This window comes from Empedobacter sp. UBA5036, from assembly GCF_002415215.1.
Taxonomy (GTDB): domain Bacteria; phylum Bacteroidota; class Bacteroidia; order Flavobacteriales; family Weeksellaceae; genus Empedobacter; species Empedobacter falsenii_B.
Genome location: NZ_DICC01000025.1, coordinates 1 through 57,671, shown reverse-complemented (window position 1 = coordinate 57,671; position 57,671 = coordinate 1). Strand labels below are relative to the sequence as shown.

Genomic DNA, 57,671 nt, shown 5'->3' with positions numbered 1-57,671 from the left:
TGACCCAATCTAACGTTTCCCATTCGGTTTCAATTTTTCCACCGCTTACGAAAACTTTTTGTGTTCCATTTACATCGCGAGTATCTACTGCAACGACTACACATTGCGATCCAAATCGAGCTGCTAAATCTGCAATTAATTGAGGATTTTTGACAGCCGAAGAATTAACGGAAACTTTATCTGCACCAGCTTTGATGACCGCCGAAGCATCTTCCACAGAATTAATTCCGCCACCAACTGTAAACGGAATATTAATAGCTGAAGCAATTTTTTCAACCATTTCAGCTAAGGTTTTACGTTTTTCTAAAGTCGCTGTGATATCCAAAAAGACTAATTCATCAGCACCTTCTTCTACATATTTTTTTGCTAATTCCACTGGATCTCCCGCATCGCGTAAGCCCACGAAATTAACACCTTTTACCGTTCGTCCATCTTTGATGTCGAGACATGGTATGATTCTTTTCTTCAGCATATTAGTACAATTGTTTTAAGTCTTTCAACTGAATTCTCCCTTCGTAAATCGCTTTTCCAAGAATTGCTCCTTCACAACCTAATTCTTTTATTTTGATTAGATCATCGATTGAAGAAACGCCGCCAGAAGCAATTAATTTGACCTCCGAAGTCGCTAAAATTTCTGCATATAATTCGTTTGAAGTTCCTTCTAACATTCCGTCTTTCGCGATGTCTGTACAAATCACATAATCAATTCCTTTGGTTTTATATTCTTTGATAAAATCTATCACATCTACTTCTGAAGTTTCTAACCAACCATGTGTTGCTATTTTTCGATCTTTAGCATCCGCGCCTAAAATGATTTTATCGCTTCCATACTGTGAAATCCATTCTTGAAATAATGTTGGATTTTGAACCGCAATACTTCCTCCAGTAATTTGGTTTGCGCCACATTCAAAAGCAATTCTAATATCTTGATCTGCCTTAATTCCACCTCCAAAATCAACTTTTAAATTGGTTTTAGAAGCAATTAATTCTAACGTTTTATAATTAATGATTTCTTTTGATTTAGCTCCATCTAAATCTACCAAGTGCAAATATTCGATACCGTAATCCTCGAATTCTTTTGCAACTTCCAACGGATTTTCGTTGTATATTTTTTTTGTATCATAATCGCCTTGTGACAATCGAACGCATTTTCCGTCGATAATATCTATAGCTGGGATGATTCTCATAACTGTTATGTTAGATTTACTATTTTGGAATTACGATTAAGAAACAATCGTAATTCGTAAATTAACCTTCGTAAATTATTTTAATTCTTTCATGACCTCTTGGATTGCACGTTCCAATTGTGGGTCTTTATTTTCTAATCGATCTAAGAATGTATTTTTAATATAAATGTCAGGTTTAACACCAGTTTTTTCTAAATTTTGTCCATCCAAAGTATAAGTTCCCCAACTTGGTAAACGATAAAACGAACCATCAACTAATCCTTTTCCAGAAGTAAAAATAATCCAACGATACGTTTCTTGACCGATGATTTTCCCTAATTTTAAGGCTTTGAATCCTGCGGCTGTCATTTCTGCATCGCTCAATGAGTATTCGTTAATTAATAAAACAATCGGTTTTCCTGACGGTGCAAAGTTCGGTTGAACAGTTAATTGTCCTTCACGATATTTCCATTTCAAATAAGGTCTTTGCGATAAAAAGTTCAAGACTTTATCATGCACATTTCCACCTGTATTGAAACGTAAATCTAAAATGACACCATCTTTTCTATTTTCTTGCTCGACCATGTCCAATAAAAACACATCCAATTCAGAAGTAGACATATTTTTCATGTACGAATAAGCGATTCTATCGTTGCTTAATTTTTTGACACGCTGACGATTTTCATAAATCCATTCATCATATAAAAGCGATTTCAATTCGTTATTTGAAATTGGATGAATCTTCGTCGAAATTGTTTTTCCTTTTCGGTCAAATTCAAGAGTTAATTCTTCTAATTTTTTAGGCGTTGTAAAATAAGTTTCACGATTTTGGTTTTGATCGATTTTTTGTCCATTTACACTCACTAAAATATCACCTTCTTGAACATCAACATTTTTAAGGAAAGCAGGAGATTTTCGTAAGATTTTTTCAACTGTAAAAGGTTGATCTTTTTTGAAAATAATTCCCGTTTCGTTTGTGAAATAATTCAATCTTCGACTTTCTTCTTTTCCGAAAGATGAAAAACCTAAATGCGAAGAATTTAATTCACCTAGCATATCATTTAGCAAAATTCTTAAATCATTTCGATTGTTTACATAAGGTAAAAACGTTGCGTATTGTTCTTTTTTCGCTTTCCAATCAATTCCATGAAAATTCTCATCATAGAAATTTTCTTCTACTCCAGCCCAAGCTTCTTCGTACATTTGACTGAATTCTGAAGCCAAGTTTTTATTGAAATTATATTTAATACTAACTTTTTCAGGATTTGTAGAACTAATGCCAAATTTGTAAACAGAATTATCGATTAAAGCATAAAGATTTTTTTCATTTTTCAAGATAAAATCAGCGCCTTTGTTGAATATTTTATCTGTTTTATCTTCTTCAAAATCAGCGGTCGTTTTTCTGTATAACTGAAATTTACCATTTTCTTGGTTAGTATTATAGAATAAAAATTGCTTTTTATCATCCGCAAAAACAAAAGGATTTGTCTGATATCCAAAACGGTCTGTTACCAATTCAATTCTTTCTAAGAATCCTTCTGGATTAATAGTTAATGCTTTAAAATCGTTCTTTTCTTCTTTTTTCTCTTTCTTCTCAACCTTTTTTTCTTCGACAAATAAATTATCAAATTTTTCTGATTTATAAGCTTGATCAAACCAATCTAAAGAAGCACGATAAATACTCGATTCTTGCATTCCCAAAGGATAGGAAGGGTTTTTTCTGTCGCTTGAAAAATAAATGTATTTTCCGTCTGGTGACCAAGTAGGGTCAGCTTCTGAAACACCAGTATTTGTTAAATTAACCGTTGTATTTTTCTTGATGTTGTGAATAAAAATATCTAACTCGAAATTACGTTTTGCAGAGAATAACACATATTCATCATTTGGAGAAAAAGATGGTTTCGAATTTTGGAAAGCCCAAATTTCATCTTTAACAATTGTTGATGATTTAAGTGATTTCAAATCTAATAATCTTACTTCATCGCGTCCGCTTAAATAAACAGCTTGAGATAAATCATTGTTGAATGTAATGTCTCGATTATTTCTTAAATCAGAAGTTAATTGTTCAACTTTTCCTTTTCCGTCAGCCGAAATTTTAAACCAATTTTGGTAACCTTTATATGTTTGGTTGAAGATTAAATTTTTGTTGTCTTTTAACCATTTTACTTCTAAAACACGCTCTTTTCCATCAGAAATTTGATTGACAAATTTTCCTTCATTATCCGAAACAAAAATAATTCCTCTGCTTACAAAAGCTATTTTCTTTCCGTCAGGAGAAATATCAAAATAGTCAATATTATTTTCAACTTCAAAATTTTGCTCTTTTTCTAAAGATTTATTCGAATTGACATTAATTGTAAGTGGTTTCGATGTTTTAGTTTTGACATCATAAACAAATAATTGATAATCTTTTTCGAAAACAACTTTTGAACCATCAGCCGAAACAAAAGGTTTCTTGATCGAAGTTTCAAATTTTGTTAACGCTTCTTTTTTACCATTTGCTAATTGATATAAGTTGTATTCGCCATTATTTTCGTCCGAAATAAAATAAATAATTCCGTTTTTATCAACTGTTGGATTAAAATCTTTTCCGTTGTAATCGGTATATTGTTTATAACTTTTTGTGGTTGGATTATATCCTAATAAATCTGGATTATTTTCTCCTTTGTATCTTTTTCGTGTAACTTGACTTGCACTTTCAGATGAATTTGTGAAAATATATTCGCCTTGAGGAGTTTCTACTAAACCATTTGTTGTGTTGAAATAATTTGTAAAAAGCGCTTCTGGTGTTTTTCCATCTAAATTAATTTTAAAACTTCCAAATCCATTATTTTGGTTTGATGTAAAATAGATCGATTTACTATCCCAGCTCCAACTTTCGACTTCGTCTTTGGCTTGATGAAACGTTAATTGCTTGATTTGTCCACCATTTATAGGCATCACATAAATATCGTAATTCCCATATTGATTAGAACTAAACGCCAACCATTTTCCGTCTGGTGAAACACGAGGATTAATTTCTTCGCCTTCCAAAGCTGTTATTCTTGCCGCATTTCCACCGTTAATATCAGTTGACCAAATATCGCCATCGTAACTAAAATAAACTGTTTTAGCATCTGGACTTAAAGAAGGAGTAGAGGTGAAATACACTTTTTCCTGAGCAGAAACCTGCGAAATGGCGAAAGCACTAAGTAAAGTAAAAACTATTTTTTTCATGTGTGAGAATTTATAATACTATAAACTTAGAAAGTTTTTTAGGATTTGTTCTCCTATTCCTGCAGATTTCTCTGGGTGAAATTGAGTTGCATAAAAATTATCTTTATGTAAAGCTGCTGAATATTCTAAAATATAATCTGTTTTCGCGATCGTATATTCTGAATTTTCGCAATAAAAACTGTGTACATAATAAATGTCGGAGTTTTCGTGAACTCCATTAAACAAAGGCGTTTTTAAATCATAAATCGTATTCCAGCCCATATGAGGAACGATTTCTGTTGAAGGAAATAATTTAACTTGAATAGGGAAAATTCCTAAACAATCGGTATTTCCTTCTTCCGAATAAGCACACATTAATTGCTGACCCAAACAAATTCCTAATGTTGGTTGTTTTAAGTTTTTGATGACTTTGTCTAATCCTTTTTCTTTTAAATAAGTCATTGCGGAACTTGCTTCGCCAACTCCAGGGAAAATTACCTTATCTGCATTTTTCAAGGTTTCAAAATCGTCTGTAATTATTGCTTCATAACTCAAACGAGTTACCGCATTGTACACCGATTTAACATTTCCTGCATTGTATTTTACTATTGCTATCATTTTTTTAGTTCTAAGTTCTAAGTCGTAAGGCATAAGGATAAGAAAATCCTTAGAACTTATACCTTAAGACTTAAGTCTACAAAAGTCCTTTTGTTGATGGTAAAATCATTTTTTCTGGATCGCGTTTTACAGCCACTTTAATGGCTTTTGCGAAGGCTTTGAAAATCGCTTCAATTTTGTGGTGCTCGTTTGTGCCTTCCGCTTTGATATTTAAGTTTGCTTTTGCTCCGTCTGTAAATGATTTGAAGAAATGATAAAACATTTCTGTTGGCATTTGACCAATCATTTCACGTTTAAAATCCGCTTCCCAAACTAACCAATTTCTTCCGCCAAAATCAATCGCTGCTTGTGCTAAACAATCGTCCATTGGTAAAGTAAATCCGTAACGTTCGATGCCTAATTTATTTCCTAAAGCTTGAGCGAAAACTTCGCCCAAAGCAATTGCTGTATCTTCAATTGTGTGATGTTCGTCAACTTCTAAATCGCCATCGACTTTAATCACTAAATCCATTTGTCCATGACGCGCAATTTGATCTAACATGTGATCGAAAAAGTGGATTCCTGTCGAGATATCCGATTTTCCAGTTCCGTCAAGATTCAAATCGATTTTGATCTTTGTTTCATTCGTGTTTCGAACAATTGAAGCCGTGCGATTTTGAAGTTTTAAGAACTCGTAAATTTCTTTCCACGACGTTGTTTTCAAAGCAATCGTTTCATTCAATCCTTCGATATCTTTAATTTCGTTCGCGCCTAAAGCTTCATCATTCGCGATAAAAATTCCTTTTCCACCAAGATTTTGAGCTAATTTCACATCCGTTATTCGATCACCAATCACAAACGAATTTACTAAATCGTACTCTGGATTATTGATGTATTTTGTTAATAATGCCGTTCCAGGTTTGCGTGTTGGCGCATTTTCGTGTGCAAAAGTTTTATCAATGTAAATATCTTCGAATTTCACCCCTTCATTTTCGAATGCTTTCACCACAAAATTTTGAATCGGCCAGAATAATTCTTCTGGATTAGCAGGCGTTCCCAAACCATCTTGATTGGTTACCATCGCTAATTCGTAATCCAATTCTTTCGCAATTTTACCTAAATAAGTAAATGCTCCAGGATAGAATTCTAGTTTCGAAAAGCTGTCAACTTGGTAGTCTTCGGGTTCCAAAATCAAGGTTCCGTCGCGGTCTATGAATAGTATTTTTTTCATTTTTTGTTTGTAAGTTATAAGACGTAAGATTTAAGGCTTAAGAATTTGAGTTCTTAATGAATTTCTCATATCCATTTAATAATTTCCCTATTTCTTCGGCGTCTTTTAATAATTCATTATATGTATCTTCTTCAATATATTTTAAGTCTTTACTTAGTATCAAAAAGTATTTGACTTCTTCTAAAGAACCTTCTGCAATATTTATAAAACTTAATTGATGAGGAATTGTTTTCTTTTTCTTTTTCTTTCCTTCAACAATATTCGCTGGAATAGAATAAGCGGCTCTTCTAAGCTGACTTGTTAATCCATAAATTTCTTCACGAGGAAATAGTTGTGTGATTTCATAAATCTTCAAAACTAAAAGATGAGATTTTTGCCAAACAATCAAGTCTTTAAATGTTGCCATAATGTTTAGTTTTAAGGTTAGAATTATACCTTTATTAAATTACAAAATTCTTAGGCAACCTCAAACCTTACATCTTAAGCCTTAAGTCTTATATCTTAATACTTAAGACTATTAAGCGCTTCCACCAACTTCCCATTCTCATCTTCCGTTCCAACAGTTATACGTAAGCAATTCTCACATAAATCATCGTTGTTTCGATTACGAATAACAATTCCTTTTTCGATCAATTGATTGTAACGTTCGTTTGCATTATCAACTTTAATCAAAATGAAATTCGCATCGCTTGGATATATTTTTTCTACAAATGAAATTTCAGCAAGAGCTTGTTCTAAAAAATCTTTTTGTTCGATTATCGTATTTGTTTCATCAACTACTTTATCGTAATTACCTAAAATTTCAATCGCTTTTAATTGTGTTAATTGATTAATATTATAAGGTGGTTTGATCTTGTTTAAAACATCAATAATTTCCTGAGAAGCATATAAAATTCCTAAACGTATTCCGGCTAAACCAACCGCCTTCGATAAAGTTTGGGTAACGATTACGTTCGGATAATTTTTGATTTCATTAATCCAAGAAGGTTCCATCGCGAAATCAATATATGCTTCGTCAATAATCACTAAACCATTGAAACGATTAACAATTCCTAAAATCGAATCTCTTTTGATGATTTCTCCCGTTGGATTATTAGGCGAACATAAGAAAATCATTTTCGTATTGTCATCAACTTTTGAAAATATATCTTCGATATTTGGTTGAAAATTTTCTTCGTTTAATAAAGATTTTCGGTATTCAATTGCATTCAGATTAGCTAAAACTCCGTACATTCCATAAGAAGGAGAAATCGCAATTACATTATCTTGATTTGGTTCGCAAAATGCTCGAAAAATTAAATCCAACACTTCATCGCTTCCGTTTCCTAATAAAATCTGATTGGCAGGAAAGTTTTTGATTTTACTTAAAATCGATTTTACATTGCGTTGCAAAGGATCGGGATAACGATTTAGCCCATTGTTGAATGGATTTTCGTTCGCATCTAAGAAAACGAAATCGTCATTTATTTCTTGAAATTCGTCACGAGCCGATGAATAAGCTTTCATCGCTTTTACGTTAGGACGAATGATGTTATTTATGTTGAATGAATTCATGTACGATTTTAGATTTACAATTTTAGATCATTTAGTCTTAAGGTAACCGCGTTTTTGTGGGCAAATAATTCTTCGGCTTCGGCCATTAATTCGATTGCTGGACCAATATTTTGAATTCCTTGTGCTGTTAATTTTTGAAAAGTAATTTTCTTGATAAAACTATCAAAAGACACTCCTGAATAATTCTTTGCATATCTGTTTGTTGGTAATGTGTGATTGGTTCCAGACGCATAATCTCCAGCGGATTCGCACGAATAATTTCCTAAGAAAACTGAGCCTGCATTAATAATTTTTCCGATATAATTTTCAGCTGTTTCGCAAGCAAAAATTAGATGTTCTGGCGCATAAATATTCGAAAAATTGACACATTCTTCGATAGAGTTTAAAACAATTCCTCGTGAATTTTCTAGAGCTTTAGCTGCTAATTCTTTTCTTGGTAGAACTTCTAATTGAGCATTAATTTCAATAATTGTTTCGTTTAACTTTTGCTCGTTTGTTGTTAATAAAATCACTTGTGAATCTATTCCGTGTTCTGCTTGTGACAATAAATCGGCTGCGACATATTTAGGAACTGAAGTTTCATCAGCAATTACTAAAACTTCGCTTGGACCTGCAGGCATATCGATCGCTACACCAAAGTTTTGAGCCACTTGTTTGGCAGCGGTTACATATTGATTTCCAGGTCCAAAAATTTTATCAACTTTCTGTATTGTTTGTGTTCCAAAAGTCAACGCTCCAATCGCCTGGATTCCGCCCACTTTGTGTATTTTTTCAATTCCGATTAAGTTGGCTGTGTATAAAATCGCAGGATGAATTTTTCCTTCTTTGTTAGGAGGTGTGCATAAAATAATATTTTGACAACCCGCTAATTTAGCAGGAATCCCTAACATTAATGTCGTAGAAAATAACGGAGCCGTTCCGCCTGGTATATAAATCCCAACATTTTCGATTGCGCGAGATTCTCTCCAACAATTGACACCATTTGTAGTTTCGATGATTTGGACTTCTTCACGTTGAACGGAGTGGAATTTTTCAATATTCGAAGCAGCTAATTGAATTGCTTGTTTTAATTCCTCAGAAATTAAAGTTTTCGCTTCTTCTATTTCAACAGCAGTAACTTCCAGAGAAGATAATTTTACTTTATCAAATTGTTCGGTAAAATCGATTAACGCTTGATTTTTCTCGGTTTGAATCTTTCCAAAAACATCTAAAACGATTTTCTGTAAATCTTGCACTTCTTTCGTAGGTCGAGCTGTTAATGTTGACCAATCAGAAATATTTGGGTTGATGTATGTTTGCATCTATTCTTAATTTTAAGTTCTAAGACTTAAGTTCTAAGGTTTCTATCATCCTTATGACTTATACCTTAAGACTTATGTCTTATAAAATCATTTTTTCAATTTCTAATACTAAAATTCCTTCTGCACCCAAAGCTTTCAATTGCTCGATGATGTCCCAAAAAGTATCCTCTTTAATGACAGTGTGGATTGATGACCAACCTTTTTCGGCCAATGGCAAGACTGTTGGAGATTTCATTCCAGGTAACAAAGCAATGATTTCTTCTAACTTTTCGTTTGGTGCGTTTAATAAAATATATTTGTTTTCAGAAGATTGTTTTACTGCTTCGATTCTAAATAAAAGACGATCTACAATAGCTTGTTTTTCAGCATCAAGATTTTGATTAGAAATTAAAACAGCTTGCGATTCAACCACCGTTTCCACTTGTTTTAAACCGTTTGTTAATAGAGTAGAACCTGTAGAAACGATATCAAAAATAGCATTTGCCAAACCGATACTTGGAGCAATTTCTACGCTTCCTCCGATTTCTTCAATCTTAACATTAATTCCTTTTTCTTGGAAGAATTTTCCTAAAATACGTGGATAAGAAGTGGCAATTTTTTTGTCTTGAAAATAACTTAAATCTGTATAAGCTTCATCTTTCGGAATAGCTAAACAAAGTTTACAACCTGCGAATCCTAATTGACGAATTTGAGTGACATTTTTATCTTTTTCCCAAACTTCATTTTCTCCTAAAATACCGATGTCAGCAACGCCTTGTTCTACATATTGTGAAATATCGTCGTCTCGTAAGAATAAAACTTCGATAGGGAAATTTGGAGATTCGGTTCTTAATTTTCGATTACTTGTAGAAATTTTAATTCCGCAATCTTTCAATAATTCGAGTGATTTTTCACTTAATCGACCACTTTTCTGAATGGCTATTTTTAATTTACTCATTTTTAATGTTTTATATTTTTTAAGTTTGAGTAAATCGATGATTAAATCTTGAAGTAACAAAAAATCCCGTTCGATTTACTCAAACGGGATTTAGATATTGTGATAAAATCATTACATACCACTATCTGCTCGCTTGAGTGCAAGTATGATGGTGATGATGATGTAATTGATTTTTGTACATTTTTACTTTTTTGTCGGAACAAATGTAGAAAGGAAATTTTAATTGACAATAGATTTTTTGAAAATTAGTAAATAAACTTGTTATTAATTATGAAAACCTTATTTTTTTCTATTTTTATCCAAAAGAACTCAAATATTTATTGAGTTTTATTGATTTGATTAATTCTCAATATTTTATAGAAAGTTCGGTTACATCCAAAACTTTCTTTTATTTTTGCAGTAATATAATATATGTTAGAAAAACAAGAAGCACAATACGAAAAAGTAGTTTTAGTTGGATTGATTACACGTGAACAATCTGAAGAAAAACTGACGGAATATATGGACGAATTGGAGTTCTTAGCTTATACAGCTGGAGCGACAGTTGGAGAACGTTTTACACAAAGAATGGACAAACCTGATTCTAAATTCTTTGTAGGAAGCGGGAAATTAGATGAAATCACGGCTTTTGTCGAAGAATATGATATTGATACAGTTATTTTTGATGATGAATTAACGCCTTCTCAGTTGAAAAATATTGAGAAAGTTGTCAACAAAAAAATCATCGACCGTACACAATTGATTTTAGATATTTTTGCTCAACGAGCGCAAACTTCATATGCACGTACGCAGGTAGAATTGGCTCAATACCAATATTTATTACCACGATTAACACGAATGTGGACACACTTAGAGCGTCAACGTGGAGGAATTGGTATGCGTGGTCCTGGTGAAACGGAAATTGAAACGGATAGACGTATTATTCGTGATCGAATTACGTTATTGAAAGAGAAATTGAAAGGAATCGATAAGCAAATGGCGACTCAACGTAAAAATCGAGGAGCATTGGTACGCGTTGCGTTGGTTGGGTACACAAATGTTGGGAAATCAACGTTGATGAATGTCTTATCGAAGTCCAAAGTTTTTGCCGAAAATAAATTATTTGCAACATTAGATACAACGGTTCGAAAAGTGGTAATTGGTAATTTACCTTTCTTATTAACGGATACGGTTGGGTTTATTCGCAAGTTGCCAACACAATTGGTAGAATCGTTCAAATCTACATTAGATGAGGTTCGTGAAGCGGATTTGTTGGTCCATGTTGTGGATATTTCGCATGCGAGTTTTGAGGATCATGTGAATTCTGTGAATCAAATTTTAGCTGAAATAGAGTCGAAAGAAAAACCAACGATTATGGTTTTCAATAAAATTGATAATTTTTCTTATATCAAACAAGATGAAGATGATTTGTCTGAAAAGAAATTTGAAAATTATTCGTTAGAAGATTGGAAACGTACGTGGATGGCGAAAACAGATTATCCGACATTGTTTATTTCGGCAACGGAAAAAGATAATTTAGAAGATTTGCGAAAAACGGTTTATGAAGAAGTGAAAGAAATTCACATGAAACGTTTTCCTTATAATAACTTCCTTTTTCAGTATTATGATGAGGAAGAAGAAAATAATTCGGAAGAATAAAGATAGAAAGAGTTCAGTTTTTGGACTCTTTTTTTTGTTAACTTCAACATCTATTGATAAAATATGATAGAGCAATTAAAATCAACTTTGCAAGATTTAGCGGACGAAGAAAAAGCGAAAATTATGATGCGTTTTTTCAAAACTGGAAAAGGAGAATATAGCGAAGGAGATATTTTTCTTGGGATTTCTGTTCCGAATCAGCGTTTGATTGCGAAAGAATTTTATCAACAAGTTTCTTTAAATGACATCAAAAATTTATTGAATTCCAATATTCACGAATATAGATTAACTGCTTTATTGATGTTGGTTTTGAAGTACGAAAAATCAAAAGATGAACAAATAAGAAAAGATATCATCGATTTTTATCTTGCTCAAACTTCTCAAATCAACAATTGGGATTTGGTTGACACAAGTTGTTATAAAATTTTGGGACATTATTGTTTTCATCAAAAACGAGAAGAATTGCTTTTTGAATTGGCGGATTCTGATGATTTGTGGGAAAAACGAATAGCAATTGTATCAACGATGTATTTTATCAAACAAAAATCATTTTCAATTGTTCCAGAAATTGTGTTGAAAAATCTTAATCATTCGCACGATTTAATGCATAAAGCAAATGGTTGGATGTTGCGTGAAATGGGAAATATGAACGAAGAAAAGTTGATTGAGTTTTTGGACGAATATACATTACAAATGCCAAGAACGACGTTGAGATATGCGCTCGAAAAAATTGATCCAATTCTCAAAGATTATTATATGAAATTGAAATAGTTTGCATAAAAAAAAAGTCGCTCACTGAGCGACTTTTTATTTTATATCAAGAATAAATTCTTACAAAATAACATGACCTAATTTTGTCAATTTTTGATGATCTAAAACTTTGATTTTTCTTCCTTCAACTTCGATTAATTCATCAGTTTTGAATTCAGAAATCAAACGAATTGCAGATTCTGTTGCTGTTCCAATCAAATTTGCCATTTCTTCGCGTGTCAACGAAATGTTGATAAATCCGTCTTTGTCTGTTCCTAATTTTCCTTCTAATAAAATTAAAACTTCAGCCAAACGTTCGCGAACTGTTTTTTGTGCTAAATAAGTGATTGTTCTTGCATATTCTCCCAAATCTTTTGCAATTCTTTGTAAAATATTGAAAGCTAATTTTGGATTAACTTCTAATAATTTTAAGAAGAATTTTTCTGGAATATAATATATTTCAACTGCCGTCATTGCGGTTGCAGATGCACCAAAAACTTCTTGACTTAAAATTGAGCGATAACCGATAATGTCACCTTCGTTGATAAAACGTAGAATTTGCTCTTTTCCATTAAAACCAATTTTGAACAACTTAGCAGTTCCTTTCATGACGCAATATATACCTTTTGGTGTGTGACCTTCTTGGATAATTTCGTCTCCTTTTTTTAGGTTGATGATTTTCTTTTCTTGCTCAAACTCCAATAATTCTTCCTTACTAAAAACCCCGAAAGACTCTGGGCTATCAAACATCGCTTTAATCGATACTACATTCTCATTAAACTCTGACATATCTTGTTGTTATGACTTAATTCATACAAAGTTAACGTTAATTCTGATAAAAGGAAAGTAATTTTGTAAAATAGTATGGAAGAGAATTGTTTTCACTGTGGTCAACGGATTGAAGAAGAGGTTATTCAGTTCGATGAAAAGGATTTTTGTTGTCAGGGTTGTAAAACGGTTTACGAGATTTTAAACGTAAATAATCTAAAAGATTATTACGACCTTAATCGTAATGCAGGTTTGCGTCCTGATGGGAAAAGTAATCATCAATTTGATTTCTTAAACACAAAAGAAATCTTTGATAAAGTTGTCGATTTTTCAGATGACGGCGTTACAGTTGTCTCCTTTTACGTGCCTGTAATGCACTGTACTTCGTGTGTTTGGTTGTTAGAAAGTTTGGATACGATTAATCCAAATATTATATCTTCTAATGTCAATTTTACGCAAAAAACTGTTCAGATTACGTATCGTGATGCGGATTTGAAATTGGGTGATTTAGCAAGATTTATTACAAATTTAGGCTACAAACCTTCGATTAATCTAAAAACATTAGACAAAAAGAAAAAAAGCAAAGTTGATCGTTCTTTGGTGAGCAAATTGGTAATTGCAGGATTCTGTTTTGGGAATATTATGCTTTTATCTTTTCCAGAATATGTCGAAGTTTTTGGTAATGTAAAAGAACAATGGTTAGATCAAAACAAAGGATATTTCCGTTGGACAATGTTCGCGTTATCATTGCCTGTTTTCTTTTATTCATCTACCGATTATTTTGTTTCGGCTTGGCAAGGTCTGAAAAATAAATATATCAATATCGATGTGCCAATTGCGTTAGGAATCATCGTGATTATGTTCAAATCGACTTATGATATCATTTTTGATATTTCGCCAGGTTACTTTGATACATTAGCAATGCTTCTATTTTTGATGTTGACAGGGAAATGGTTTCAGCAACAAACAATGCAAGCATTGGCATTTGATCGAGATTACAAATCGTTTTATCCAATTGCAGTTGCGAAATTAGAAAATGGTTATGAACAACCAATTTTGTTGGCTGATTTGAAAAAAGGTGATCGAATTTTAATTAGAAATGAAGAAATTATTCCAGCCGATGCTATTTTGATGAAAGGTGAAGCGATGATTGATAACTCGTTTGTGACGGGAGAATCTCGTTTGATTCAGAAAAAAGCTGGAGATAAAATATTTGCTGGAGGAAAACAATCTGGTCATGCAATTGAGTTGGAAATTATTTCGGATGTTAATCAAAGTTATTTAACCCAATTATGGAACAATGATGCTTTCCAGAAAGAAGAATCTGAGTTGAATGCTTTGACGAATAAAATCAGTCATTATTTCACATTAATCATCCTTATTATTACAGCAATTTCTGCTGTTTATTGGTATTTCCACGATTCTTCAAAAATATTAGAAGTTGTTACATCAATCTTAATTATTGCTTGCCCTTGTGCGTTAGGTTTATCGTCTCCGTTTATTTTGGGACACATGATGCGTATTTTCGGGAATAAGAAATTCTATGTAAAAAATACATCAACAGTCGAAAGAATGGAAAAAATTACAGATGTAGTTTTTGATAAAACGGGTACAATTACGGAAAGTGATGAAGCGAAAGTGCAATACGAGGGGAAAGAACTTTCTGAGTATCAAAAGCAATTGGTGAAAGCATTGATTAGAAACTCTAATCACCCTTTAAGCCGTACATTATATAAGAAATTGACGGTTGATGATCATTTGCCGATTTCTAATTACGAAGAAATTGTAGGAAAAGGCCAGCAAGCTGATGTAGATGGACATCAAGTAAAAGTTGGTTCGAGAAGTTTTACAAATGTAATTTTTAATGAAAATATATTGAATCAATCTCAAGTTTTTATAGCGATTGATGGAGAAGTTTTTGGTAAATTTGTGTATACCAATCGATATCGGAAAGGTTTAGATCGTTTATTGAAAGAATTGGATGCTTATCAGTTACACGTTTTGTCTGGGGATAATGATTCTGAAAAAGAATATTTAGAAACTATTTTTCCAACCAATGCAAAATTGATTTTTAATCAATCGCCAACTGATAAGTTAGAATATATAAAACAATTGGAACAAGAAGGGAAGAAGGTGATGATGCTTGGAGATGGATTGAATGACGCTGGAGCTTTGAAACAAAGTACAGTAGGGATTTCTATTTCTGAGGATATTAACAGTTTTTCGCCTTCGTGTGATGGAATTTTGGATGCAAAAAGTTTTTCTGCAATTCCAAATTTCTTAAAGTTATCGAAGACCACGATGAAATTTGTAAAAATTGCTTTTTTCATCAGTTTCTTGTATAATATTGTTGGACTTAGTTTTGCTGTTTCTGGTTATTTACAGCCAGTTGTAGCGGCTATATTAATGCCAATAAGTTCTATTTCAGTGTTAATTTTTGCAACGGCAAGTACGCGAATTGTAGATAAATTAACAAAATGGAATTTAGATTGATTTTAAATTAGACTTATACATACTGCTCTGACCAAAATCATTGTGATAAGAACTTAGGGCTTTGTAATTTTGTGGAGCTATGGGGATATTATTATTAATGATATTAGTTAGTGTCTCTTTGGGGGCAATTTTCTTACTTTTATTCTTTTTAGGGTATAAGAAAGGACAATTTGATGAGGATGAATCCCCAGCAGTGAGAATGTTAAAAGATGATAAAAAAACACAAGATAAAATCGACTCATAATGCAAATGCAGACTTTTAGTTACGACAATAAGATCGTAAAGTATTTCCTTTATGCCACATTGTTTTGGGCAGTTATGGCATTTTTCTTTGGAGTATTGGTTGCAACTTTGTTGTTTTTTCCAACGTTACCAGAATACATCTTCGGATCGGATGATGGTACAATCGGAGGGAACATCCAAGGGTTAATCAATTCACAAGGGACACTTGGTTTTGGTAGATTAAGAATGATTCACACAACATTTGCGGTGTTCGCGTTTGTTGGAAACTCGTTCTTTACTGGAGCTTATTATTCAATGCAAAGGTTGTTGAAAACCAGAATGTACAGCGATGTTTTAAGCTGGATCGTTTTCTGGGGATGGCAATTATTTATTGTATTATCATTTGTAACATTTATCTTAGGATACAACACTTCTAAAGAGTATGCTGAGCATGAATGGCCAATTGATATTTTAATCGCGTTAGTTTGGGTATTGTTTGGAGCACAAATGTTCTTAACGATTGCTAAGCGTCGTGTACGTCACTTGTACGTTGCAATTTGGTTCTATATTGGAACTTGGGCAGCAATTACAATGTTACACGTGTTTAACAATTTAGAAATCCCAGTAACATTTAGTTTAACAGCTCCAAAATCGTACTCTTTATATTCTGGAGTTCAAGATGCGTTAGTACAATGGTGGTACGGGCACAACGCCGTAGCATTCTTCTTAACGACACCTATCTTAGGATTAATGTATTACTTTGTACCAAAAGCAGCTAATAGACCTGTGTTTTCATACAAATTATCTATTATCCACTTCTGGTCATTAATCTTCATTTATATTTGGGCTGGTCCTCACCACTTGCTTTATACAGCATTACCAGGTTGGGCACAAGCTTTAGGAACAGGTTTCTCTATCATGTTAATCGCTCCATCTTGGGGAGGTATGTTGAATGGTTTATTAACATTACGTGGTGCATGGGATAAAGTAAGAGAAAATCCTATTTTGAAATTCTTCGTAGTTGCCTTAACTTGTTATGGTATGGCTACTTTTGAAGGTCCAATGTTAGCAACAAAAACATTAAATAAAATTGGTCACTTTACAGATTGGGTTCCTGCTCACGTACACGTAGGTACTTTAGGATGGAATGGATTTATCGCTTTTGGTATGATCTATTACTTAGTACCAAAATTATTCAACACAAAATTAGCATCTGTTAAGATGGCTAACGCTCACTTCTGGATTGGTACTTTCGGTATCTTATTCTGGGTAATTCCTATGTATGTTGCAGGATGGACACAAGGTTTAATGTGGAAACAATTCGCAGCAGACGGAACATTAGAATATGGTAACTTCTTACAAACAGTTACTATTCTTAAAAAATGGTTATATCCATTACGTGCATTCGGTGGAACATTATATTTATTAGGATCAATCTTAATGATTATCAATGTTTGGAAAACAGTAAAAGCTGGACACTTTGTAGCAAACGAAGAAGCAGAAGCTCCTGCATTAGCTCCAAAAACAGCAGCACGTACACAAGGAGAAGGCGTACACTCTTGGATTGAAAGAACACCAATCGTGTTAACAATCGGAGCTGTATTAACTTTAGCAGTTGGTGGTTTAGTAGAGATTGTTCCTACAATTGTAGTTAAATCTAACGTACCTACAATTGCAAGTATCAAACCTTATACTCCATTAGAATTAGAAGGACGTGATTTATATATTCGTGAAGGATGTAATGCTTGTCACACGCAAATGGTTCGTCCATTCCGTGACGAAGTAAAACGTTATGGTGAATACTCTAAAGCAGGAGAATTTGTTTACGATCACCCATTTTTATGGGGTTCTAAAAGAACTGGTCCAGACTTACACCGCGAAGGAGGTAAAAACCCAGACGCTTGGCATTACAAACATATGTGGAATCCACGTTCTACATCAGATGGTTCTATCATGCCACGTTACCCATGGTTAATTGAAAACAAATTAGACCGTGAGTTAACGCGTGATAAAATGAAATCAATGGTTGCATTAGGTGTCCCTTATCAACAAGAAGATTTTGACAGTATGCAAGTTTCTATGAACAAACAAGCTTTAGCAATCGAGCAAACTATCTTTAAAGATGCGTCTGATTTGAAAGAGTTATATGCGAAAAAAGAAGCAGAAGCTAAACAACAAGGTAAAGAGTTTGTTCCGTTAAGAGATCGTGAGATTACAGCGTTAATCGCATATTTACAACGTTTAGGAACAGATATCAAAGCTGAACAAGTAGAGACAGCAAGTAACTAATGTTAAAATATTATAAAGAATTCCTTTCTCAGTATGAGTATGCATCTTTATTGCAGACATTAATCCTAATAGGATTTATAGCAGTCTTTGTGACAATTTTTGTTAAGGTTATGAAAAAACCGAAAGAGTATTACAAAGACAGCGAGTCAGCAGCTTTAGATTTAGAACCAGAAGAGAACGAAAAAAATAATACAAAATGAGACAACGTACCCCGGCTTATATATTTATTCCATTAACGCTATTAGCAGTAATCTTAGCGTTTACAATGGTGACGCCAGTAGATGTGGTGCCAGAACCAGGTTTTCAAGGAATGATGCACAATTTATTGGAGCACTTGAAACATGTGTTTGCACAAGGAATTTTCTGGGCAGTATTAGCAGTTGCAATCGTGATGCTTTTAATCATCAATGCTTTAAACAAAGTTGTTGAAGCAGAGAAATTCAAAAGATTATCTGAAGATGAACAAGCTAAATATTTAGAAGAAGCTAAAATAGGTTACTTCAAAAGATTGTTCAGTAGTGCTGGTAAAAAACAATCAGACGAAGAAGAAGAATCTATTATCTTAGATCACGGTTTTGACGGAATCAAAGAGTTAGACAACGCTTTACCACAATGGTGGTTATCATTATTCTACTTTGGTATAGTATTTATGGTAGTTTACGTAATGGCATATAGCTTCACAGACTTTGCTCACATGGACAAAGAATACGAAGAAGAAATGGTTTACAAAGATGCGCAAGATAGTATTTGGGCAGTTGCAAATGATATTGATATCACAGGAGCTGTAAACAAATCTAACGATCCTGCAATCGTAGAACAAGGTAAAAAAATCTTTGAGCAAAACTGTACACAATGTCACATGGAAGGTGGTAAAGGAGGTATTGGACCAAACTTAACGGATGATTACTGGGTGAATCATGTAGAAGATAGTTTGTTCAAAAATATCTATCACATTGTTTATAATGGATCTCCACACAATCCTCAAATGCGTGCATTTGGACAACGTAAAGAGTTATCTGGATTAGCAATTGAGAAAGTAGCTTCTTATGTATATTACATCAACCAAAAAGAACCTACGAAAACAGTTGCAGAAGGTGCAGCTGCTCCTCAAGGTGACTTAATGGAAGCATGGAAACAAAAGTAATTGATTGAATAATTACAACAAATATCATATTGAAAGAGAGCTTATTTATAAGCTCTCTTTTCTTTTTTAGTCGTAAATTTGTATATATTTAAAATTCACTATAATGAGTGTTCAAAATTCTGACCCAAAAGATGAATTTAATTTAGACGATTATTTGGATGAAAACAGCCAAATGAACGAAGATGTACGTACTTCCATTGGAACTATGGAGCGAACAGGAGAGCGTAAATGGGTTTACCCTAAAAAACCAAAAGGTAAGTTTACAAATTATAGGACGTATGTAAGTTATGTATTGTTAGCAATATTAATCTTAACGCCTTTCTTTAAATTACCTAATGGAAATCCATTGTTCAAATTTGATGTATTGCACAGTCAATTCATTTTATTTGGTTTTCCATTTTTTACATCAGACTTCTTCCTTTTAGCTTTAGGAATGATCACGACAATTATTTTCATCGTATTATTCACCATGGCTTATGGTCGTTTATTTTGTGGATGGGTATGTCCACAAACTATTTTCTTGGAAATGGTTTTTCGAAAAATAGAATACGCCATAGAAGGAGATAGAGCAAAACAAATAAGATTAGATAAGCAAGATTGGGACGAAGAAAAAATTCGTAAAAAATTACTGAAATGGACCATCTTCGCAATCATTTCATTTATTATCGCAAATGTATTCCTAGCTTATATTATTGGAGCTGATGCATTGTATGATGTAATAAAAGAAGGTCCTGCAGAAAATGTAGGAACATTAGTTGGATTGGTTTTCTTCTCAGCTACTTTCTATTTCATCTTTGCATGGTTTCGTGAACAAGCATGTACATTGGTTTGTCCTTACGGACGTTTCCAAGGCGTATTAATTGATGCACATACAATCAATGTAACATATGATTTCAAACGTGGTGAAGGAACAGCTGGTCGAGCAAAATTCAAAAAGAACGAAGACCGTAAAGCAGAAGGAAAAGGAGATTGTATAGATTGTGGTCAATGTGTAGTTGTTTGTCCAACTGGAATTGATATTCGTAACGGTATCCAATTAGAATGTGTTAACTGTACAGCTTGTATTGATGCATGTGACGAAGTAATGGAAAAAGTTGGTTTACCAACAGGATTGATTCGTTATGCTTCTGAAGATGATATTAAACGTGGAGAAAAATTCAAATTCACGAAACGTTTAGCAGCTTATACATTTGCCTTATTATTATTAATTGGAGCAATGACAGCATTCTTGTTCTCTCGTTCTGATGTAGAATCTAAATACCTTAAAGTTCCTGGAACAGATTACAAGGTAGAAGGAAAATACTACGTTAATCAATTCGAGTATACATTGTACAACAAAACGAATGCAGATCAAATTGTAACTGTTCAATTGCTATCACACAAAAACTCAAAAGTAGAAATGTATGAAGGCGAAAATAAATTGAACATGGAAAAAGGTCAAATCATTCAAGGAAAATTCTTCTTGAAAATTCCAATGGATGAAGTTAAATCGTACAAAGAAAAAGTAGTGATTGGCTTAGTTAATCAAAAAGGAAAAGTAATCGATAAATACGAAACGAGCTTCTCAGCTCCATTCAAATATTAATCATATGAAGTTAAATTGGGGACATTATGTAGCAATTGCTTTGGGATGTTTTATGATATTCATTCTATCATTGTTATATTTTGCAGGAGATACAGGTGGAATGGTAACCGAGGATTATTACGAAAAAGAAATTCATTTTCAGGATGAAATAAATGCTGAAAAACGTGCAAATACTTTAGCCGAAAAACCAGAAGTTATTGTACAAGCAAATGGATTTTTATTTCAATTTCCAGCAACTACTGCTGCCGATTTTAAAGGAGATATTTTTTTGATGCGAAATGATAACGAAACCAAAGACGTTAAAACAACAATCAAATTATCAGACAGAAAAAATTTCTTAGTACCTTCTGTTAAGTTAATTGACGGAGAATACGAATTAACTTTAAGCTGGAAAGAAAATAATCAAACTTATTTGATTAAAAAGTCCATTCGATGGATTTCACAATAGTTATCATAGCATTATCCATAGGTCTTACATCGTCCCTGCATTGCGTGGGGATGTGCGGGCCTATTGCTTTATCTTTGGGATTAGAATCTCAAAACAAACTAAAATTTACACTTCGTAATTTGACGTATCAATTAGGACGTGTAACCACTTATACAATTTTAGGCGCAATTTTAGGATTGATTGGTGAATCATTTTCATTTGTTGGATTACAAAATTACTTAAGTATTTTGATTGGAGTTTTGATGATTATTATGGTCATGATTCCAAAATTCTACGAAAATGGTGCTACGCAACTTCGCCCTGTTAACGCCTTGATGGTAAAAGTAAAACTCTCTCTTGGTAAATTCTTAATCAAGAAAGATTCTTCCTCACTTTATATAGTTGGTCTATTAAATGGCCTTTTACCTTGCGGAATGGTTTATGCTTCACTTACAGCTGCCATTGGTTTAGGATCAGTTTACAAAAGTGCGATGTTTATGTTCTTCTTCGGATTTGGAACTTTGCCTTTGATGTTTGCAACCGTTTTATTTGGAAATTTTTTATCCGTAAAACAACGTCAAACTATCTTAAAAATCTTACCAATTATTACACTTATTTTGGGTGTATTATTTATCCTTCGCGGATTAGAATTAAACATTCCTTTCATCTCACCAGCCAAAGAAGCACTTCAGCTAAATGGAATGGATGAGCATTGTATGTGATTATCATTTTTTATTCAAATAATTCGCAACAAGAAAAAGAGTTTTTTATTTCACATTTTAAGTTTTTAAATCTAATATTAATACCTTTATTGCATAAAAATTAAAGAATCATTGCGTTAGTATTTTTGAATTTTGTTTTACAAAAATGGACCAATTTACTTTTAAAGAAATCGCTGCTTTTATAGGAGTTTTCCTTGTTCTTGTGCTTGCCTTGTTTTTGGTAACTGTAAAAAGTAAGCACAAACTTTCAAATTGCTTACTTGCTTTTTTTCTTTTTACAACTGCTGCAGATGGATTGAAGTTTTTGATGCGTGATTTTCCTGTGAATTACATCAACCTAGAAGCTTTCCGTTGGAGTTTTAATTATTTGGCTCCAGCAACATTTTATTTCTATGTTTTGTCGGTTAGTTTTAACAAATTCCGTTTAAAACCGAAGTATTTGTGGCACACTATTCCATTCGTTGCGTTCAATTTGTATATGGCATATGGAATTTATTTTCAAGATAGGGCTGGAAAAATTAGTTTCATAAATGAGTTGAATGATTCGCCGATAATGAATTTTTTTTATATTCTGTTCGAAGTTCTTTTTCAAATCTATTTTATTGCTTCATTTTTGGTAATTCGAAAATCGAAAACAGTCTATTTCGAAAATTATGCAAATCCTGATATTTCTAAGTTTAATGCGCTTTACAAAATCACCATTCTATATTACGTTGTACATTTTTTAGTATTGATAAGATGGGTGATTACTTTCACTTACGGTTTCGGCGAATTGAGGGAATGGATTGTGATGCTAGATGGTTTTTCTTTTTTTGTTTGTACTTGTTGGTATCTATTTGTCGCATTAAATAATCCTGATTTTTTCCGAGGAGTTAATGAAAATTTGCAACCGATTAAGGAAGCTATTCCAAAGCAAAAATCTACACTAGAAATCGACGTCGAAAAAAATAATCAAATAGAATCATTAAAAGATTTTATGGTTAAAAATGAACCTTATCTCGATTCATCTTTAACGATTCAGAATTTGGCAGAGCAATTAAATATGCCTGTGAAAGATTTATCGGCTTTGATTAATTTGTACATGGACAAACATTTTTTTGATTTTGTAAATGAATATCGAATTAAAAAAGCCATACAAATTCTAAAAGATTGCACTCAAAAAGAGTTGACCGTTTTGGAAATTTTGTATCAAGTTGGATTTAATTCCAAATCTTCGTTTAATACATCCTTCAAAAAATATACAGGAAAAACACCAACCGATTACAGAAAGGAAGCTTTGTAAAATAAAATTATTTGCTGAAAATGCGTTCGATTTTTTTTAATCGGTCGTGTATCAACGCTTTTTAGATCAGCTTTGCAGAAAGTTTTTAAAATATAATTACAATGAAAAAAATAATTGTCTTAATATCATGAAGTATTTTATTCTCCAATTTTCTTTCAGCTCAAAAGCCGGTTGAACAAAAAACAGAAATCAATCAAATTAATGAACTAATGACTAAATCCTACGAAAAAGATTTGTTCAATGGAAATGTTTTGGTTGCCAAAAAAGGAAAAATTATCTATCAAAAATCCCTTTGGCTTTATTGATGAAATGAAGAAAAAATCTTTAACGAAAAATTCAATTTTCAATTTTGGTTCTATTGCAAAGGAGTTTAATGCAGTTGCGATTTTGATGTTGGTAGAACGTGGTCAATTTAAGCTTGATGACCCGATTTCGAAATATAATTTGGATTTGCCGAAATGGTCGGAAAAAGTAACAACCAGACATTTGATTAATTATGCTAGCGGAATTCCCAGAATAGAAAATGGATTAATTGTCCCGAAAAACGATGAAGAAGCGTGGAAGATTTTGAGAAAAACAGATACATTGTTATTTGAACCTGGAAAGGATTACCGATACGATAACGGCAATGTTTTTTTACAAAGAAGAATTATTGAAAAGATAACAAGAATGACTTTCCAAGATTTTGTTACGAAAAATATTATAAAACCTTTGAAAATGAACAATTCCGTGTTTGATCCGAAATTTGGTTATAAAAATCGAACGTCTTGCTATGATATGGATAATGTTCGGTGTCCAGAAATGGAATTTGTCAGCGGTTGGCTTTGGTTGGATACTAATGACATGTACAAATGGATTGATGCGATGAATCATAATCGTTTAATTTCTAGAAAATCTTTTGAAACATTATTGAATAATCCCTACACAAAAGACCATCAAGGTGGATCATTTGGAGATTATTTTAGAGATGAAGAGTTGCAGCGTCATAACGGTGTTTCCTATAAATTTGAATCTTTGGTGTTAAATGATATGAAGAACGATGTCGTTATCATTTTAGCATCCAACAGTCGGAATAAAGTTTGGGATTTGGGACATGTCATTCGAGATATTATGCTAGGAAAAACATTCGAAATTCCTAAAAAATCGGTTTACCAAGCTTTAAGAAAAGAAGCACAAACCGACGTCAATAAAGCGATTGAAAATTATTATCAACTGAAAAATACTTCCGAAAAAGAATATAGTTTTGAAAATCCAATCGAACTTAATACTTTGGGTTATGAATTTCTACGAGCGGGCAAAATAAATGAGTCGATAAAAATATTTCAATTGGTTGTAAAAGAGTTTCCAAATAACTCAAGTGTTGCTGATAGTTTGGGCGAAGCTTATCTAACTAACAAGCAATACGATTTGGCATTAGAATGGTACAACAAAGCCATCAGCCTTGGCGGAACCAACGGTAATGCCGAAAGAATGATTGAGAAAATTAAAGCGTTAAAAAACTAAAAATTGATTTCTCAAAATATTTAATTCAAATCAATTGAAGCCTTGTTAAGATTTAAATCTTGACAAGGCTTTCATTAAAATCAATACTTTCATCCTTACAAAATAAATCGTATTTTTGACGTTATCACTATATGTAGTGTAACTAAATAAACGTCAAAATGATAACACAATTAAGAGGTAAATTAATCGAGATTTATCCAACAAATGCTGTAATAGATTGCAATGGGGTCGGATATTGGGTCAATATTTCACTAAATACATATTCTACTTTAGAACACGAAGAATTGGTTACAATTTTTACACATTTGATCGTTCGCGAAGATGCGCATATACTTTATGGATTTGCAACAAAACTAGAACGAGAAATTTTTCAGAAATTAATTAGTGTTAACGGTGTTGGTCCAGCTTCTGGAATGATGATTATTTCGACACTTTCTTCCAAAGAAATTGCAACTGCAATCGCTCAAGAAGATGCCAGATTATTGCAAAGTGTAAAAGGAATTGGAGCTAAAACAGCGCAAAGAATTATCATTGACTTGAAAGATAAATTGGATCAAAATTTAATATTAGATGTTAATTCTACTTCGGTTAAAAATAAATCTAAGAATGAAGCGTTATCTGCTTTAGAAGTTTTAGGAATTCCTAAAAAATCTGCGGAGAAAATCATGGACAAAATCCTACAAGATCAGCCAGATGCAGACGTGGAATTCTTAGTAAAAGAAACCTTGAAGAAAATTTAATGAAGATTCATAACGAACCAAAAACTATTCGTAAAGGCTCTACTATAGCGGCTTTGTGTTTCCTTTTTGCAATGGGAACTATGAGCGATGTTATGGCTCAGGAAAGTGATACGCTTAAGTTTCCTATCCGAGATCAAAAAGGTGGATTGTTTTTAGATAATCAAATAAAATACGATGTACAATATGATGCGATAAAGCGTCAGTATATTTTATATCCTCAAATTGGAACAAGTTTAGTTTCCGAGCCAATCTATTTGACACGTCAAGAATACCTGACTTTGGTTCAGAATCAAGACATGAAAAATTATTTCCGAGTAAAATCTCAAACCAACGATCAATTTTATCGTGAAGAACGTTTTGGAGATAAGGAAGGAAAAAAAGAAGGAAGTATTTTACCAAGTTTTAAGGTGAAATCTAAAGCTTTCGAAACTATTTTTGGTGGATCAGAAATTTCATTGATTCCGCAAGGTTATGCAAATTTAGAATTGGGTGTTTTCTTGCAAAAGATAGATAACCCAATGTTGTTGCCACAAAACCGTCAAACGCTTACAATGGATCTTAACCAACGTATGCAATTGAGTATTTTGGGGAAAGTCGGAGAAAATCTTCAGATGAAAGTAAATTACGATACGCAAGCTGGTTTTGGCTTCGAAAATCAAATGAAACTTCAGTGGAGAAAGGCTTTGGGGAATAAATTGGATCCATTTGGAGGTGAAGATGATATCCTACAAAATATAGAGGTTGGTAATATTTCGATGCCACTTAGTACTTCGTTGATTACGGGTGCGCAGTCACTTTTTGGAGTTAGAACAGATCTTAAATTCGGTCGTACAAATGTATCGGCTGTCTTTTCTGAGCAACGTTCGGAGTCTAAAAATATCGTGGTTCAAGGTGGTGGTGTGATGACTGATTTTAAAGTCGCTGCCGAAAAATATGAATACAATAGACACTTTTTCTTAGGTCAATTTTTTAGAAATAGTTACGATAGAGCGTTAGCAAATTATCCTGCAGTTAACAGTAATATCAATATCAGTAATATTGAGGTTTGGAAAGTTGATAAATCTGGAGGGAATCAACAGAATAGACGTTCTATTATCGCTTTGCGAGATATTGCAGAAGGTGATACAGCGCCTCAAAATAGTAGTAATGCCTTATTTAATGAGATTAATTCTCAAGGTTTTACTAAGATTAGTGATGCAAGAAGTTATTTGAACGGATATTCTTTCAATGGAGAACAATTTCAGGATGGAGAAAACTTTATCGTCAACGAAAATGTTCGTAAACTTGATGCTTCCGAATTCACTTTCTATCCAAAATTAGGATACATTTCCTTGAATACGCCTTTGGTTGATGGTGAAGATTTATTAGCGGTTTCGTTTCAATATTCGTTAAGCTCTGATCCTAAAAAATTATACAAAGTTGGACAGATGTCGAGCGAGACAGATAAACCAATTATTGCGAAATTAATCAAACCAAATTCTGCTGTTAATGTGGCTTCGCCAATGTGGGATTTGATGATGAAAAATATTTATTCGTTAAATGCTTATGGTGTTTCGAGTGAAGATTTCTTGATGAATATTAATTTCAAAGATAATGGTAAAGAATCATCGGGAACATTAAATTATTTACCAAATTCTGCTGTTTCAGAACAATCGTTATTACAAGTTCTGAATATGGATAGATTAAATTCGAACGGACAATTACAACAAAATCCTGACGGAAGTAAAGGAGATGGTTTGTTCGATTTTCAATCAGGATTAACTATTGATACAGAAAGAGGAAATATTATTTTCACTTCAGTTGAGCCTTTTGGTAAATATTTGAGCAATAAATTACAAGGTCAAAATCAAGAATACGTTTTCAATCAAATTTATCGTCAATTACCAAATACACTTTCTGGCGAAAAATTAGCCAATCGTTATACATTAGAAGGTCGATACAAAGGAACGGTGACAGATGGTATTCCGTTGGGTGCTTTCAACGTGCCACAAGGTTCTGTTAAGGTAACTTCTGGTGGAGCAACGTTGACAGAAGGCGTAGATTATACGGTAGATTATCAGTTGGGTCGAGTAAAAATCATCAACGAACAATTGAAAAATTCTGGAGCAGCAATTAATGTATCTTTAGAAAATCAATCAACATTTAATTTACAGAAAAAACGTTTCATGGGAATTAATGTCGAGCATAAATTTAGTGATAAATTGATGTTAGGCGGAACTTTAATTAATTACCAAGAACGTCCAGTTACGCAAAAAACACAATTTGGTTCAGAACCTGTGAACAACACAATTTTTGGACTTAATACACAATATAACTCAGAAGCTGAGTGGTTAACTCGTTTAACAAATAAAATTCCAGGAATCAAAACTGATCAAATGTCGAACATTAGCGTTCAGGCAGAGGCAGCTTATTTGATGCCAGGAATGAACAAGGTTACGGGAGGTTATTCTTATATAGACGATTTCGAAGATGCACAATCTCGCATTAGTTTATTAGATGTTGGTTCATGGAAATTTGGATCAACACCAGGAAAACCTGCTGGATATTCTGCTTCTGGTTACCACCCGCTCTTCCCAAATGGAATGAAAAATGACGATTTATCATTCAACAATGGTCGTCGTATGTTATCATGGTATTCTATTGATCCTCGTTTTTATGGAATGGGAGGGAGTTCGCCTTTAACAGATCAACAAATGTCAACACACATGGCACGTCGCATTAAGTTAAAAGAGCTTTTTGATCAACGTGATGTAATGGCTGGTACAAATTCGTATATCAGCACATTAGATATGACATTCTATCCGCAAGAACGTGGACCTTATAATGTTAATCCAAATGCAGTTGACACGAAAAACTGGGGAGCAATTATGCGTCCTATTTCAGTTTCTAACTTCAAAGATTCGAATGTGGAATACATCGAGTTTTGGTTGATGGATCCTTATGCAGATGGAAAAGGTGGAGAAGGAGAGTTATTGGTACATTTAGGAAATGTTTCAGAAGACGTCTTAAAAGACGGCGAAATGATGTACGAAAATGGATTGCCTTATTCTGGAAATGGTGCGGCGACTGTTGCTTCTAAATGGGGATTAACACCTCAGTTAAATCCAATTTTATATGCTTTTGATACGAATGGAGCTGCCCGAAAACAACAAGATTTGGGGTATAATGGATTAACAGATGAGGAAGAAGCGCAACGTTATGGAATTACGAGTAATAATTTAGTGACAGGAGAATTAGATCCTGCGAATGATAATTATTTATTCTTCTTAGATGATCGCTTTAGAGGTGCATCAATCGGGAATACGGTTCAAGATCGTTATCGTTATTTTAGAAATCCACAAGGAAACAATTCAACGGATAATCCTTTACATGCATCATCTTTAACGCCAGATACAGAAGATATCAATGGTGATTTCAATTTAGATCAAACAGAAAACTATAATCAGTATACGTTAAAAATTAACCGTCAAACGTTAGAAGATCCAAACAATAAATTTATTGTTGCAAGAAAAACGGTTCAGGGAGAATTTCCTGACAAAACGAAACATGATGTAAAATGGTATCAAGTTCGTATTCCTGTTGATAACTTTGATTTAGATCTTGACGGAGATGGAGTAGAAGAGTTAAACAATGATGCGTCTATTGCGCAAGCAGAAAGCGTATTAACAGCTGCTCGTTTTATGCGTATGGTGATGCGAGGTTTCGAGGAAGAAACAACTCTTCGTTTTGGTACTTTTGATTTAGTTCGTTCTGAATGGCGTCGTTATACAAAAAACATTTATCCTTATATCATTAGTAATCAAGAAGGTTATGAAGACGATAAAAATATTGATGATTTAGAAATTGGTGAGGTAAGTATCGAACGAAATGGTACAGATCGCCCTCGTTATATGATTCCTCCTGGAGTTTATCGTGAACAAACTCAAGGAACAACGGGATATCAATCTCAGAACGAAGCTTCGATGACACTGAAAGCGAAGTTTAAACCAGGAAGTACTTCAAAAGCTATTTTTAAGAATACAAATTTAGATTTGCGTCGATACAAAAAGTTGCAAATGTTTGTATCTGCTCAAAACTTATTAGATAGAGCATCAAATGCGATTGATAATGGTACAAAGTTATTTATTCGTGTAGGTAGTGATTATACAGATAATTACTATGAATATGAAATGCCGTTGAAATATACGCCACAAAGTTCTGCAACAGAAAGCACAATTTGGCCAGATGAAAACTTTATCGATCTGAATACAGATTTGTTTACAGATGCAAAAAAACAAAGGGATGCTGATGGTTTCAGTACATTGCAACGTTTCAATTTTGCTTTTGATCAAAAGAATCCAAACAAAACGGTTTATGTAAAGGGTCGTCCAACATTGGGTAATGTCTCTTCAATTATGATTGGGGTTCGTAACACTTCTGGACCGTCTGATAAAGAAGTTTTACTTTGGGTAAATGAACTTCGTTTAAGCGAAATTGATAACCAAGGTGGTTATGCAGCTTCAGCAAATGTTCAGTTCAATTTAGGTGATTTTGCGAATGTACAAGTTTCTGGAAGCACAAGTTCTGTAGGTTTTGGTGCGATAGATCAAGGTCCTGTAAATCGTAATCAGGACGAATCATTACAATATGCGTTGAATGCACAAGTAAAATTAGACAAATTCTTACCGAAGAAATGGGGAATGGAAATTCCGTTCGATTTTACAATTCAGGAAAGTTTTGTCGATCCAAAATATAATCCGTTAGACAATGATATTATTTTTGATGAAGCGCATAATAAAGCCGAATTAGAAAAAGTTGTTCGTACTTATACACAGTTTAAAAGTTTTGCTTTTAATAACATTCGAAAAGTTAGATCAACAAATAACAACAATCCTGTTCGTTTTTACGATCCTTCTAACTTTTCAGTTTCGATGATGTATTCGGATAATTATTACCGTGATATTTATACGCAATATAACATCAACCAACAATTAAGAGCGTCGATTAATTATAATTACGGATTTAGAGGAAAATCGTACGAGCCTTTCAAAAAATGGCGTGCGGTTCAACCAAAAGAGGAATCAGGAAAATATTTACAATTTATTCGTGAATTTAATGTGAATCCTTTGCCAACACGTTTCTCTTTCCGTACAGAGATTGCGCGTACCTACAGTGAAAGACAATATCGAGATATCAGTCAATATTTAGGTGGAGGAAGTTCTTCGAGTTTAATTCGTCCGACATATAGTAACAATTTCTTGTTCAATTGGCAATATAATTTAGGTTTTGATTTGACAAAATCGTTGCGTTTAGATTTAACATCTTCGACAATGACGTTGAATGATGGAACAACTTTCCAGCGTGCAGATCAAGATATGATTTGGCAAAATATGTTCACAATTGGACGTCCAGTTCAGTATGATCAACAATTTCAGGTGAATTATAAATTACCTTTAAAATTCTTCCCATATTTAAATTGGATGAATGTTGAAGCTGGATTTACTTCGAATTATAACTGGATTGCAACTTCTACAGCTTACAGAAATTTTGAGACAGAAGTTACAAATCCTGATGGTTCTACATCAACACGAATTGCGAATTTAGGTAGAGGTACAGCTCAAAACTCGAATTCGATTAATTTGATGGGAGATTTAGATTTTACGAAATTCTATCCAGAGTTTAAAGGTTACAAACGTTACGATTCGATCTTGAAAGGTCGTCGTGCAGAAATAGATTCGTTGAATACAGTTTACACAACTTTATTCTCTAAAAAACGTCGTACAAATAAGAAATCAGCATACAAATTCAAACATAAATTTACAGCAAAAGATTATGGTTGGATGGTTTTATCATCACTAAAGCGTGCTAATTTTACGTATAATCAGACAAATGGAGCTGTAATTCCAGGATTATTGTATGAGCCAGGTTTCTTTGGTGTTGATGGTAAAAATGGACCAACTTTAGGTTTTGTTTATGGAACGCAATTCGATATCAAACGACAATTAGTCGAAAGAGGATTGATTGTTGGTGATGAATTGATGACAGATGCATATCAAATTACAAAAGGTTCTGATTTTAATGGAACTGCTTTAATTGAGCCTATTCCAGATTTACGAATTGATTTGAGTGCAAAACGTACAAAAGATCGTCGTATTTATCATTCAGGATTCAATTTAGCAGTCGAAAATCCTTACATTGATGAATTAGCAAATCTTAATATTTCGACCGTAAATATCAAAACAGCTTTCAAAGATGGAGATGCAATTTTTGAGCAATTCCTAACAAATACTAAAACTATTTCTGGACGTTTAGCACAAAAAAGAGGTAGCGGAAATGTAGATGGACTTGGTTATTACGAAGGATTTAATGCAAGAAGTTCTGATGTACTTTTACCAGCATTTTTAGCGGCGGTGCAAGGAAAAGATGCAGGTTCGTCTAAATTAGGATACAATCGTTCTATTCCGGTTCCGAACTGGCGCGTAACGTACACAGGATTGAAATCTGTTCCAATTATCAATAAATATTTTGATAATGTTGAGGTTTCGAGTTCATATAATTCGACTTACACAACAACAGGAATTCAGTCTAATCCAAACTTCATGTTAGATACAGGAATTATGGGTGGTGGACAAGTGACTGGTAAAGATGAAAATGGAAACTTCTATACACAGAATTTATATGGAGCGGTTACGATGATCGAATCATTTTCACCATTATTGGGAGTGGATTTAACATTCCGTAACAGTATGCAATTACGTGCGCAATATAACAGAGATCGTTTATTATCATTAAGCACAACAAATTATACGTATACAGAAGATTATGGATCTGAATATATTGTTGGATTTGGGTATATTTTCAAAGATTTCAAAATGAAAATTCGTTACCAAGGAAATCAGAAAACAATCAAAGGTGACTTAAATATTCGTGGAGATTTCTCATTAAGAGATAATCAAACAACAATTCGAAAAGTAATTTATAACTTTGATGACGTACAAAATCCAAACGTACCAACAAGTATTTATGGAGATTCGCAAATTACAGGTGGACAGCGAATTATGACGTTTAAGATAACGGCAGATTATAACGTAAGTAAGAATTTGAACTTGAGATTCTATTGGGATCAGATGATGAGTAAATATAAAATTTCAACAGCTTTTCCAATTTCTCAAATTCGTGCCGGATTTAGTGCTACCTTTACATTCGGAAATTAAAAAACAATAAAACAAACATTATGAGCATTCCAAACAATTTAAAGTACAGTAAAGATCACGAGTGGATTTCTGTAGAAGGAGACTTTGCAACAATCGGTATTACAGCTTTCGCACAAGGAGAGTTAGGAGATATTGTTTATGTTGACGTAGAAACAGAAGGAGAAACTTTAGGTCAAGAAGAAGTATTTGGAACAGTAGAAGCAGTAAAAACAGTTTCTGACTTATTTATGCCAATTAGCGGTGAAGTTGTAGAATTTAACACTGAATTAGAAGGTGAGCCAGAATTAATCAACACTGATCCTTATGGAAAAGGGTGGATTATCAAAGTAAAAATTGAAGACGCTTCTCAATTAGATGCTTTATTAGACGCAGCTGCTTACGGAGAGTTAATCGGTGCATAAGACAAAAAAAATAATATTCTTTGCGTATGTAGCGTTAGTGTTTTATCTGACGCTACTTCCACAAGAAAATTTCTCGAAATTAAGTACAATCGAAGAATTAGGAATCTTTTTTAAGATTGATAATTTTGATAAAGTTGTACATTGTGGAATGTTTGGGATGATGACGATTTTGTTATTTGTCGCATACAAAATAACAAATCTACGTTTGATGATAATTCCGTTTTTGGTAAGTTTTCTTATCGAAATTTTACAAGGAATTTTAACATCGCTTCATCGTAGTTTTGATTTTGTTGATTTAATGGCAAACTTATCCGGAATCGCCCTCGCATATATTGCAATAACATATTATTTACAACATAAAAAAACTCAGTAGTATTACTGAGTTTTTTGTTTTTAGTATATTTTTTTGATTTCTCAAATGTAAACTAAGAAAATGTCATTCCGACGTCAGGAGGAATCTTAGATTCTTCATTCCGCTAGCGCTACATTCAGAATGACAGAACCAAAATTTATTTTTTTTTGAGATTTTTTATTAATTTTATGTAATTAATATTTAATATGAAAAGCCAAAGAATAACAAAAGGAAGTATTCTAGAGATATCTATTGATAATAGGTACTATATATATGCTCAAATTTTAGGAAAATCGAGTTACGTATTTTTTGATTATAAATCGGTAGATAAAATAGTAGATTTAAACTTATTAAAAGATAAAAAAATATTATTTATAATTTCCGTTTTTGACCAAATTATTACGAAAGGAGAATGGCCAAAAGTAGGGAAATTAGATATAAGAAAAGAATTGGAGGTTTTACCAATGAACTTTATTCAAGATGCTTTAAATCCAACTAATTTTGAATTATATAATCCAAATACAGGAGAGATAGTTCCAATAACAAAAAATGAAATCATAGGATTAGAAAGAGCAGCTGTTTGGGATAAAAACCATGTTGAAGATAGAGTAAGAGATTTCTATAATAATGTTCCTTGTGTATGGTTAGAGAATGATAGAGAACTGTTTAATAGAGTTTTTCCTTAAGATTGTAAATGTATGAAAGGTTCATTTTTTATAGAAAAAGTTGAAAAAAAAAGCAAACTTTCGCTTGCTTTTAAACTATAAAAAATAATTTTTGCTTACCGCTACTTACTTCATCAATTCTTCTGGAATATCACAAATCGGAATCGGAACCATTTTATGTTGGTTAATACGATTTAATCTCGAGTAAATTTCGAAAACTTCCTTTTCTCTTCCTTCAAATTTATCTGCAGTTTTTCCAGCTTCTTTCGCTTTCATCGCCCATTCCAATTCATCGTAATTTGCTCCTAATTGATCTTCATCTGAACGATCATCGCCAAACAAACCATCGGTTGGTTTTGCTTTTTGAATATCTGTATTAATACCTAAAAACTCAGCAATTTTATACACTTCCGATTTCATTAAATCAGCAATAGGACTAAGATCTACACCGCCATCACCATATTTTGTATAAAAACCAACGCCAAAATCTTCAACTTTATTTCCAGTTCCTGCAACCAAATAATTGTGTAAACCAGCAAAATAATAAAGCGTTGCCATACGCAAACGAGAACGTGTATTGGCCAAAGCTAAATTCACTTTATCCGTCGTTTCTGTTTCTGGTAAAGCCGAAACCATTGCGTCAAAAGTTGAGGTTAAATCAACTTCTATCGAATCGATTGGCGACGAAAACTTATTTTTTAACCATTCAATATGACGTTTTGCTCTATCCGCTTGATTTTTTTCTTGATGAATTGGCATTTCCAAATTAAGCAAAGGATAACCTGTCATTGCACAAAGCGTTGAGGTTACAGCCGAATCAATTCCGCCCGAAATTCCAATCACAAAGCCTTTTTGGTGCGCTGTTTCCAAATAATCTTTCAACCAAGAAACAATATATTCTACAACTTTTTCAGTTTGCATAGTTTAATAATTTATTTCAAAGATAGCAGATTATGAAAAAAATTAGGGTTGAAAATACTACAGATTATTTTACTATTTTTGTTAGCTAAATAACCAAGCAATGAAATTTGTATATGGCTTAGCTTTTGCGAGTTTAATTTTATTTACTGCGTGCAAAAAAGAAAAATCGTGGGAAGTGGATGTCAAAGAACAAAATGTTCAGTTGAATATTCATGATATCAGCCAAGATTTTTTTAACGATTCGATTCCTTTAGCGGCTTTACGAAAAGATTATCCTTTCTTTTTTGATGCAAAAACTGCGGATGACGTATGGGAAAGTCAACGTCGTAATAAAGAAGAGTTGAGTATTTATGGACAATCTCGAAAGGTTTTTGGAGATTTTAAAAACTTAAATGAATCGTTAACTCCGATGTTTCAACGTTACCAATTTTATTTTCCTGAATATAAAATTCCGACGGTTTATACTTATTCATCAGGTTTGCAAAATATAGATTATCCTGTGATGTTTAGTCAGCAATCTGGCTTGATGTTTATTGCGATGGATGCGTATTTGGGGTCAAAGAATAAATTATATGATAGCATTGGCGTAGAACGTTATTTACGCACAAATTTAGATCTTAATCGTTTGCCTTCTCAAGCTGTTGATGCGATTGCGAATGATGTGGTAACATTTAGCCCAAGAAATCAATTATTTATTGATAAAATGATTTATGAAGGGAAGAAATTGATTTTGCAAGATGCATTGTTAACAGATACACCGGACGAATATAAAGTTGGTTACACGCCAGAACAAATTCAGTGGTGTATTGAGAACGAAGGTCAAATTTGGAACTTTTTTGTGGAGCAAAATTATGTATTCAGTTCAGATGCTTCTTTGGATAAACGCTTTTTAGCAGTTAGTCCATTTTCAAAATTTAATAATGAAATAGAACAAGATTCTCCAGGAAGAATTGCGGCTTGGATTGGTTTGCAAATTATTCGCCAATACATGAAAGAGAATCCGAAGGTAGAATTGAAAGCTTTGTTAGATGATATGGATGGTCAAAAAATCTTCAAAGATTCTAAATATAAGCCAGCTTTAGAAAGTAATAATTCAACAAATTATACAACAAAAACAATTGATGGTAAAGTTTACCATTTTGTGAAATAAACTAATAATTAGAAGTTATGAGAACAACAAATATTACGGTAGAGATTGAATTGGACGAAAATCACGTACCAGAAAAAATGACTTGGAATGCACCAGACGGTGGAATTAGTCACGAAGAAACAAAAGCAATGTTACTTTCTGTTTGGGATGATAAAGCAAAAGAGGCTTTGCGTATCGATTTGTGGACAAAAGAAATGACACAAGATGATATGAAACGTTTCTTTCACCAAATTTTAATTTCAATGTCTAGTTCTTACGAAAGAGCAACAGAGGAAAAAGAAGTTGCAGAAAGAATCGCTGCTTTTGCAGAAGAATTCGCAATTGCTTCAAAAATTAAAGGTTAAGATTTTAACCAAATAAAAACTTTAAGTCGAATTTCGTAACATTTTGGTTAGAAATTCGACTTATTTTATATCTTTAATTTTCTGACAAGAATAGTCTATGAAACAATTATTTTTTACTTTACTATTTATTACTTCTCTTCCTTCGTTTGCCCAAGAAGGATGGACAATTGAAAAATGTATTGAATATGCTTCGAAAAATAATTTGACTGTTCAACAGAATACCATCAACCAAGAAATTTTTAATAAAAATTTAGAATTAACCTATAACGCTTGGTTGCCAACGGTTTCGGGTTATGTAGATACTAACTTTACAATCGGAACTTATAATCCAACAATAGAAAAGGGATATTATCAATTTGCGCATTCATTTGGCGTACAATCTAGCATCAATATTTACAATGGTGGAGTTGTTCAATTGAATAAAGACAAAGCTGCTTTGGAATTAGAAGCGTCGAAAGTACAAACTGCGATGACGATAAATGATATTTCGTTACAAGTTGCAAATTATTATTTGGCGGTTTTATTGAACAAAGAATTGAAACAAGTTGCAGTAGGAAATCTAACTATTTCGAAACAATTATTGGATCAAAATCAAAAGAAATTCAAAGCTGGTTCAGTAGCTCAATCTGTTGTTGCTCAATCTGAATCTGAAGTCGCGACAAATACACGTGAAGTGGTAAATGCACAAATCGAAATAGAGCGTGCATTGTTCAATTTAGCGATGTTGTTGCAATTAAATGATTACCGAAATTTTGCTGTAACTGATGTCAAAATTCCAGATAATGTAACGTCTCAATTGTATAATTTGGATGATGTGGTAGAAACGGCTTATCAAAATCAGCCTTCTGTAAAACATGCCGAATTGCAAATTGATGTTGCTGCGAAAGAAACTCAAATCGCGCGAACTTCATTATTTCCAAAAGTGACAGGAAGTTTCAATTTCGGAACGAATTATCTACAATATTTCAATAAAAGATTACGTCAAGATGCATTATTAGAGCAATTAGGACATAATGTAACAGGCGTTTTTGGAGTTGGTGTGAGTATTCCAATTTGGAATCAATATTCCTATAAAATTAATATTCAGAAAGCATTAATCAACGAGGATTTAGCAAAAGTTGACCTTCTACAATCGAAACAAGATGTGCTGAAAAATGTTCAATCTGCGTATTTCGAAGTAAATAGTTCTTATGCGTCATACGACTCGTCGAAAGAAGCGGTAAAATATGCGAAAATTTCATACGATTTTGCACAAAAATCTTACAATGCTGGAGTCATTAATCAATACGATTTTAACCGTTCGCGTAATGATATGATGGTTGCAGAATCGCAAATGTTGCAAGCGAAATACAATTACATTTTCAAACAAAAAGTATTAGATTTCTATGCTGGCGTTCCAATAACGTTGGAAGGGAAATAAAAGTTAAATAAAGCTTATGAAAAATATATTTTTATTGTTCTTATTCAGTTTTTTATCGTGTTCAAAAATAGATGAGGTTAAAGATAATACTATTCAGAAAGTAAAAAATAAAGCATCAACTACGACTGAAGTTGTGTGGAAAAAAGGTATTGACAAACTATTTCAAAATACTACAGCTATTAATTCCATTAAATTAGGAGATGTTTATGGTAAAGGTTTAATATTTGAAATTAAAAATCAAAAAGGGGTTAAAATGGATTTTTTAGGAGGTTTTTATCAATGCTTTTTTAAATATCAATCAGATAAAAATGATTTATTCAAATTTTTAAATGATTTGAAAACAGATAAAGCTGACATTTCGGATAATGAATTAATGAAAACAAATGAAGTTACAATTTTAGAGAAAATAAATTTTATCAAGAGTAAATTTCCTGAAATATATAATAAACTTGATTTTTTTACAGAATTTAATAATATAGGAGAATTAGAATATTATCAAATTGCGAAATATCCTCATTATAATATCCTTATATACGATAAATCAAATAATACTTTTTATCATTTCGTAGAAAATTATCAGGATTAACTCCATTTCCGAAAGAAAATCATCTTATCAAACATAAATCATCTAACTTTCGTGATGTATCTTTGCAGCATGGCAACAATCTTAAATTTAGAAACTTCAACAAAAAATTGTTCGGTTTCGATTGCTAAAGATGGCGTTCAACTATGTTTGGTTGAAGAAAGTGATGAAAATTATGCACATGGTGAAAAACTGAATCAGTTTGTGGATTGGTGCGTGGAAGGCGCGCAAATAAATTGGAAAGATATAGAGGCGGTTTGTGTTTCAAAAGGCCCAGGTTCTTACACAGGTTTGCGTATTGGCGTTTCGTCTGCCAAAGGTTTTGCATATGGATCTGATATTCCACTTATGGCAATTAATTCGTTGCAAATTTTGGCGGAATCACAATTAAATCAAGAGATAGATTATATTATTCCAATGATTGATGCAAGACGAATGGAAGTCTATACAGCTTTATTCGATAAGCAAGGAAATCAGTTGACAGAAACTGAAGCGAAAGTAATCGACGAAACTTCTTTTGAAGAATTGAAAGGAAAGAAAATTATTTTTGTGGGTGATGGAGCTGAAAAATGTCAAGAAGTTTTAGCACATTTGGATGCTACGTTTATACAAACTTTTCCATCGGCAAAGGATATGATTCGTGTTGCGGAAGAAAAATTTAATCAAAAATCATTTGAAGATGTTGCGTATTTCGAGCCATATTATTTGAAGGATTTTGTGACTGGAAAAAAGAAATCTGAATAAAATAAAAGATATAATTTATGAAAAATCTTGTGTTAACAATCGCTTCATTATACGGAATGACCGCGGTTATATTAGGCGCTTTCGGAGCTCATGCGTTCAAGAAAATTTTACCAGCCGAAAAATTAGCAAGTTTTGAAGTCGGAGTACGTTATCAAATGTATCACGCAATTGTTTTGTTAGCTGTTGGAATGTATTTTCAATTTAATAACGGATTAGAACGTTCTGCAGCTTGGTGTTTAATTGCCGGAACATTTGTTTTTTCTGTAAGTATCTATTTGTTGTCATTCGCAGAACATTGGAATGCAAACCTTAAATTTTTAGGACCAATTACGCCACTTGGAGGATTATTCATGATTATCGGTTGGGGTTTATTGGCTTGGATTTTTATGAAAGGAAAATAATTTTCTTTAAATTTATATAATTGTTAACCAGTTATATGAATTTGTGGAATAAATTATTGCTTGGATTATTATTTTTACTTGCAATTAATACAAAAGCGCAAGATAAATTAGTATTGACGACTCCTTTAATCTTTAAACATAGCAACTTTGAATTGAAATTGTTTAATAATCAACAATTCAAATACAAGTCTGTTTTTCTTAGCTGTATTGTAGAGTTAGACAGAAACGGTAAAGAAATTAATAATGCTAATTATGGTTTTGCTGAAGGAACTTATCAAGTAAAGGATAATAAATTAATTTTAACTGTAAAATCGTCAAGCAACTATTATTCGTTGCAAAAAGAATATTATTTTTTGATTCTTGATAAAAAGACTTTTTTGATATCTAATAAGGATCGAAAAAATCTCAAAGAAGCAAGAATGAGAAGACCAAATAAATCTTTTCCGAATTATATTATAGATACAGATAATCGTAAAGAATATACATTTTATAGTACTGATCAAAAAGTAACTATCGAAGGTTACGAAAAAGATAAAATATATCAAATGTTTAAATAAAAAGGACACTTTATAAAGTGTCTTTTTTATTTTTAATCTTTACCATTTATCATTTTCGAAACAATTCCAGAATTTTTATTGACTTCATCGATAATAACTCCAATGAGATGAATAAGAAAAAAGATAGGAAACCAATAAATTGCAGTTTTATGCAGTTCTTCCATTGGGTCTTTGTAAGTTCCATTTCCCCACATTAAATAAAATCCTGTCACAATATTAATTAGCATTAACAAATAGAAAATCATATAAATTATTCCCTGAAATTTTTCGGATGTTGAATGACTTTTCAAAGGATTAGGAAATCGGATTCCCTTTACCAGCATATAAACAATTCGGGCAGTAAAAAGACCTAAAGCGATATAAGCAAATATTTCGTGCCATTGCCACATTGGTTCTAAAGAACTTCTTCCAATTGTTTTTAAAGTAGCGTCAGAAATGTTTAAACCTTCTTTTGAAACTTCATTAGTAATCAAAGCAGAAAGATTTTTCTTGCTCATCCATTCCATTCTCAAAAAACCAGTTAAGAAAAGCATTATCATCGATATTCCGATTGTCCAATGTAATAATCGATGAGTTAAAGTAAACTTTTTCATAATTTAAAGTGATAAAAAAAAACGGCTCAGATTCTGAGCCGTTTTTTTATTTATTTTGGTTTTATTATTTCTTCAAAATCGTCTTCGTCAAATTCGAATTCTTCAAATGTACATTCAATTTCGAAAGGAACATCTTTGTCAGATTCATCTACGAAATCTTGTACTTCACCTTTCCAATTAAGAGTCAAAATTCCTTTGTCGTTTACACTAAAAGTTAATTCGTTGTTCACCGTTTCGTAATCTTCTTCCGAAGCATTCAACGTTGTGTAATATACTTCCACCGTTTCACCTTCTTCGTCTTCTTCCTCGGCAAAACCGTAAGGAATAGAAACTTCTTTACCATTTAATTCCTCTACAGATTCTACATCCAAAGGAAAATCATCAATAAATAAAGAAAGTTGAGGAAAATCGTTTTGTAACGAATCGCCTTCTACGTGTTCTAAGTCATCAGTCGAATGTATTTCTACCAACAAACATTTTTTATTTCCTTGAAAAACGACTTTACATAACGATTTTTCAATATTATAATTAAATGTTTCATCCGGATGGAAGAACTTAATTGTTTTCATTGTTTTGTTAATGTATGTTATTAATTATGAGTACGAATATAATTAAGTTCAATTAATTATCACAAAAAAAATGAGAGAAATTATATTTTTTCGCCTCTAAAACAAAAAAGCCATCTATCTAAGATAAATGGCTTCTATTATTTTATGAATATTCAATTCGATTATTTTGCAGCTTCTGCTGTTGCAGTAGCTGGTTTAGCAGCTAAATCTACTTGTAATAAAACTTCGTCTTTTACAATAGATCCTCCACCACCTGTGAAAACAATTCCGAAATCTTTACGGTTAATTCCGAATTCTTCAGATTTGATTGTTACACCATTCGCATCAACAGTTACATTAGCTTTGAAAGTTACATTTTTAGGAACTCCACGGAAATCTAAGTTTCCAGAAATTTCTGAATTGTAATCTCCACCTTCTAAAGCTTTAACTCCTGTAATTTCGAAAGTTGCAGTTGGGAATTTTTCAACGTCTAAGAAATCAGCAGATTTTAAGTGTCCATCTAATTTTCCTTTGCTTTCTGCATCAGCATCTAAATCTTTAGATTCGAAAGAAGCAAAATCAGCAACAAATTTCCCTGATTCTAAAACTCCATCGTGTACTTTTACAGAACCTTCTTTTAATTTTACTACTCCGTAGTGACCTTCTTCTGGTTTGTTGATATCGTCAAAAGTTTTTCCACCTTTCCAATTTACAACAGATGCAGTCGTATCAACAGCATATTCTGCCGCTCCTTCAGTTGATGTTGCTCCTTCTTGAGCTTCAGTTGCAGCTTTAGTTTCAGTTTTTCCTCCACAAGAAGTTAATGCAATAGCAGAAACAACAGCCAATCCTAAGAATAATTTTTTCATATTGCTTTTTTTAATTTTTTCTTTTACAAAACTATAGTATAAATTAATAGTTGATATTGATTTATATCAATAAATGAAATAATTAAACAATTATTTCATATTGAATAAATCTAATACCTTAGCCAAACATAAGAAAAATTATTCAATCGTGCTAAACGTAAAACAACTCAGTTATAATTATCCAGATTTCGAAGAAAAAGTACTCGATAACATCAATTTTGCAGTTAACAAAGGCGAAGTGATAAGTATTATCGGAGAAAGTGGAAGTGGAAAATCAACTTTACTGAAATTGATTTATGGTTTGCTGGATTTTAAAGAAGGAGAAATTTACTATCATACCAAAAAATTACGTGGTCCTGCTTATAACTTGATTCCAGGTCATAAAATGATGAAATACGTAGCGCAAGATTATGATTTGTTAGATTTTGTGACGGTTGGTGAGAATGTCGGGAAATTTTTAAGTAATTTTGATTTAGAACTTAAGCAACAACAAATTGACGAAGCGTTAACGGTAGTTGAAATGTTAGATTTTAAACATATTTTTCCAAATAAGTTGAGTGGAGGTCAGCGACAGCGTGTGTCTATTGCACGAGCTTTGGCACAACAACCCGAAATTTTGTTGCTGGATGAACCTTTTTCTAATTTAGATCAAATATTAAAATTAACCATTCGAGAAAAAATTATGGATTGGTGCAAGGAGCATCAAATTACAGTGATTTTTACAACGCATGATTTGAATGATGCTTTTTATACTTCGGATAAAATTTTAGTTTTGCAAAACGGAAAAATGATTCAGTTTGATGAGGTCGAGAATGTGCGAAATTCTCCTGCGACAGCTTATGTGGCCAAACTTTTTGGTTATGTAAATGTGTTGGATGATTCGCAAGATTTAGGAATTGATTCGTCTAAAATTGTCATTTATCCAGAAGAAATTACAATTTCTGAAAATGGAAAATTCGAAGGAAAAGTAATTTCATCAAAATTTCAGGGAAGAGATTATTTGGTAAGATTTACATTCAAAAACATTGAATTGTTGACTTATTCTTCTCAAAAATTAACGAAAGATGAATTGATACATTTTGAAGTTATAAAATTTCATCAATTATGCATTTAGAAAGTTTACAAGTAACGGAATTGTGTAGCGAACGATTAATTTTGATGCCATTCACGATTTCCATTTGCGAAAATATATTACAAAATAATTATACCGAATTAGAGCAATTAAATTTGATTAGAGGAAAAGGTTGGCCAGATGCAGATGTAATCGAAACATTGCCTCGAATTATTGTAAACTTGTCTAAAGTTGACGCACCAACAGGTTTCGAATCGTGGATGATTATCAAGAAATCAACACGAGAAATAATTGGTGACATTGGTTTTAAAGGTTATAATTTTGTTGGAAGAAGTTGTGATATTGGTTATGGAATTATCGAAGCAGAAAGAAAACAAGGTTTTGCCGTTGAAGCAGCTATGGAATTAATAAATTGGGCATTTACAAAAGAAACTTTAGAAGAAGTAACCGCTTGTTGTTTGATAGAAAATATTGGTTCAACCAAGCTTTTAACAAAACTAAATTTCACTGAATTGAGTCGAGATTCAACTATGATTTATTGGTCGTTGTTGAGAGAAAATAAATTGAGTTAAAGAATAGATTCCTCGATAAACTTGGAATGATAATCAGATATAAAAAAAGCGAAATTCAAATTTAGAATTTCGCTTTTTTGTTTTTATTTATTCAACAAGAAATCTAAAACTTCTGCTGTAAAATCTTTTGGATTTTCGGCATGTAACCAATGTCCTGCATTTGCAATTTTCTTGATTTCCGCATTTGGAAAACGCTCTTTGATAATCATTTCATCTTCTGGCATAATGTAATTTGAATTTGCACCACCCAAAAATAAAGTTGGACCATCAAATTCTCCTTTCAATAATTCAGAACCAATCATCTCTTGGTAAAATTTCTCCAAAATAGCTAAATTGAATCGAAAAGCATATTTTCCATTATCGGCGTGATAAACGTTTTTCAACAAAAATTGTCGCACACCAATTTCAGGAATATATTGTTCTAAAGTCGTTTCTACATCTTTTCGAGTTTCAACTTGATCAAAATTGACAGATTTCAATGCTTTGAAAATCGCGTTATGATGAGGTTGATATGCTTTTGGTGCCATATCCGCCACAATCAAATGATCTAATCTATTTTGATGAATCATTGCAAAATCAATCACAATTCTTCCGCCAAGAGAATGTCCCAACAAATGTGCTTTTTCGATAGAATTTGTGTCCATATAATTCACGATATCTTGCGTCATCGCTGCTAAAGAAGAATCTTCGCTATGAAAGCTACGTCCATGATTGCGTAAATCAATCAAATGTGTCGTAAAATATTCACCAAAATGTTTTCCTAATGTGCTCCAATTATCCAATTGCCCGAATAATCCATGAAAAACCAACAAATGTTTTTCACCAGAACCGACAATTTTGCTATGTAAGATTTCTGTCATTTTTTACAAATTTGCTAATTCAATTTTACGTAAATACGCTTGTATCGTATTTTCTAAACCTAAATATAAAGCTTCAGAAATTAACGCGTGTCCAATAGAAACTTCTGCAATTGTTGGAATTTCGCGAATAAAATATTCAATATTGTCCAAACTCAAGTCGTGTCCAGCATTTACAGCCAAGCCGTTTTCAATTGCCAATTTAGCTGTTTCTTTATATGGATTGATTGCTTCAAGGTTTCCTAAACCATATTGCGTTGCAAATTCTTCTGTGTACAATTCGATTCGATCAGCACCAGTTTTTGCAGCACTTTCAATTAAAGCAGGATTTGGATCTAAGAAAATAGATGTTCTGATTCCAGCGTCTTTAAAGGTTTTAATCACATCAGTTAAATAATCAAAATGTTTGATTGTATCCCAACCAGCATTTGATGTAATCGCATCTTCTGCGTCAGGAACCAAGGTAACTTGTTCTGGTTTTGAGTTTAAAACCAATTCCATGAAACTATCAATCGGTTTTCCTTCAATATTAAATTCAGTTGTTACAACAGGTTTCAAATCGTACACATCTTGGTAACGAATATGACGTTCATCTGGACGTGGATGAATCGTAATTCCTTGTCCTCCGAATTCCTGAATTTTGATTGCCGCTTCTACAAGATTTGGCGTATTTCCACCACGTGCATTACGAATTGTGGCAATTTTATTTATATTAACACTTAATTTAGTCATGATTTTATATTATAATTTTTTTATATCAGAAAGCGAAATGCTTTGCATAATTTCTAAGTCAAATTTACGACAAGCTGTCAACAAATGATCGAAAATATCGGACTGAATTCTTTCAAATTCCAAATTGCTTGCCGAAGTTGTAAAACAACCAATTTCTAACGGCATTCCAAGTGGAGAAACAGGTAATTGTTTCACAATAATTGGATCATTTTGCGAAACAGTTTTCAAACTTTTTAAATAATGTTCAACATAAATTCTAAAAACACCAATATTGGTTAAATTTTTACCATTAATATCTAAATCAGAATTTTCAATGTTTTGATTATAGATGGAGATTTCGTGACGTTTTTGTTGAATATAATGATGAATTAAAGTAATATTTTCGAAACGATTTAACATTTCTTCGTTACAAAACTGAAACGAATTAACATTAAACGAAACCGAACGTTTTATTTGACGTGTTCCAGTCGCCAACATCGCCATATGATTGGTTACTTGCGACGAAACCAAATCCACAGTAGGAACCGTTGCAATAGATTTATCAAACTTCTCAATTTTCACCAAATTGATGTTAATTTCTTTTACTGTTCCTTCAATATCGCCCTTTGAAACGGTAATCCAATCGCCAACTTTTACAATTTTAGAATAGGAGATTTGCAAGCCAGAAACAAATCCGAAAATCGCATCACGAAAAATCAATAAAACAGCTGCAGTTAAAGCTCCGAGAACAGTAATAATTGTGTTTTTATCAACCGTAAACAAAATCATTATTCCAGAAATTATCGCAAAAAATGTGATAATAAACTTCAACATTTGCCCAAAAGTTCGCACTCCAATTGTGGTATAACTGTTTTCTTCGTTGTACACATCAATAATTGTATTGATAACTCGGAAAATAAGTTGCGTAAAAACGATTAATGAAATAAGTTGTGTAATGCGTTGAACAACATGAAAAATATTTCCTTCATTCTTGAACAAAATAACATTCATGCTTAATGCAAAACTGATTGGAATGAGATGAATAGCTGAAACAAAGACTTTGTTTTTGTACAAAAACTTCAACCAATCGTTTTCGGTGAAATTTTTCAGTTTTTTTAGAAGCGGAAGAATAATAGCTCTTAGCACAAAATCTAACACAAAAAGAATAGCTATCCAAGAGACAATTTCTAAGAAATTAAAAAGATTTTCAGACAAATCAATTTTGAAATATTGATTGAAAAAAAATTTTACACCATCAGAAAATTCTTCATAAAAAGATTTATCTTGCATAAGCTGTTAATTGAGTTTAAATAGATTTGTTTGTGCAAAGTTACAGTTTTAAAAATACTAAAATAATGGATAACGATAGTATACTAAATCTTATTAGTGGAATTTTATTGGTTGTTGGTTTGGTCGGAACTGTTTTGCCAGTTTTACCAGGAGCACCTTTGGCATTGGTCGGATTATTGGTTTTCAAATTCAGTGGGGATTGTAGTTACAATTGGGGAACGATAATTATTGCAGGACTTTTTGTGTTATTAGGTGCGCTTTTAGATTATTTATTACCAGCTTACATGACCAAAAAATTAGGTGGAACAAAATATGGAATTTGGGGATCTATTATCGGATTAATTATCGGATTATTTTTTCCACCAATTGGTTTTATCGTAGGTCCTTTTTTGGGAGCATTATTAGGCGAATTAATTTTTACTGCGGCTTCGCCTAAAGTTGCATTAAAATCTGCTTTCGGATCTTTTGTAGGATTTATTTTAACAACAGGTTACGACATTATATTAACGTTAATATTTATCGGAATATTTGTATATCAATTGATGAATTAATCAGATTAAATGGTTGAAATTAGGTCAATAAAAAAAAATGACCTATATTTGCAAAGAATTTAAAGGAATAAATGGAGGAGGGCTGGTTATAGCTCTCTTTTTCGTTGTATATGGATTCAAGTAAAGTAAAACAGCTGATAGACGAAGCAATTGCGGAAAATCCGTCATTGTTTCTTATCGATTGGAAAATCACTCCAGATAATAAAATTGTAATTTTAGCAGATGGAGACGAAGGTCTTTCAGTCGAAGAAATTGTAAGAATAAGCCGATATGTAGAACACAATCTTGATAGAGAAGAATGTGATTTTGCATTAGAGGTTTCCTCTCCGGGAGTAGGAAGTAACCTAACCATGCCACGCCAATTTGCCAAAAATGTAGGTAGAACTTTAGAAGCTACATTAAGCGACAAAGTGATGGAAGGCGAAATTGTAGAAGCCGATGAAGAAGGTGTCACAATTTTTTGGGAAGCGCGCGAACCAAAACCTGTAGGAAAAGGAAAAATTACAGTAGAACACGAAGAAAAAATAAATTACGCTGACATCAAGAAAGCGATTATAAAAGTCACCTTTTAAAAAAATTAAAGTTTAATGGACAATCTTGCATTAATTGAATCTTTTGGAGATTTTAAAGACGATAAGAACATCGACCGTATTACGCTGATGGCAATCTTAGAAGAAACCCTGAAAAGTGTTTTGAAAAAGAAATATGGTACAGATGATAACTTTGATATTATTGTAAATCCTGATAAAGGAGACTTAGAGATTTGGCATAACCGTATCGTTGTAGAAGACGGTTTTTCAGAAGACGACGCAACAGATATCGAATTATCTGAAGCACGTAAAATTGAGCCAGATTTTGAAGTAGGTGAAGAAGTATCGGAAAAAATTCCGATCGAAGCATTAGGTCGTCGTGCGATTTTAACATTACGCCAAACATTGGTTTCTAAAGTAATGGAGCATGATAACTCTAATTTATATGAGAAATTTAAAGGTTTAATTGGAGAAGTAGTTTCAGGAGAAATCCACTATGTACGTCACAAACAAGTGATTATTATGGATGACGAACAAAACGAAATGATTTTACCAAAAGAAAATCAAATACCATCAGATTTTTTCAGAAAAGGAGATACATTACGTGCAGTTGTAGATGACGTAAAATTAAGAGGAGCAAAACCTCAAATTATTTTATCTAGAACATCACCAAAATTCTTAGAGAAATTATTTGAACAAGAAATTCCAGAAATTTTAGACGGATTAATTACAATCAAAAATGTAGTTCGTATCCCTGGAGATAAAGCAAAAGTTGCAGTAGAATCTTACGACGATCGTATCGATCCAGTAGGAGCTTGTGTCGGAATGAAAGGATCTCGTATCCATTCAATTGTACGCGAATTACGTAACGAGAACATCGACGTAATCAACTACACAAACAACATGAGTTTGTTTATTCAACGCGCTTTAAGCCCAGCTAAAATTTCGAATATCGAAATTAATGAAGAAGAAAACAAAGCCTTAGTTTACGTAAATGCAGACGAAGTTTCGAAAGCAATTGGTAAAGGAGGTTACAATGTTCGTTTAGCTTCTAAATTAGTTGGAATGGAAATTGATATTTTCAGAGAAGGAGCCCAAGACGAAGACGTAGAATTATCAGAATTCTCAGACGAAATCGATGCATGGGTAATCGAAGCATTTAGTGCTATCGGGTTAGATACTGCCAAAAGTATTTTAGAACAAGATGTTGATGATTTAATTAAACGTACGGATCTAGAAGAAGAGACGATCTTAGACGTAATCCGTGTGTTAAAAGAAGAGTTTGAAGATTAATTCATTCTCAAGTCATAAACAATTCATACATTTGCAAACATTAAAATAAGAGATTAGCTTCATATGTCGGAAACAATAAGATTAAGTAAAGTATTAAAAGAATTAAATATATCAATAGATAGAGCTGTTGATTTTTTAGAAGGGAAGGGTACAACAGTAGAAAAAAATCCGAACTCTAAAATCGACGTGCCAACTTACGATATTTTAGTTAATGAGTTCCGATCTGATGCTAAACAAAAGCAAGCTTCCGGTGAAGTAGTCATTAACAAAATTTCAGATATCAAAGCCGCTGAGAAAAAAGAAGCAGAGGCAAAAGCTGCAACTGAAAAACCAGTAGAAAAGAAACCTGAAATCATTGAAACGACGAAAGTTGAATTGGAAGGACCAAAGACTGTTGGAAAAATAGACTTAGATGCTTTGAAACCTAAAGCCAAAGTAGAAAAACCTGCGGCAAAAGAAGAGGTGAAGAAAGAAGAAATCAAGAAAGAGGAGGCACCAAAAGCTGAACCTAAAACTGAATCAAAAGAGGAACCGAAAGGACCGAAAGTGATAAAAGTTATTGATCTTGATAAAATAAATAATACAGGTAAACCTAAAAAGCAAGATTCTCCAGCTCCTAAAAAAGAGCAAGCAGAACCTAAAAAGGCGGAAGCACCGAAGGCGGAAGTTAAAAAAGAGGTGAAGAAAGAAGAACCTAAAAAGGTGGAAGAGGTTAAAAAGCCTGAAATAAAAACGGAAGCGAAGCCTGAAGTGAAGAAAGAAGAAATTGAAGAAGTAGCAGCAGTTGAACCTCAAAAAATTGAAACTGTCTACACAAAATTAGATGGACCTAATTTTACAGGTGCAAAGATTGACTTATCTAAATTTGATAAGAAAAAAACTGACGATAAAAAAGGGAATCAAAAAGGTGCTAATAACGCTGCTGACAAGAAAAAGCGCAAACGTATCCAGAAAAACGTTAAACCAGAAGATGTAACAAAAGCTGGAGAAAACGGAGGAAACAATAATAATCGTCAAGGTGGTAACAACAACCACGGAGGAAATAATAATAACCGCCAAGGTGGTAATAACAACCATGGAGGAGGAAATAATAACAACCGTCAAGGAGGTCAAGGACAAGGAGGAAATCGCCCAGGAGGTCAAGGTGGAAATCGTCAAGGTGGTGGAAACTTTAGAGGTGGAAACAACCGTGGACCAAGAGTTCCTCAAGTAGAACTTTCTGACGAAGATGTTAAAAAACAAATTAAAGACACTTTAGATAAACTTACTAACAAAGGAAAAGGATCTAAAGGGGCTAAACACAGAAGAGACAAACGTAAAGAACGTCGTGAGTTTGCTGAGCAAGAGCAAGAAGCAATAGACATGGACAAAACTTTACATGTAACAGAATTTGTAACGGTTAACGAATTAGCTTCGTTAATGGATGTTTCTGTTACAGAAGTTATCTCTGCATGTATGTCATTGGGAATCATGGTTACCATGAACCAACGTCTTGAAGCGGATACAATTCAATTAGTTGCAGATGATTTCGGATTCGAAGCAGTATTTGCTAATGCTGAAGAAGAAATCTCAACTGAAGAAGAAGAAATCGATAACGAAGAAGATTTAGTAACTCGTGCGCCAATTGTAACTGTAATGGGACACGTTGACCATGGTAAAACATCTTTATTAGATTATATTCGTAAAGCAAACGTAATTGCTGGTGAGTCTGGAGGTATTACACAACACATTGGTGCGTATAACGTAACATTGCCAAGTGGTAAGCGTGTAGCGTTCTTAGATACACCAGGTCACGAGGCCTTTACAGCGATGCGTGCTCGTGGTGCTCAAGTAACGGATATTGCAATTATTGTAATTGCGGCCGATGACCAAATCATGCCACAAACACGTGAAGCAATTTCTCACGCTCAAGCAGCTGGAGTACCAATGGTATTCGCTATCAATAAGGTTGATAAACCAGCAGCTAACCCAGAAAAAGTAAAAGAGCAATTAGCTCAAATGAACTTATTAGTTGAAGACTGGGGTGGTACTTACCAATCTCAAGAAATCTCGGCTAAATCTGGTTTAGGAGTAGAAGATTTATTAGAAAAAGTATTATTAGAAGCTGAGGTATTAGACCTTAAAGCGAATCCAAAACGTAAAGCATCTGGTACAGTTGTAGAAGCTGCATTAGATAAAGGACGTGGATATGTTTCGACAATTATTGTACAAACAGGTACATTACACATCGGAGATTATGTATTAGCAGGATCTCACCATGGTAAAGTTCGTGCAATGTTAGATGAGCGTGGTAACAATATCAAAGTTGCTGGACCATCAACACCAGTTACGATATTAGGATTAGCGGGTGCGCCAACAGCAGGTGATAAGTTCAAAGTTTACGAAGATGAACGCGAAGCGAAACAAATTGCAACTCGTAGAGATCAATTACAACGTGAGCAAACTATTCGTACACAAAAACATATTACACTTGATGAGATTGGACGTCGTATTGCTTTAGGAGACTTCAAAGAGTTGAATATTATCTTGAAAGGGGACGTGGATGGTTCTGTAGAAGCATTGACAGACTCTTTACAAAAACTTTCGACAGAAGAAATTATTGTTAACATCTTACACAAAGGAGTTGGACAAATTACAGAATCTGACGTATTATTAGCTTCTGCTTCAGATGCGATTATTATTGGATTTAATGTTCGTCCTGGTGGATCTGCTCGTGATATTGCAGAAAAAGAAGAAGTTGAAATTAGAACTTACTCAATTATCTATGCTGCGATCGAAGAGATTAAAGAAGCGATGGAAGGTATGTTATCTCCAGAGTTGAAAGAGCAAGTAACTGGTAATATTGAAGTTCGTGAAACATTCAAAGTAACGAAAGTTGGTACTATTGCTGGATGTATGGTCTTAGACGGTAAAGTTTACAGAAACTCTAGTATTCGTATCATTCGTGACGGAGTTGTGATCCACGATGGTGAATTAGCTTCATTGAAACGTTTCAAAGATGACGTGAAAGAAGTTAGTAAAGGTTACGAATGTGGTCTTAACATCAAAAACTTCAATGATATTCAAGTAGGTGACATTATCGAAGCTTACGAAACTGTAGAGGTTAAAAAGAAATTGAAATAATCAATTCTCAACAAATATTTTAAAAGGAGCTCAATTTGAGCTCCTTTTTTTATGAAATTTTATTTAATAAAAATCAATACTCTACTTATTATATAGAATTATATTCTGTTATTAATTGTATTTTTAGAATAGATTTTTTGTTTAACATTAATTTAAAGTTTTCTTTTATTTTATTTAAAAACGACTTGTTTTATATTCTATAAAGTCTATAAATTTGCTAGACTTTAAAATTGTAAATATGAACAAGAAATTATACTCACTCAAAAAAATATTTTTTCTCACTGCTCTTTTTGGTGGAACATTTTTATTTGCCCAAACCAAAGTCACAGGTATGGTTGAAGATGTAAATGGACCAATCGATCAAGCAACGGTTAATGTAAAAGGAACGAATATCACGACAACAACAGATGTAGATGGTTTATATCAACTAACGTTAGAACCAGGGAAGTATGAAATTATTGTTTCAAAAATAGGTGAGCCAACAACGACGCAAACGATTAATGTGCTTGATGAAAATGAAGTTTCTTTAGATTTCTTTTTACAATCAATCAATTCGGAGACTGATCTTAGCGAAGTTGTTTTAATTGGTTCGCGCGCAGTCGGACGTACACAATTAGATTCTTCAACACCAGTTGATGTGATAGATATTAAAGAGGTTACAAAAGATGTAGGACAAGTTTCGTTAAATCAAATCTTAAATTATGTAGCACCATCTTTTAGCTCGAATACGCAAGTTATTTCTGACGGAACAGATCATATAGATCCTGCTTCTTTGCGCGGTTTAGGACCAGATCAAGTATTAGTTTTGATTAATGGAAAACGTCGTCATACAACATCATTGGTTAATATTAATGGTTCGTTTGGTAAAGGTTCTGTCGGTACAGATTTGAATGCAATACCAACTTCTGCAATTAAACGAATTGAAATTCTTCGAGATGGAGCCGCGGCTCAATATGGTTCTGATGCGATTGCAGGTGTGATTAATATTGTCTTGGAAGATTCGACAGATAAACTACGCGCGTCAATTTCGTATGGAGGAAATCTTTCGAAAAATGCAGAAGATAATTTTGATGGCGAAACTTTTCAAGCGAATGTGAATTATGGTGTAAAAGTTGGAGAAAAAGGAGGATTTGTAAATGTTGCAGGTTCTTACGACAAGCGTCAACCATTCAATCGTCAAAAAGAATTTACAGGAACAATTTTTTCAGATTATAATCGACCAGATTTATATCCAAATCCAACTGGAAAAGATATTACAGAGGAGGAATTAGCCCGCCGTGGAGAAACGCGTGCTGATTATGTTTCGCGTATTGGACAATCAAAAAATGAAGGAGGTGCGATTTTTATTAATTCACTTTTCCCAGTTTCAGATAAAACCGAAATTTATGCATTTGGAGGATTAAATTATCGTTTAGGAGAATCAGCAGCCTTTCGTCGTCAGCCTGCTCAGTTGCATCAAACTGTTGCGTCAATTTATCCAAATGGATTTTTACCATTGATTCAAACCAATAATTACGATCGCTCTTTAGCAGCGGGAATTCGTAGTGAAATTAACGGTTGGAAAGTTGATTTTTCGAACACATACGGAAATAATACCATCGATTTTGGAGTAAAAAATACAGTTAACGCATCGATGAAAGAATCTTCACCAACATCTTTTGAAGCTGGTGGATATCGTTTTACGCAGAATACAACCAACCTAGATTTTACGCGTTTTTTTGATGATGTTTTAGCTGGAATTAATGTCGCTTTTGGTGCAGAATTTCGTTATGAAAATTATCAAATTGTAGGAGGTGAAGAGTCATCTTATGCGAATTATGGTAAAGTTCGTCAAATTGGTGTAGACGGAAATGGAAAGCCAATTTATGTACAAGATTTTAATGGAAATATCAATACATTATTCGCTGTAAATGGTACTGCTTTAGCAGGTGGAGCGCAAGCTTTTCCAGGATTTTTACCAGCGAATGAAGTCAATGCAAATCGTCATTCTGTTGCGGCGTATTTAGATACTGAATTTAATTTTACGAAAGATTTCTTAGTGGCTGCTGCGTTACGTTATGAAGATTATTCAGATTTTGGTTCAACATTAAATGGAAAAATTTCGACTCGATACAAATTAGGAAACTATGTGTTGAGAGCCGCAGCAAGTACAGGATTTAGAGCGCCATCTTTACATCAATTATATTTTAGTGCAACATCAAGTTTATTCTTAGATGGAGCAATTTCTAATTCAGGAACTTTTACAAATGATAGTCGTGCTGCAAAATTATTAGGAATTCCACAATTGAACGAAGAAAAATCGAAATCAGTTTCGGCTGGAGCTACGGCAAATTGGGGAAAATTCAAATTGAGTGTTGACGGATATTTCATTAGAATTGATGACCGAATCATTTACACAGGATCTTTCACAGGAAGTAATGCAGCAAATGCATCAGCACAAGATAAAGAGATTTACGAATTATTGCAACAAGCAAATGCAACTTCAGCTCGTTTCTTCGCAAATGCAATTGATACCGAAACGAAAGGAATAGATGTTGTTTTGACGTATCAAGATCGTTTGGGAGCAGGAAAATTACGTGGAGATTTATCGGCGACTTTTAGCAAGACAAATGTTGTGGGTGATGTACATGCTTCCGATTTATTGAAAGGAAAAGAGTCTACTTATTTTGATCGTTCAAGTCGTATTTATTTAGAATCGGCTATACCTCGTACAAAAATTAATTTATCCATGAATTATTCATTGGATAAATGGAATGTTTACTTAAGAAACGTGTATTTTGGAGAAGTTGATGCAGCGACAAATACGGTGGCCGATTCGCAAACATTTAGCGGAAAAGTTGTAACAGATTTGAGTTTTGGTTATGCTTTCAACAAAAATATTTCGTTAACAATAGGAGCAAATAATTTGTTAGATATCTATCCTGATGAAACGAAAATTGGAGGAAATAGAGGAGCAGGATATTTTGTGTATTCACGTACTGGACAACAATTCGGAACAGGAGGACGCTTTGCTTTCGCTCGTTTATCATTAAGTTTATAATTTAAATAGTTTATATGTTTTACCAAATCTTTGTCGTAATTGATGAAGGTTTGGTATTTTTGTTTAAATCGATTTTATGAAAAAAATATCATTTATTATAGTTTCATTCTTCGCGATTATTCAGTTGAATGCGCAAGAATCTTACAAAAATGGAGCTGTTGTAACAGCTCATCCCGAAGCTTCAAAAGTTGGAGTTGAAATTCTAAAAAAAGGTGGAAATGCGATTGACGCTTCTATTGCAGTTCAGTTTGCGTTGGCGGTTGTTTATCCAAATGCAGGAAATATTGGTGGCGGTGGATTTTTGGTTTATCGTGATTCAAAAGGAAAGACCGATGCGTTAGATTATCGTGAAAAAGCACCTTTGAAAGCGAGTGAAGATATGTATTGGGACAAAAATGGAAATGCAATTACTGATCTTAGTTTGTATGGACAATTTGCTGCAGGAGTACCCGGAACAGTCGATGGAATGGTGAAAGCGCATGAAAAATATGGGAAATTAAATTGGAAAGAATTAGTTCAGCCAGCTATTAATTTAGCTCAAAAAGGATTTAAAATAACAAAACAACAAGCGAGCGAACTGACAAATAAGCATAATGATTTTGTAAAATATAATTCAAAAACGAATGCTTTAACGTCTAAATCATCTTGGAAAGAAGGAGATTTGTTGGTTCAAAAAGATTTAGCAAATACATTAAAATTAATTCAACAAAAAGGTCGTGCTGGTTTTTATGAAGGAAAAACAGCTGATTTAATAGTGAAAGAAATGAAACGTGGAAACGGAATTATTTCGCACGAAGATTTAAAAGAATATCAATCAGTTTGGAGAACGCCAGTTTCTGGAAATTATAAAGGTCTTAAAGTGATTTCGATGCCGCCGCCTTCAAGTGGAGGAATTGCATTGGTTTCGTTATTTCAATCAATCGAAGATTATCCAATTAATAAATGGGGATTTCAGGCAGATTCTACAATTCAAGTGATGGTAGAAGCAGAGCGTCGCGTTTATGCTGATCGCGCAGAGCATTTAGGTGATCCAGATTTTATAAAAGTTCCGCAAAAACAGTTGTTGGATAAAAGTTATAATGTGAATCGAATGAAAGATTTTTCGTTTGATAAAGCAACACCAAGTTCAGTAATCAAAGCGGGAGAAATAATCGGTAAAGAATCGATGGAAACGACGCATTATGTGATTGTTGATAAAGATGGAAATGCAGCTTCTGTAACCACAACTTTGAATAATTCGTACGGATCTTTGGTTGTTGTAGAAGGTGCAGGTTTTTTGTTGAATGATGAAATGGATGATTTTTCTGTAAAACCAGGTACACCAAATTTGTATGGTTTGGTTGGAGGAAAAGCCAATGCGATAGAGCCTTCGAAAAGAATGTTAAGCTCGATGACACCTTCGATTTTAGAGAAAGATGGTAAATTGTTTATGGTTGTGGGAACACCAGGTGGTTCTACAATTATTACGTCTGTTTTTCAAGCAATTTTGAATGTTGTTGATTTCGGAATGACTATGCAAGAAGCTGTTGCAGCACCAAGATTTCATCATCAATGGTTACCAGATCAAATCGATTATGAACCAAATGCAATTTCAGAAAACGTTCGCGAATCTTTAAAACAAAAAGGTTATACATTGAAAGAGCGTAAACCTTACGGACGTGTAGAAGGAATTTTGGTCAACACTGACGGAACATACCAAGCTGGTGCAGACCCAAGAGGAGATGACAAAGCAGTGGGATATTAAGAAATACAAAAGGAACTCGATTCGAGTTCCTTTTGTATTTTTAAGAGAAAACTTTATGATAAAACGTCTTTAATTTCTGGATTTTTATAGGACTGTCTCTTAAAGTGTGTAAGTTCAAAAATTAAGCTTGGGTTAGGTTCTACTTTTTAGAGTCTAACCCTTTCTTGATATAGGATTAAAAATTGATCAATAATAACTCCCCAGTTTCTTACTGGCATAGACCATTTTTTAGTTGCTTCTCTCACAGCCAAATATACGGATTTCATAACAGCTTCATCTGTAGGGAAGGATAATTTATTTTTAGTGTACTTCCTTATTTTACCGTTTAGATTCTCAATTAGATTGGTGGTATATATGATTTTCCTAATATCTACGGGGAGTTCAAAGAAAACCGTAAGGACTTCCCAGTTGATTTTCGAGCTTTGGATGGCATAAGAATATTAATGTTCCAACGTAGAAGCAAAATCGTTTAAAGTAGCTTCAGCAGCCTGTTTAGTTGGCGCGTTGGAGTTTTCTTTTATAGCAGCAGTAAACTGTTACTTTTCTTTCCAAACTACGTATTAAGAAGTATTACGAATATGACGTAATACAGATATTTGTGTT

48 protein-coding genes and 1 pseudogene (1 of these 49 running past the window's edge) are annotated in these 57,671 nt (G+C 33.1%); 31 read left to right on the top strand and 18 right to left on the bottom strand.

All coding sequences use genetic code 11. The features are described from left to right. From hisF to hisG, 9 genes are all read right to left on the bottom strand, one after another. On the bottom strand, positions 1–472 hold the 5' portion of the coding sequence (gene hisF, locus B4J88_RS04820; protein WP_125349874.1) for an imidazole glycerol phosphate synthase subunit HisF. The gene continues 281 nt to the left of window position 1, outside the view; 472 of the gene's 753 nt are visible here — the first part of the coding sequence; it begins with the start codon at positions 470–472; its stop codon lies beyond the left edge, outside the window. Position 473: 1 nt separating this feature from the next. Further along, the gene (gene hisA / locus B4J88_RS04815; protein ID WP_280036642.1) at positions 474–1,187 is read right to left on the bottom strand and encodes a 1-(5-phosphoribosyl)-5-[(5-phosphoribosylamino)methylideneamino]imidazole-4-carboxamide isomerase; all 714 of its coding nucleotides are present in this window, start codon (positions 1,185–1,187) and stop codon (positions 474–476) included. 75 nt (positions 1,188–1,262) lie between these two features. Further along, positions 1,263–4,382: a S41 family peptidase gene (locus tag B4J88_RS04810; protein WP_291066627.1), complete on the bottom strand. Its 3,120-nt coding sequence runs from the start codon at positions 4,380–4,382 to the stop codon at positions 1,263–1,265. Between the two features lie 18 nt (positions 4,383–4,400). Beyond that, a complete protein-coding gene (hisH, locus tag B4J88_RS04805) occupies positions 4,401–4,979 on the bottom strand; it encodes an imidazole glycerol phosphate synthase subunit HisH (RefSeq protein WP_291066625.1) in 579 nt (192 codons plus the stop codon). A 76-nt stretch (positions 4,980–5,055) separates the two neighbouring features. Continuing rightward, complete coding sequence (hisB, locus tag B4J88_RS04800) at positions 5,056–6,189, bottom strand: bifunctional histidinol-phosphatase/imidazoleglycerol-phosphate dehydratase HisB (RefSeq protein WP_291066623.1); 1,134 nt, start codon at positions 6,187–6,189, stop codon at positions 5,056–5,058. A gap of 37 nt (positions 6,190–6,226) precedes the next feature. Beyond that, a complete protein-coding gene (locus B4J88_RS04795; protein ID WP_291066621.1) occupies positions 6,227–6,595 on the bottom strand; it encodes a four helix bundle protein in 369 nt (122 codons plus the stop codon). A 95-nt stretch (positions 6,596–6,690) separates the two neighbouring features. Further along, positions 6,691–7,743: a histidinol-phosphate transaminase gene (gene hisC / locus B4J88_RS04790; protein WP_291066619.1), complete on the bottom strand. Its 1,053-nt coding sequence runs from the start codon at positions 7,741–7,743 to the stop codon at positions 6,691–6,693. Positions 7,744–7,757: 14 nt separating this feature from the next. Further along, positions 7,758–9,044 carry a histidinol dehydrogenase gene (gene hisD, locus B4J88_RS04785; protein ID WP_291066617.1) on the bottom strand — a complete coding sequence of 429 codons (1,287 nt, stop codon included), beginning with the start codon at positions 9,042–9,044 and terminating at the stop codon, positions 7,758–7,760. Between the two features lie 79 nt (positions 9,045–9,123). Next, positions 9,124–9,981, bottom strand: a complete 858-nt coding sequence (gene hisG, locus B4J88_RS04780) for an ATP phosphoribosyltransferase (protein WP_291066615.1) — start codon at positions 9,979–9,981, stop codon at positions 9,124–9,126. Between the two features lie 411 nt (positions 9,982–10,392). Here hisG and hflX point away from each other — a divergent pair, with 411 nt between their 5' ends. Then, the gene (gene hflX / locus B4J88_RS04775; protein WP_291066613.1) at positions 10,393–11,619 is read left to right on the top strand and encodes a GTPase HflX; all 1,227 of its coding nucleotides are present in this window, start codon (positions 10,393–10,395) and stop codon (positions 11,617–11,619) included. Positions 11,620–11,682: 63 nt separating this feature from the next. Then, positions 11,683–12,390, top strand: a complete 708-nt coding sequence (locus tag B4J88_RS04770; protein ID WP_291066611.1) for a DNA alkylation repair protein — start codon at positions 11,683–11,685, stop codon at positions 12,388–12,390. 60 nt (positions 12,391–12,450) lie between these two features. On the opposite strand, the gene B4J88_RS04765 is transcribed toward B4J88_RS04770, so the two are convergent. Next, positions 12,451–13,158 carry a Crp/Fnr family transcriptional regulator gene (locus tag B4J88_RS04765; RefSeq protein ID WP_038335010.1) on the bottom strand — a complete coding sequence of 236 codons (708 nt, stop codon included), beginning with the start codon at positions 13,156–13,158 and terminating at the stop codon, positions 12,451–12,453. A gap of 75 nt (positions 13,159–13,233) precedes the next feature. Between B4J88_RS04765 and B4J88_RS04760 the strand changes: the two genes are divergently transcribed. The 14 genes from B4J88_RS04760 (at position 13,234) to B4J88_RS04695 (ending at position 34,176) form a co-directional block, all read left to right on the top strand. After that, positions 13,234–15,630 carry a heavy metal translocating P-type ATPase gene (locus B4J88_RS04760; RefSeq protein ID WP_291066609.1) on the top strand — a complete coding sequence of 799 codons (2,397 nt, stop codon included), beginning with the start codon at positions 13,234–13,236 and terminating at the stop codon, positions 15,628–15,630. Positions 15,631–15,709: 79 nt separating this feature from the next. Next, entirely contained in the window at positions 15,710–15,874 is a 165-nt protein-coding gene (ccoS, locus tag B4J88_RS04755) for a cbb3-type cytochrome oxidase assembly protein CcoS (protein WP_019974626.1), read from the top strand. Continuing rightward, entirely contained in the window at positions 15,874–18,141 is a 2,268-nt protein-coding gene (gene ccoO, locus B4J88_RS04750; RefSeq protein ID WP_291066607.1) for a cytochrome-c oxidase, cbb3-type subunit II, read from the top strand. The genes ccoS and ccoO overlap by 1 nt, the downstream gene beginning before the upstream one ends. Before the next feature lie 196 nt (positions 18,142–18,337). Further along, a complete protein-coding gene (locus tag B4J88_RS04745; protein ID WP_280051210.1) occupies positions 18,338–19,285 on the top strand; it encodes a cbb3-type cytochrome c oxidase N-terminal domain-containing protein in 948 nt (315 codons plus the stop codon). A 103-nt stretch (positions 19,286–19,388) separates the two neighbouring features. Further along, positions 19,389–20,870: a cytochrome c oxidase accessory protein CcoG gene (ccoG, locus tag B4J88_RS04740; RefSeq protein WP_114997966.1), complete on the top strand. Its 1,482-nt coding sequence runs from the start codon at positions 19,389–19,391 to the stop codon at positions 20,868–20,870. A 4-nt stretch (positions 20,871–20,874) separates the two neighbouring features. Beyond that, the gene (locus B4J88_RS04735) at positions 20,875–21,318 is read left to right on the top strand and encodes a FixH family protein (protein ID WP_114997963.1); all 444 of its coding nucleotides are present in this window, start codon (positions 20,875–20,877) and stop codon (positions 21,316–21,318) included. Then, the gene (locus tag B4J88_RS04730) at positions 21,303–22,019 is read left to right on the top strand and encodes a sulfite exporter TauE/SafE family protein (protein ID WP_219033852.1); all 717 of its coding nucleotides are present in this window, start codon (positions 21,303–21,305) and stop codon (positions 22,017–22,019) included. Before B4J88_RS04735 ends, B4J88_RS04730 begins: the two co-directional genes overlap by 16 nt. Positions 22,020–22,164: 145 nt before the next feature. Beyond that, positions 22,165–23,301, top strand: a complete 1,137-nt coding sequence (locus tag B4J88_RS04725) for a helix-turn-helix domain-containing protein (protein WP_286495313.1) — start codon at positions 22,165–22,167, stop codon at positions 23,299–23,301. A 240-nt stretch (positions 23,302–23,541) separates the two neighbouring features. Further along, positions 23,542–24,804: a serine hydrolase gene (locus tag B4J88_RS04720; RefSeq protein WP_291066604.1), complete on the top strand. Its 1,263-nt coding sequence runs from the start codon at positions 23,542–23,544 to the stop codon at positions 24,802–24,804. A gap of 158 nt (positions 24,805–24,962) precedes the next feature. Further along, the gene (ruvA, locus tag B4J88_RS04715; RefSeq protein ID WP_219033851.1) at positions 24,963–25,544 is read left to right on the top strand and encodes a Holliday junction branch migration protein RuvA; all 582 of its coding nucleotides are present in this window, start codon (positions 24,963–24,965) and stop codon (positions 25,542–25,544) included. Next, positions 25,544–32,737: a cell surface protein SprA gene (gene sprA, locus B4J88_RS04710; RefSeq protein WP_291066603.1), complete on the top strand. Its 7,194-nt coding sequence runs from the start codon at positions 25,544–25,546 to the stop codon at positions 32,735–32,737. Before ruvA ends, sprA begins: the two co-directional genes overlap by 1 nt. A gap of 20 nt (positions 32,738–32,757) precedes the next feature. Continuing rightward, positions 32,758–33,138 carry a glycine cleavage system protein GcvH gene (gene gcvH / locus B4J88_RS04705; RefSeq protein ID WP_280049050.1) on the top strand — a complete coding sequence of 127 codons (381 nt, stop codon included), beginning with the start codon at positions 32,758–32,760 and terminating at the stop codon, positions 33,136–33,138. Then, on the top strand, positions 33,131–33,511 hold the full coding sequence (locus B4J88_RS04700) for a VanZ family protein (protein WP_084106902.1): 381 nt from the start codon (positions 33,131–33,133) through the stop codon (positions 33,509–33,511). Before gcvH ends, B4J88_RS04700 begins: the two co-directional genes overlap by 8 nt. 185 nt (positions 33,512–33,696) lie before the next feature. Further along, the gene (locus B4J88_RS04695) at positions 33,697–34,176 is read left to right on the top strand and encodes an immunity 26/phosphotriesterase HocA family protein (RefSeq protein WP_219033847.1); all 480 of its coding nucleotides are present in this window, start codon (positions 33,697–33,699) and stop codon (positions 34,174–34,176) included. Positions 34,177–34,281: 105 nt separating this feature from the next. On the opposite strand, the gene nadE is transcribed toward B4J88_RS04695, so the two are convergent. Beyond that, positions 34,282–35,076: an NAD(+) synthase gene (gene nadE, locus B4J88_RS04690; RefSeq protein ID WP_291066597.1), complete on the bottom strand. Its 795-nt coding sequence runs from the start codon at positions 35,074–35,076 to the stop codon at positions 34,282–34,284. 100 nt (positions 35,077–35,176) lie between these two features. Between nadE and B4J88_RS04685 the strand changes: the two genes are divergently transcribed. From B4J88_RS04685 to B4J88_RS04655, 7 genes are all read left to right on the top strand, one after another. Then, entirely contained in the window at positions 35,177–36,226 is a 1,050-nt protein-coding gene (locus B4J88_RS04685) for a gliding motility protein, GldB (protein ID WP_125349894.1), read from the top strand. 17 nt (positions 36,227–36,243) lie between these two features. Beyond that, positions 36,244–36,570, top strand: a complete 327-nt coding sequence (gene gldC, locus B4J88_RS04680) for a gliding motility protein GldC (protein ID WP_038335027.1) — start codon at positions 36,244–36,246, stop codon at positions 36,568–36,570. A gap of 97 nt (positions 36,571–36,667) precedes the next feature. Then, positions 36,668–37,990 (top strand): TolC family protein, encoded by a 1,323-nt coding sequence (locus B4J88_RS04675; RefSeq protein WP_291049676.1) that lies wholly within the window; start codon positions 36,668–36,670, stop codon positions 37,988–37,990. A gap of 16 nt (positions 37,991–38,006) precedes the next feature. Continuing rightward, positions 38,007–38,576: a hypothetical protein gene (locus tag B4J88_RS04670; RefSeq protein ID WP_291059682.1), complete on the top strand. Its 570-nt coding sequence runs from the start codon at positions 38,007–38,009 to the stop codon at positions 38,574–38,576. A 69-nt stretch (positions 38,577–38,645) separates the two neighbouring features. Then, entirely contained in the window at positions 38,646–39,317 is a 672-nt protein-coding gene (gene tsaB / locus B4J88_RS04665) for a tRNA (adenosine(37)-N6)-threonylcarbamoyltransferase complex dimerization subunit type 1 TsaB (protein ID WP_125349897.1), read from the top strand. Positions 39,318–39,334: 17 nt separating this feature from the next. Next, positions 39,335–39,718 (top strand): DUF423 domain-containing protein, encoded by a 384-nt coding sequence (locus B4J88_RS04660; protein WP_280049058.1) that lies wholly within the window; start codon positions 39,335–39,337, stop codon positions 39,716–39,718. A gap of 35 nt (positions 39,719–39,753) precedes the next feature. After that, positions 39,754–40,275, top strand: a complete 522-nt coding sequence (locus B4J88_RS04655) for a hypothetical protein (protein WP_291066594.1) — start codon at positions 39,754–39,756, stop codon at positions 40,273–40,275. A gap of 32 nt (positions 40,276–40,307) precedes the next feature. Here B4J88_RS04655 and B4J88_RS04650 read toward each other — a convergent pair whose 3' ends face one another. The 3 genes from B4J88_RS04650 to B4J88_RS04640 form a co-directional block, all read right to left on the bottom strand. Further along, positions 40,308–40,868 (bottom strand): cytochrome b/b6 domain-containing protein, encoded by a 561-nt coding sequence (locus B4J88_RS04650; protein ID WP_280051221.1) that lies wholly within the window; start codon positions 40,866–40,868, stop codon positions 40,308–40,310. A gap of 50 nt (positions 40,869–40,918) precedes the next feature. Continuing rightward, entirely contained in the window at positions 40,919–41,437 is a 519-nt protein-coding gene (locus tag B4J88_RS04645) for a hypothetical protein (RefSeq protein ID WP_125350504.1), read from the bottom strand. Between the two features lie 161 nt (positions 41,438–41,598). Then, positions 41,599–42,285: a YceI family protein gene (locus B4J88_RS04640; protein WP_291066592.1), complete on the bottom strand. Its 687-nt coding sequence runs from the start codon at positions 42,283–42,285 to the stop codon at positions 41,599–41,601. A gap of 100 nt (positions 42,286–42,385) precedes the next feature. On the opposite strand from B4J88_RS04640, the gene B4J88_RS04635 reads away from it, so the two are divergent. Together B4J88_RS04635 and B4J88_RS04630 are read left to right on the top strand one after the other, a co-directional pair. Next, entirely contained in the window at positions 42,386–43,399 is a 1,014-nt protein-coding gene (locus B4J88_RS04635) for an ABC transporter ATP-binding protein (RefSeq protein WP_291066591.1), read from the top strand. After that, on the top strand, positions 43,390–43,929 hold the full coding sequence (locus B4J88_RS04630) for a GNAT family N-acetyltransferase (RefSeq protein WP_291066590.1): 540 nt from the start codon (positions 43,390–43,392) through the stop codon (positions 43,927–43,929). The genes B4J88_RS04635 and B4J88_RS04630 overlap by 10 nt, the downstream gene beginning before the upstream one ends. A gap of 83 nt (positions 43,930–44,012) precedes the next feature. On the opposite strand, the gene B4J88_RS04625 is transcribed toward B4J88_RS04630, so the two are convergent. Genes B4J88_RS04625 through B4J88_RS04615 form a run of 3 tightly spaced genes read right to left on the bottom strand, consistent with a single transcriptional unit; the run spans position 44,013 to position 46,787 of the window. Then, complete coding sequence (locus tag B4J88_RS04625; RefSeq protein ID WP_291066588.1) at positions 44,013–44,789, bottom strand: alpha/beta fold hydrolase; 777 nt, start codon at positions 44,787–44,789, stop codon at positions 44,013–44,015. Positions 44,790–44,792: 3 nt separating this feature from the next. Further along, positions 44,793–45,518 (bottom strand): pyridoxine 5'-phosphate synthase, encoded by a 726-nt coding sequence (locus B4J88_RS04620; protein WP_038335044.1) that lies wholly within the window; start codon positions 45,516–45,518, stop codon positions 44,793–44,795. Positions 45,519–45,527: 9 nt separating this feature from the next. Further along, entirely contained in the window at positions 45,528–46,787 is a 1,260-nt protein-coding gene (locus tag B4J88_RS04615) for a mechanosensitive ion channel family protein (protein WP_291066585.1), read from the bottom strand. Between the two features lie 65 nt (positions 46,788–46,852). Between B4J88_RS04615 and B4J88_RS04610 the strand changes: the two genes are divergently transcribed. From B4J88_RS04610 to ggt, 6 genes are all read left to right on the top strand, one after another. Beyond that, a complete protein-coding gene (locus B4J88_RS04610; protein WP_125350498.1) occupies positions 46,853–47,338 on the top strand; it encodes a DUF456 domain-containing protein in 486 nt (161 codons plus the stop codon). Positions 47,339–47,448: 110 nt separating this feature from the next. Then, positions 47,449–47,910, top strand: coding sequence for a ribosome assembly cofactor RimP (rimP, locus tag B4J88_RS04605; RefSeq protein WP_291066584.1), 462 nt, complete (start codon positions 47,449–47,451; stop codon positions 47,908–47,910). A 15-nt stretch (positions 47,911–47,925) separates the two neighbouring features. Further along, positions 47,926–49,161, top strand: a complete 1,236-nt coding sequence (gene nusA / locus B4J88_RS04600) for a transcription termination factor NusA (protein WP_038335048.1) — start codon at positions 47,926–47,928, stop codon at positions 49,159–49,161. 63 nt (positions 49,162–49,224) lie between these two features. Then, positions 49,225–52,284: a translation initiation factor IF-2 gene (infB, locus tag B4J88_RS04595; RefSeq protein ID WP_125350496.1), complete on the top strand. Its 3,060-nt coding sequence runs from the start codon at positions 49,225–49,227 to the stop codon at positions 52,282–52,284. 238 nt (positions 52,285–52,522) lie between these two features. Further along, positions 52,523–55,324 carry a TonB-dependent receptor gene (locus B4J88_RS04590; RefSeq protein WP_291066581.1) on the top strand — a complete coding sequence of 934 codons (2,802 nt, stop codon included), beginning with the start codon at positions 52,523–52,525 and terminating at the stop codon, positions 55,322–55,324. Positions 55,325–55,400: 76 nt separating this feature from the next. Then, positions 55,401–57,068, top strand: coding sequence for a gamma-glutamyltransferase (ggt, locus tag B4J88_RS04585; RefSeq protein ID WP_291066579.1), 1,668 nt, complete (start codon positions 55,401–55,403; stop codon positions 57,066–57,068). Between the two features lie 146 nt (positions 57,069–57,214). On the opposite strand, the pseudogene B4J88_RS04580 reads toward ggt, so the two are convergent. Then, a pseudogene (locus tag B4J88_RS04580) lies at positions 57,215–57,671 on the bottom strand (transposase); the annotation flags it as partial.

Bases quoted from the DNA above. Each gene is read 5' to 3' on its own strand.
- B4J88_RS04735 (WP_114997963.1), top strand. From the start codon at position 20,875: ATGAAGTTAAATTGGGGACATTATGTAGCAATTGCTTTGGGATGTTTT.
- infB (WP_125350496.1), top strand. From the start codon at position 49,225: ATGTCGGAAACAATAAGATTAAGTAAAGTATTAAAAGAATTAAATATA.
- hisG (WP_291066615.1), bottom strand. From the start codon at position 9,981: ATGAGTAAATTAAAAATAGCCATTCAGAAAAGTGGTCGATTAAGTGAA.
- gldC (WP_038335027.1), top strand. From the start codon at position 36,244: ATGAGAACAACAAATATTACGGTAGAGATTGAATTGGACGAAAATCAC.
- B4J88_RS04720 (WP_291066604.1), top strand. From the start codon at position 23,542: ATGGAAATGTTTTGGTTGCCAAAAAAGGAAAAATTATCTATCAAAAAT.
- hisD (WP_291066617.1), bottom strand. From the start codon at position 9,044: ATGCAAACATACATCAACCCAAATATTTCTGATTGGTCAACATTAACA.
- B4J88_RS04640 (WP_291066592.1), bottom strand. From the start codon at position 42,285: ATGAAAAAATTATTCTTAGGATTGGCTGTTGTTTCTGCTATTGCATTA.
- B4J88_RS04795 (WP_291066621.1), bottom strand. From the start codon at position 6,595: ATGGCAACATTTAAAGACTTGATTGTTTGGCAAAAATCTCATCTTTTA.
- B4J88_RS04670 (WP_291059682.1), top strand. From the start codon at position 38,007: ATGAAAAATATATTTTTATTGTTCTTATTCAGTTTTTTATCGTGTTCA.
- ruvA (WP_219033851.1), top strand. From the start codon at position 24,963: ATGATAACACAATTAAGAGGTAAATTAATCGAGATTTATCCAACAAAT.
- B4J88_RS04610 (WP_125350498.1), top strand. From the start codon at position 46,853: ATGGATAACGATAGTATACTAAATCTTATTAGTGGAATTTTATTGGTT.
- B4J88_RS04590 (WP_291066581.1), top strand. From the start codon at position 52,523: ATGAACAAGAAATTATACTCACTCAAAAAAATATTTTTTCTCACTGCT.
- sprA (WP_291066603.1), top strand. From the start codon at position 25,544: ATGAAGATTCATAACGAACCAAAAACTATTCGTAAAGGCTCTACTATA.
- B4J88_RS04770 (WP_291066611.1), top strand. From the start codon at position 11,683: ATGATAGAGCAATTAAAATCAACTTTGCAAGATTTAGCGGACGAAGAA.
- tsaB (WP_125349897.1), top strand. From the start codon at position 38,646: ATGGCAACAATCTTAAATTTAGAAACTTCAACAAAAAATTGTTCGGTT.
- nusA (WP_038335048.1), top strand. From the start codon at position 47,926: ATGGACAATCTTGCATTAATTGAATCTTTTGGAGATTTTAAAGACGAT.
- rimP (WP_291066584.1), top strand. From the start codon at position 47,449: ATGGATTCAAGTAAAGTAAAACAGCTGATAGACGAAGCAATTGCGGAA.
- hisC (WP_291066619.1), bottom strand. From the start codon at position 7,743: ATGAATTCATTCAACATAAATAACATCATTCGTCCTAACGTAAAAGCG.
- hisH (WP_291066625.1), bottom strand. From the start codon at position 4,979: ATGATAGCAATAGTAAAATACAATGCAGGAAATGTTAAATCGGTGTAC.
- ccoO (WP_291066607.1), top strand. From the start codon at position 15,874: ATGCAAATGCAGACTTTTAGTTACGACAATAAGATCGTAAAGTATTTC.
- hisA (WP_280036642.1), bottom strand. From the start codon at position 1,187: ATGAGAATCATCCCAGCTATAGATATTATCGACGGAAAATGCGTTCGA.
- B4J88_RS04745 (WP_280051210.1), top strand. From the start codon at position 18,338: ATGAGACAACGTACCCCGGCTTATATATTTATTCCATTAACGCTATTA.
- B4J88_RS04660 (WP_280049058.1), top strand. From the start codon at position 39,335: ATGAAAAATCTTGTGTTAACAATCGCTTCATTATACGGAATGACCGCG.
- ggt (WP_291066579.1), top strand. From the start codon at position 55,401: ATGAAAAAAATATCATTTATTATAGTTTCATTCTTCGCGATTATTCAG.
- hisB (WP_291066623.1), bottom strand. From the start codon at position 6,189: ATGAAAAAAATACTATTCATAGACCGCGACGGAACCTTGATTTTGGAA.
- nadE (WP_291066597.1), bottom strand. From the start codon at position 35,076: ATGCAAACTGAAAAAGTTGTAGAATATATTGTTTCTTGGTTGAAAGAT.
- B4J88_RS04730 (WP_219033852.1), top strand. From the start codon at position 21,303: ATGGATTTCACAATAGTTATCATAGCATTATCCATAGGTCTTACATCG.
- B4J88_RS04760 (WP_291066609.1), top strand. From the start codon at position 13,234: ATGGAAGAGAATTGTTTTCACTGTGGTCAACGGATTGAAGAAGAGGTT.
- B4J88_RS04765 (WP_038335010.1), bottom strand. From the start codon at position 13,158: ATGTCAGAGTTTAATGAGAATGTAGTATCGATTAAAGCGATGTTTGAT.
- hflX (WP_291066613.1), top strand. From the start codon at position 10,393: ATGTTAGAAAAACAAGAAGCACAATACGAAAAAGTAGTTTTAGTTGGA.
- B4J88_RS04685 (WP_125349894.1), top strand. From the start codon at position 35,177: ATGAAATTTGTATATGGCTTAGCTTTTGCGAGTTTAATTTTATTTACT.
- B4J88_RS04695 (WP_219033847.1), top strand. From the start codon at position 33,697: ATGAAAAGCCAAAGAATAACAAAAGGAAGTATTCTAGAGATATCTATT.
- B4J88_RS04725 (WP_286495313.1), top strand. From the start codon at position 22,165: ATGGACCAATTTACTTTTAAAGAAATCGCTGCTTTTATAGGAGTTTTC.
- ccoG (WP_114997966.1), top strand. From the start codon at position 19,389: ATGAGTGTTCAAAATTCTGACCCAAAAGATGAATTTAATTTAGACGAT.
- B4J88_RS04645 (WP_125350504.1), bottom strand. From the start codon at position 41,437: ATGAAAACAATTAAGTTCTTCCATCCGGATGAAACATTTAATTATAAT.
- B4J88_RS04620 (WP_038335044.1), bottom strand. From the start codon at position 45,518: ATGACTAAATTAAGTGTTAATATAAATAAAATTGCCACAATTCGTAAT.
- ccoS (WP_019974626.1), top strand. From the start codon at position 15,710: ATGGGGATATTATTATTAATGATATTAGTTAGTGTCTCTTTGGGGGCA.
- B4J88_RS04655 (WP_291066594.1), top strand. From the start codon at position 39,754: ATGAATTTGTGGAATAAATTATTGCTTGGATTATTATTTTTACTTGCA.
- gcvH (WP_280049050.1), top strand. From the start codon at position 32,758: ATGAGCATTCCAAACAATTTAAAGTACAGTAAAGATCACGAGTGGATT.
- B4J88_RS04650 (WP_280051221.1), bottom strand. From the start codon at position 40,868: ATGAAAAAGTTTACTTTAACTCATCGATTATTACATTGGACAATCGGA.
- B4J88_RS04675 (WP_291049676.1), top strand. From the start codon at position 36,668: ATGAAACAATTATTTTTTACTTTACTATTTATTACTTCTCTTCCTTCG.
- B4J88_RS04625 (WP_291066588.1), bottom strand. From the start codon at position 44,789: ATGACAGAAATCTTACATAGCAAAATTGTCGGTTCTGGTGAAAAACAT.
- B4J88_RS04630 (WP_291066590.1), top strand. From the start codon at position 43,390: ATGCATTTAGAAAGTTTACAAGTAACGGAATTGTGTAGCGAACGATTA.
- B4J88_RS04810 (WP_291066627.1), bottom strand. From the start codon at position 4,382: ATGAAAAAAATAGTTTTTACTTTACTTAGTGCTTTCGCCATTTCGCAG.
- B4J88_RS04615 (WP_291066585.1), bottom strand. From the start codon at position 46,787: ATGCAAGATAAATCTTTTTATGAAGAATTTTCTGATGGTGTAAAATTT.